This window comes from Paeniglutamicibacter psychrophenolicus (assembly GCF_030812255.1).
Lineage (GTDB): Bacteria > Actinomycetota > Actinomycetes > Actinomycetales > Micrococcaceae > Paeniglutamicibacter > Paeniglutamicibacter psychrophenolicus_A.
Map to the genome: position 1 here is coordinate 1 of NZ_JAUSSH010000013.1, position 57,671 is coordinate 57,671.

Genomic DNA, 57,671 nt, shown 5'->3' on the forward strand with positions numbered 1-57,671 from the left:
CCCACCAAATACATCCTGCCCCCCACCCCCCCACCCCCGGCAACTTGTGTGTACTGGGGGGGCGGATACTGCCAGTTGGGGGGGGGCCGGGCCCCCCGCCCCCCCCCCCCCCACCCCCATTTTGGCGTTGTGGCCTGGCCTTCGCCAGCTGCCTGCCCGACAAGGCACTACCAGGGAGCCCCACTGTACAGATCTGGAACGACAGGAGCGTATCGGTATCACGAAGGCCGCAATTTGACCTGGCAGGTGGCCGGCCGCCCCGGGCGACGAGCCGGCCTCGACTCTCACGCTTAGGATTCCCGAGGCCATGACGTGGGATTTCGATTCCCATCCCATTGAACCTTTGCAATGTCCGAGCTCACGCAGCATGCCGAAACCACCACGTGATGGCCCTTGACCCTCAACTTTCCATCAGCAAGGCCCCTCACCTGAGCGGGCGTGCGGGGTCTGCATCATTGACCGGCATGGGTGCGCGTCCAGTTGCCGTGGAACCCGGCTGGCACTCGACCCGGCAGGTGCACCCGGGCGACGTCCTCGAGGGTCTGGGCGTCGAGCAGCACCAGGTCGCTCCGGTCGCTGGCCCGATCCAGGACATAACCCATCAGCACGCCCTCGTCCTCCGCGGCGGCGTCGGAGGCCGGAACGAAGCAGAATTCACCTGCTTCCTGGCCCGCACCGAGTCGGCGGACCACGCAGGTACCGGTGGTGAGGTCGTGCTTGATCACTCCGTCGCCTCCGCGGGTGTGTTCGAAGCCGACCGCGTAACCGTAGCGGTGACGGGACCCGGTCAGTCGCTGGTCGATCCGCGGGAACTCCTGCGGCTGCTGGTCCATCTGCTCCTCGCGCACCCTGTCGGCCAGCAAGTCGACAGTGAACCGGGTCAGTATCGAGGGTCCCTCGTTCGGACCGTTGAGGTCGGTGGCGAACATCCGCCCGTAGCGGATGACGTCGACGATCACGCTCTGCGGGGCTTCCGGGGGTCCGACCTCATAGGCGTTGAGGGTGTGGAAGACAAAGCATGGATCGATCTCGAACCAGCGCACGTCATCGCTGCCGCCCTCACGCGGCAACAGCCCGATTCGGGCCTGGTATTCCGGATCCCAGGAGTAGGGCAGCACGCTCGGCGCCTGGTCGCCACGAGTGGCCGATCACCGTGCAATCCCGTCGATCACCGTGTCGGGCAGCGGGTTCTTCCCGATCATCCGACTCATCATGAATCGCGCCGGCGGTCGGATCAGTCGCGGCATGGTGCGGGAGGCTATCTTCGTGTCGAAGACGACCGGCAGGTCGTAGAGCACCACATAGTGCTCGGTCAGCGCGAAGTCATGCATCATTGGGCTGCCACCGACCCGGATATCGACCGATCGTCTGATCCGGCCCTCGGTGCCGAGCACCGAGTAGTTGACCAGGTTGCCACGGAGCCAGTTGTAGGACACCGCATGCAGTTCCCCGGTCGAGGGATCCTCGTGCGGGTGTGCCGTGTAGCCTCCACGCTGCATCGGGCCTCCAAGGGTTCCGCCGAAATCGCACGGCCCCACGGTGTCCAGCTCCGCGGTGAGCTCATAGGGCGGGGCCCCGGCCTCTACCAGGGCCAGCGTGCGTCCGGCATGCTCAAGCACATTGGTGTTCGCCGCAAAGTCACCGGGCTTGCCGCTGCCGGGGGTCCGGGGTTCCCCGAGGGCGTCGGTGACGTGGGCGGAGCGGACGTAGCGGTTGCGGTACCACTTCGCCTGGCCGTCGGCGATGCGGACGCCGTGGACCATCCCGTCGCCGAGGAACCAGTGGTAGCTGTCGTCGGGATCGAGGACCGGGTTTGGTCCGATCCGCAGGTATCGGCCGTCCAGATAGGCCGGGATTTCTCCGGTCACCGGCAGGTCGGTCGCGCTGCGCTCCTCGCGCATGGGGGCCATGCTGCCCTCGAGGTAGCGGTTCGTCACGGCAACATCCTCCAATAAGAGTGTTATTAGTACCGGAATAACACTGTTATGCAATAATGTCAAGCATGAACGCTCTGCCTGATCCTTCTCCGCCCGTTTCCGGGTTGGTCCCCGAAGTCCGCCGGAAGCTATTGGAAGCTGCCGCCAGGCTGCTCAGCGAGGAAGGTCCCTCCGCCCTCTCCGCCCGGCGGTTGGCCAGAGAGGCATCCACCTCCACGATGGCGGTCTATACCCAATTCGGCGGGATGCCGGCCTTGGTCCGAGAGGTGGTGGCCGAGGGCTTCGCACGGCTTCGGGAGCGTCTGGCCACCGTCGAGCACACCGACGATGCACTTGCCGACCTCGTCCAGTTGTGTCGGGCGTATCGGGAGAACGCACTGGAGCACCCGAACCTCTACACCGTGATGTTCGGCGGGACCTCGTTGGGCGGCTATCGGCTGTCCCGCGCGGACATGGACGTCGGCACAGACACCTTCACTGCCCTCGCCGACGCGCTCGACCGGGTGATGGGGGCCGGACTCATCCGGCGCGAGAATTCCCGGCACGTCGCCGGCCAGTGTTGGAGCGCCCTGCACGGATACATCATGCTCGAGATCGCCGGTATCTACAGGGCCGAGGACGGGACCACCGAATTGGTGTTGGATCCCTTGCTGTCCCGGCTGCTGGCTGTACCGATCACGATGGGCCCATGAGTCCCGCCCCGGCAACAGGGTCCGCGTTGAGCACTGCGCACTGACCGCTGGATTTCAAGCTCAATGGACCGAGTTCGACGGGGTGGCGCCCCGCGAAAATTTCGTGGGACGATCCTGCACGCTCCCGCCCGCAAACCGATCCTCAAGTGCACGCTCCCCGCGCGCGACGTTTGACGTCACCCCGTTGCCCAGCCCCTCCACCGGGGCTCCGTGGGGAACCCGCCGGGGGTTGCCGTCCTCTGCGGTCGCGGCATGGTTCAAACACCCGCCGATCCATGATGCGTCGAAGGTGTCACCGGGACCGAAAAGCACCATGGATATCGCAGGAGAAAACCACGTTCGATCATGAATGGATCGAGGGCTACCGCGAACTACGGCAGCTCGGCAAGGAAATGCGTGAGGCCGCCACGCGTGCCTTCCTCCGCGAAAAGTTGAGTGAGGGCCCAGTCCGGGCTCTTGAAGGTGCCTGCCGGAAGTATCGCCGAACAAGTCATCCTTGGCCCGATTTCCCGGCCACGCAAGTTCGCTCCTCAAACGAGTACCGATCGATCTAGCGCCGGGCGGCGACCGGCAACTCGATCACGACCCGGGTCCCGGGTCCCGAGCGGTCCTCCCAGTGGATGTTCCCGCTCAGTTCGCTGGTGACCAGGGTGCGCACGATCTGCAGCCCCAGGCCCTCGGTGCGCGGGCCCGCGGGCAGCCCCACCCCGTCGTCGGAGATGGCCACGCGCAGGATGTCCTCCCCCACGGCGTTGCGCTTGCGTTCGGCGGCCAGCTGGACGGTGCCGTCGCGCTCGGCCAGCCCGTGCTCCACGGCGTTGGTGACCAGCTCGTTGATGACCAGCGAGAGCGGTGTTGCCAGCTCCGCCGGCAGGTGCCCAAAGGCCCCGGACTTCTCGGTCATCACCTTTTGCCCCGGCGAGGCGATTTCCACGATCATCCGGAACTGCCGGTCGATGAGCTCGTCGAAGTCCACGTTCTCGCTCAGCCCCTGCGAGAGCGTCTCGTGCACCGCCGCGATCGTGGCGACCCGGCGCATGGCCTGGTCCAGGCCCGCCCGGCCCTCCTCGGACTTCATCCGGCGCGACTGCATGCGCAACAGCGCCGCAACGGTCTGCAGGTTGTTCTTCACCCGGTGGTGGATCTCGCGGATGGTCGCGTCCTTGGACACCAGTTCCTTTTCGCGGCGCCGCAGCTCGCTCACGTCGCGGCACAGCACCAGGGCGCCGTAGCGTCCCTTGGCGTTGCGTAGCGGGATCGCGCGCAGCGACAGCGTCACGCCCATCGACTCGATCTCGGTGCGCCAGGGCATCTTGCCGGAGACCACCAGCGGCAGCGCCTCGTCGGTCAGCCGGCGGTCCTTGACCAGGGACATCGTCGCCTCGGAGAGCGAGACGCCCTCCAGGGTCGCAGCGGCCCCCAGCCGGCGGTAGGCCGAGACCGCGTTGGGGCTGGCGTACTGGACCACCGCATCGGCATCCAGCCGGATGAACCCGTCGCCCACGCGCGGGGCGCCGCGCCGGGAACCGGTGGGCGTGGCGAAGTCCGGCCACAGACCGCGGGTGCACATGCGCAGCAGGTCCTCGGCGCATTGCCGGTAGGTCAGCTCCAGCCGCGAGGGCAGGCGCGAGCCGGAAAGGTCGAAGTGCACCGAGAGCACCGCCAGGGTGCGCCCGTTGCGGACCAGCGGCACGGCCTCGATGAGCATCGAGTGCTCACCGGGCCGCACCGTGCCCGCGTCCGAGCGCACGATGTCCTGGGTCTGCCAGGCCTGCTCGACCAGCGGCTTGAGGTCCTTGCGGATCCGCTCCCCGACGAAGTCCGTGTGGAACACGGTGTGCGAGGTGGAGGGACGCACATGGGCCAGGGCCTTGTACGTCCCCTCCGGGACCGGGAACCACAACACCAGGTCGGCGAACGCCAGGTCGGCGATCAGTTGCCAGTCCCCCACCAACAGGTGGATCCAATCCTCATCCCCCGGACCAAAGTCGGCGCCCTGGCGTAGCTGGTCCGTGAAGATGGCCATGGATATTACCTCCGAACGATGGAACGCAACAGCCGCAGCGCGACCGACAGGGACGCCATGTCATCGCGTTCCAGCCGGTTCACTTCCGCGAACATGTTCTGTGCACGATCAAGGTTAGCCGCGTTCGCCTCCAACCACACAGCCACGCGCACGGCCGGGTCTCCTTGACCCGGATCCGTGACGGCAACGACGTCGCGGGTGAAGTCGATGATGGTCGAGTACAGGTCGTCGCGCAGCGCGGCGCGGGCCAGTGCCTTCCACCTGTCGTCGCGCGGCAGCGAGGTGATCCGCTCCAGCAGCGAGTCGACGCCGAAGCGGTCGTAGAGTACGTAGTAGACCTTGGCCAGCTCGGTCGCATCGGCCCCGGTGCGGGCCGCGGCCGTGGCGATGTCCAGCAGCGCGAAGGACTCGAACTGGACGGCCCAGCGGGTCGCCAGGGCCGCGTCCAGGCCCCAGCCCTTGCCCTCCGTCGCCCAGGTCGCGGCGCGTTCGGCGTCGACCCCGCGCAGCAGCGATCCGACCTCCGGGCGCAGCGCCCGCACGGTCGGGGCCAGTGCGGCCACGGCGTCGTCCACGTCCTGTTCGCGGTCCACGTGGTGGACGTACCAGCGCGTGGCGCGGTCCAGCAGCCGGCGCATGTCCAGGTGCAGGCGGCACCAGTGCGTCGAGTCGAAAGAGGCCGGCAGCGCGTTGATCGCGTCGATCTCGGCGTCCAGCGAGTAGATCTCCCGCAGCGCCACGAACGCCTTGGCGACCTGCGCCTCGTCGGCCCCGGTCTCCTCCATCACGCGGAACGCGTAGGTGGTGCCGCCGATGTTGACCATGTCGTTGGCCACCACGGTGGCGATGATCTCGCGGCGCAGCGGGTGGGAGTCGAGGTCCGCCCCGAACTGCTCGGCCAGCTGCACCGGGAAGTAGTTGCGCAGCGTTGCGGCGAAGTGCGGGTCGTCGGGCAGGTCGGAGGCGGCCAGCGCGCCGGCCAGCTGGATCTTCGCGTAGGCCACGAGCACCGCCAGTTCCGGGGCGGTCAGCGTTGCCCCGGCCGCCAGGCGGGCCTCGAGGACCTCGGTGGAGGGCAGGAACTCCAGCGTCCGGTCAAGGTCCGCATGCTCCTCGAGCCAGTCCATGAGGCGTTCGAACGCCGGGGACCAGCTGCTGAGCTCCTGCTTGTCGTTGAGCAGCAGCACGTTCTGGTCGAAGTTCGTCTTCAGCACCAGGCGTGCGACCTCGTCGGTCATCGAGTGCAGGAATTCGGCCCGCTTGGAGGCCTCCAGCTTCCCGGCCACGACCATGCGGTCCACGAAGATCTTGATGTTGACCTCGTGGTCCGAGCAGTCCACGCCGGCGGAGTTGTCGATGGCGTCGGTGTTCAGGATGACCCCGTGCAGCGCCGCCTCGATGCGGCCGCGCTGGGTCATGCCCAGGTTGCCGCCCTCGCCGATGACGCGGGCGCGGATCTGCTCGCCGTTGACGCGGATCGCGTCGTTGGCGCGGTCCCCGACCTCGGCGTGCGACTCGTCGGAGGCCTTGACGTAGGTGCCGATGCCGCCGTTGTACAGCAGGTCGACCGGTGCGCCCAGGATGGCCTTGAGCAGTTCGTTCGGGGCCATGGAGCTGACCGTGGCGCCCAGGCCCAGGGCCTCGCGCACCTCGGGGGAAATCGGGATGGACTTCAGCGCGCGGGAATGCACCCCGCCGCCGGCGGAAATCAGGTCCCTGTTGTAGTCGGCCCAGGAGGAACGCGGCAGCTCGAACAGGCGCGCGCGCTCGTCGAACGCGGCCCCCGGCTCCGGGTTCGGGTCCAGGAAGATGTCGCGGTGGTCGAAGGCGGCCAGCAGCTTGACGGTGCGGGTGCGCAGCATGCCGTTGCCGAACACGTCCCCGGACATGTCGCCCACGCCCACGGCGGTGAACTCCTGGGTCTGGGTGTCAACGCCGAACTCGAAGAAGTGGCGCTTGACCGACTCCCAGGCACCGCGGGCGGTGATGCCCATGGCCTTGTGGTCGTAGCCCACCGACCCGCCCGAGGCGAAGGCGTCGCCCAGCCAGTGGCCGCGCTCCTCGGAGATGGCGTTGGCGGTGTCGGAGAACGAGGCGGTGCCCTTGTCGGCGGCGACCACCAGGTAGGTGTCGTCCCCGTCCAGGCGCACCACGTTGGCCGGCGGCACGACCTTCTCGCCCTCCTCGTCGACCACCAGGTTGTCGGTGATCTCCAGCAGCGAGCGGATGAAGATGCGGTAGGAGGCCTTGCCCTCCTCCATCCAGCCGGCGCGGTCCACGGCCGGGTTGGGAAGCTGCTTGGCGTAGAAGCCGCCCTTGGCGCCGGTGGGCACGATCACGGCGTTCTTGACCATCTGCGCCTTGACCAGGCCCAGGACCTCCGTGCGGAAGTCCTCGCGGCGGTCGGACCAGCGCAGCCCGCCGCGGGCGACCTCGCCGAAGCGCAGGTGCACGCCCTCGATGCGCGGGGAGCAGACCCAGATCTCGTACTTGGGGCGGGGGAAGGGCGCATCGGTGATCTTGCCGGGCAGCAGCTTGAAGGCCAGTGCCGCCGGATCGATGTAGTAGTTGGTGCGCAGCGTGGCCTCGATGAGGTTCACGAAGCGGCGCAGCAGCTTGTCGGCATCGAGCGTCGGGACCCTGTCCAGGGCCTCGTTGAGCACCTCGTGGGCGGCCGCGATGGCGGCGGCGGATGCCTCGGGCGTCAGGGCCGGGTCGAAGGTGCCCTCGAAGAGCGCGATGATCCCGTGGGTGACCTCCGGGTTGGCGACCAGGGTGTCGGAGATGAACGTGTAGGAGGTGGAGACACCCAGCTGGTGCAGGTAGCGGGAGTAGGCGCGCAACAGCCCGACCTGCTTCCAGGAGATCGACTCCAGCAGCACCAGGCGGTTCATGTGGTCGGATTCGGCCGCGCCGGTGACCACCGCGGAGTAGGCGTCGGCCAGCAGGGCCTCGGCGTCGATCGGGTTGATCCCCTCGGGGAACTTCAGGCCCAGGTCGTAGAGGTAGCGCGGCTCGGCGCGCGAGGGGGTCACGGCGAAGGGCCGTTCCTCGATGACTTCCAGGCCGAGGTTCTGCAGCACCGGCAGGATCCTGGACAGCGAGAGCGGCGCGGTGAGGTAGAGCTTCATCCGGGCGTTGACCTCGGAGTCCTCGTCCTCTTCGGGGACGTAGAACTTCACCACGGGGCCGATGTGGGTTTCGTCCTCGTACTTGCCGAAGCGCTCGATGTCGGCCAGCGCGTCCTCGACCTCGAACTCGACGCGGTAGGCGGCGGGGAAGGCCTCGGACCAGCCGGCGGCCAGCGCGGCGCCCTTGTCGTTGCCGTAGAGCTCGTTGGCGGCCACGGTGATGCCCTCGGACCAGGAGCGCACGGCGGCGACCAGGCGGGTTTCCAGTCCGGCGCGGTCCACCACGGGGGTCAGCCCGTGGCGCTGCAGCCGGATCCGGTAGAACAGGCGCACCAGCGAGGACTCGGACATGCGGACCTCGAAGTCCATCGACTCGGCGTTGAACGCCTCGGTCAATTCCTTCTCGATGCGCAGGCGCACCCCGGTGGTGTAGCGGTCGCGCGGCAGGTAGACCAGCGCGGACATGAAGCGCCCGTAGACGTCGGGGCGCAGGAAGAGCGAGGTGCGGCGGCGTTCCTGCAGGCGCAGGATCCCCAGCACGGTGTTGGTGAGGTCCTCGACGGAGATCTGGAAGAGCTCGTCGCGCGGGTAGGTCTCCAGGATCGTGACGATGTCCTTGCCGGAGTGCGAATCGGGGGCGAAGCCGGCGAGCTTGAGCACGGCCTCGACCTTCTCGCGCACGACCGGGACGCTGCGCACCGAGGAGGTGTAGACGCTGGAGGCGAACAGGCCGATGAAGCGGCGTTCGCCGTTGACGTTGCCGGCCGCGTCGAAGCGCTTGACGCCCACGTAGTCCAGGTAGACCCCGCGGTGCACGGTTGAGCGGGAGTTGGCTTTGGTGATGACCAGGGCGCGCTTGTCGCGGGCCATGGCCCGGCCGCGCTTGGTCAGGTGCTGGGTGTCGCGCGCCGGGATGGCGTTGCGCATCAGGCCCAGGCCCGATTCGGTCTGGATCCGCAGCACGTCTTCGTTGTTCTCGGTGATCAGGTCGTACTCGCGGTAGCCCAGGAAGGTGAAGTTCCCGTCGTCGAGCCAGTGCAGCAGGTCGATGGCGGCGTCCAGGTCGGGGATCTGCTCGGCGCCGGTGACCGTGGCCAGGGAGTCGGCGATCTCGTGGGCCTTGTTGCGCATCGGCGCCCAGTCCTCCACGGCGGCGCGCACGTCCTTGAGGATGCGTTCGAGGCCGGCGACCAGTTTGGTCAGTGCCTCGTCGCTCGGGTCCCCGCCGAGTTCCACGGAGATCCAGGATTCGATGGCGGTGTCGCGGTTCCCGGCGACCAGCGCGGAGATCTGCGGCAGGGCGGCGGTGTCGCCGCTGGCCAGGTGCTCGTTGGCCGGGACCGTGTCCAGGGCGGTGATGTGTCCGTCCTCGGCGTCGCGGCCGACCACGAAGGTGGGGTGGACCACGACGTTGATGGCGTGGTTCTGCCGCACGATCTCGGCGGTGACCGAGTCGACCAGGAACGGCATGTCATCGGTGACCACGTACACCATGGTCATGGCGGCGTGACGGGTGATGGCCACGCGGGGCGTCTTGGGCTCCCGTATCCAGCCGACGGCCAAGTGGGCTCCCACCCTGGCTTCAAGTTGCTGCGGCGTGTAGGCCGCCGCGTCCTCTGGTGCCAACTGCCCGTAGTAGGTTGCCACCAATTCGGGCGTGAGTGTCTCAGCGATGAAAGTTTCGGACATGCTGGACTCCGACGAGTTCAAAAGAACGCCTCCGTGGATTGAGTGTGCGTCGCGCTCCGTTGCGCGACGCTGATGTTACAACACTATCCCGCCAGGTTACGGACGTCACTTCGACGGGGCCAAACGGCGCAGAAACGGCGCCCTGCCCTTGATCCGTTGCCCGGCGAGGGCGGCGATGGCCACCCGCAGGGCCGCATGCGGGGCGATCTCCGCCAGCGCGCTTCCGGCCAGCAGCGCGGCGTCCACCGCCGCGGGGTCGTGGGGCAGGTAGCCGGCGATCGGCAGCCCGGGACCGAACCGCGCCCAGGTCTCGGCCAGCCCCTGGCGCGGGGAGGCGCCGGCGTTGGCCGCGGAGACCTTGTTGAAGAGCACCGTGACCGGCAGTGCCCCGAGCACCTCGTGCATTTCCTCCAGGCCCCTGATCAGACGCGGGACCCCGATGCTGTCGGCCGCCCCGACGGCATGGATCTCGTCGGCGATGCGCAGCATCGCGGCGGTCACCCCGTTGCGTTGCGGGGCGGCGGTGTCGAAGGAAAGCTCCTCGTCGAGTTCCAGCGGCGCCGCAACATCGATCACGATCGTGTCGCAGACCTCCTGCAGCGCCAGGACCGCGCGGCGCAGCGCGGTGGGGCGCAGTTCCGGCCAGCGGCTGGCCCGCGGCAGCCCGGTGGCCACGCGCATCCGGGCCCCGGCAATCAGCACCGGCGCACAGATCCGCTCGAGCTTCGCCGCGTCGAACCGCCCGGAGTCCACGGTGCGGCAGATCTGCGCGATGCCCGCGGCCTCGTCGAGCAGGCCAAGCTGCACGGCCTGGGAGGCCCCATAGGTGTCGGCATCCAGCAGCACCACTTCCTGATCCCCCAGCGCGCATTCCACGGCGTAGTTCAGCGCCAGCAGGGAGCGGCCCGGGGAACCCACGGGGCCCCAGAAAACCACCACGCGCGCCCGCTTCCGGGCCGGCGTCCCCGGCTCTTCTCCCGCCGCGGCCGGATCGGCGCCGCGCTCCCGGTGCCCCAGCTCGGCCCGGGCCCGGGCGACCAGGGTGCCCAGCTCCGGGGCGGTGCAGCCGGTTCCCGCCACGTAGGCGCCCGCCGCCCCGAGCCGCTTGCCCTGGGCCGCGTCGTCGCAGAGCACCAGCACCGGGACCCCGCGCTCGATCATCGCATCGATGTCGTGGGTTTCGACCTCCACCGGCGGCCCGGCCAGGATCGCCGCGTCGGCCATCCCGGTCTCGCAAAGCGCGATGGCCTCGGACATCTCGGTGCAACTGCGGGCCACCGTGAGCACCCCGCGGTGGCTCTCGAGCCTGTCAACCACCGTGCCGTCGTCCCCGTGCACCACCACCGAGATGTTCATGAGGCACTGGCCCCGGGGTTGAAGACCACGGTGATCCGCGCGTCGTTGGCCATGGCCTCGAGCAGGTCCGCCAGCCCGCTGTCAACCACCAGGATCTCGACCAGCGTTCCGGCCGTTCCGCCGAAGCCGGTGGCCCGTTCGGTGCGGCCGGTGACCTCGGCCGAGGGCAGCAGCAGGGTCGGCGGGGCGTAGGCATTGGCGGTCCGGTCCTTCAGCGAGACCCAGACATCGACATGGGCCCCGGAGGTGATCGCCGCCGGCAGGGCATCGGGCAGGTCGATGGACACCGGGCGGCGGTTGGTTCCGTCGTCCAGCCCCAGGGAGCTGCGCGGGAGCAGCTGTCCGGCGCGGACCAGCGAATTGGCCCGCGTGCCCTCAAGCAGGGAGGGATCCGCAGGCACGTAGCGCTCCTCGAGCGCATCGAGCTTCACGTTCACCACATTGAGCTTCTCCGCGGTGATTTCCTCGCCCAGGGAGATGTCGGCCTTGGCCGAGTACATGGGCGTGGTGCGGTCCAGGGAACTGGTCAGGGCCACGACCCCGACGCAGGAGGCCAACACGATCAGGATGCCCAGCAGCAGCCGCGGGTCCTTCCAGCTGGGCCTTCCCAGCCTGCTGGCCGCTGCCGCCGCCGCTTCGTGGGCCTTGTCCATGTCGAATATCCCCCTCCGCCATGACCCCGCCGATGCGCGGCCAGGGAGTCTTCCGCCTGGCTGCGCAGAAACGCGGGATGCTTCATCGGCGGAGGCGCGAGCCCCGCCGTTGTCCTTGGGGGCCACCATACGCCGTGCCGGCCGTGCGTGAGAAGGGGGCGGGCCCGGCTGTGGACGACGCCGACGGGGGCCTCATTCCTCGCGGCGCACCCTGGCCACGGCGGAAAACGGGATCACGCACCGTCCGTGGACGGCAGGTGCACGGCGGAATTCGTCGCGCTCGTGCAGCGCCACCTCGACAAAATCCTGGCCCACCTGGTCCAGGGTTCCGCTGGCCAGCTGCTGCCCGTCGGTTCCGCCGATGCCCACCCTGGCACGGTCCCGCACCAGCACGCGCAGGGCCTGGGAGAAGCCGACCCGCCGCTCCCCCGGCTCCGGGTTCCGGCCCGGCTCCCGCCCGGACCACCAGGCCAGCGCACGGAAGGGAACGAGTTCCTCGGTGCCGCCGTGGCGCAGCATCAGCCAGTCCTTGCCGAGGGAGGCAAGCTGTCCGCCCAGGCGTTCGGCGCCGAGCAGCTGCACATCGACCCGTGTGTCCAGGTGCCGTGCCAGGCGCTGGACCAGCGTCTGGCGGGCGCGTTCGATCCGGACGAATTCCTGGATTTCGCTGGCCTGGTCGCGGGCGGCCTCGGCCTCGAATTGTGCTTCCAGGTCGGCGAAAAGCGATTCCCATCTCATGGGCCCACCCTAGATGCCCAAAAGTTTCGCGCCTACCCCTAGATTCCTCGTGCACGAAGTGTCATCATGCTGTTACAAACAGATGCAAACAACATCAAATGACATCAAAGAAGGTCAAGATGCGTTCACAAACAGCCCGCGACACCCTGGCACTCGTGGCCGCGGCCGTCCTGTCGCTGGGCATGCTCGGGGCCAGCATCGTGCTGTGGCGCTCCCTGCAGGAGCGCGCCGGCACCGGCACCCGGCTCGATGCGTGGTCCCTGGAACGGCTCACCGGCCTGGCCATCGGATTGCTGGGTGCGGCGTCCGTCGCTTGGCTGTTGTTGTGTCTGGCCCTGGCCCTGGCCGCCCGTCTCCTCGCCGCCTGCGGGCACCGGCGTCGCGGTGCAGCCTTGGCGGCACTCGTCCCCGGATTCGTCGCCCGGGTGGTGCTGGCCGGGTTCGGCGGTTCCATCGTGCTGGCCGGATGCGCCACCGCCACCGCCACCGCCGCGGCCCCGGCGGCCGTTGCCGCGCCGCTGACACCGGCCCAGCACCTCCAGGCCTCGATCGGCGGGCAGCACGAGCGCCAGGCCGGCCCGCGACAGCCGGAGGCCACCGGGCCGAAGGGCACCGAAACCGAACTGCTCAGTCCCGGATTCATCCCGCACCGGGTCCCGCTGCCGCTGGCCCGGCTGGCCGGCGGAACCACCCGCACGCTTGAGGAGGTCGTGGTCCGGCCCGGAGACAGCCTCTGGGCCATTGCCGCTCGCCACCTGCCCTCAAGCGCCGGCCCCGAAGACATCGCCGCGGCCTGGCCGCTGTGGTTCGCCGCGAACCGCCGATTGATCGGCCCCGACCCCGACAGGCTCGAGGTCGGCATGGTGCTCCAGGCTCCGCGGGCCACGTCCCTGAAGTCCTGAACCCGATTGCACACACCGCCCTCCACCGTCGAAGCCATCCGCCCACCAGGAGTCCACCATGTCCATCACCGCCCTCGATCCGGCCCCTTCCGACACCGCACCGACGCTCGTCCAGGCAAACCTCTTCACCGCACCGGACCCCGCAGCGGTGGATCCGACCCCCATACGGCGGTTTCCGGAGGCCTTCGGCCCCGGTCCGGACCGGCGCGGGAAGCGCTGCCCGGGCCAGAAACCGGGCACCGAGACACCGGCGCGCAGCCTCCCGGAGCAGGTTCGGCTCGACGAGGATTTCCGCGCGGACAACGAACACGATTTCGCTGACGGGCTGCGTCCCAAGCCGCCCACGGCCGCCGCCCGGGCGGTTGCCGAGAAGCTCTTCCCGCCCATGGACGGGCTGCTGGCCCCGGCCGAATCCGTGGCAGCGGTCGTGCACGCGGCCGCACCGGCGGTGCTGGAGGTACTGGCCGGAGCACGCCCCGCACGCCAGCTGCTGCGCGCCCTGAGCCCGGAGTGCATGCTGAAGCTCGACCACCACATGCGACTCGGCGCGATCCAGCGACCCGACCCCACCTCCCGCTGCTATTCCAACCCGCGGGTGCTGCGGATGCGCATCACCCAGGTCCTGCCCCTGGTCTTCGAGGCGGCGGTGATCATCCGGGACATGCAAAACGTCCGTGCCGCCGCTCTAAGGATCGAACGGTGGCACGGACGTTGGCAGGTTACTGCACTGGAGATCGGCTAGCGGCGCTTGCCCTTTTTCTTTTTGTTGTTGCCGCCGGCAGCCTTCGGGGCCGCCGCACCGGGGGTGCGCTCGATGTGGGTCGATGCCTCGCCGCTTTCCTCGGGTGCCGTGTAGCGCAGCGTGGCCGGGCGGGCCGGGGCCTCGAGGCCCGGGGTGTTCAGCACCGGCTCAGTGGTCACCGATCGGCCGTCGACGACGCCCGGCAGGGACATTTCCGGGGCCGGACGGGTCTCCACCTCGATGTTGAAGAGCATGCCGATGCTTTCCTCGCGGATGGATTCCATCATGGTCTGGAACATCAGGAAGCCCTCGCGCTGGTACTCGACCAACGGGTCTCGCTGGGCCATGGCGCGCAGGCCGATGCCCTCCTTGAGGTAGTCCATTTCGTAGAGGTGTTCCTGCCACTTGCGGCCGATCACCGAGAGCACCACGCGGCGTTCGAGCTCGCGCATGTTTTCCTCGCCGACCGCTTCCTCGCGTGCGGCGTACTGCAGCCGCGCGTCGGAGAGGATTTCGCGCTCCAGGAGTTCAGGGGTGATCGCGTCGCGGTGGCCGGCTTCCTCCGCAACCTCGTCGAGGGTGATGGAGATCGGGTAGAGCTGCTTGAGGTTTCCCCAGAGCCGCTTCAGGTCCCAGTCCTCGGCGTGTCCCTCGCCGGTGGCCTCGGTGACCATGGCCTTGACCACGTCCTCGAGGAAGTGCCCGACCTTTTCTTCCAGGTCCCCGCCCTCGAGGATGCGCCGGCGGTCGCCGTAGATGGCCTCGCGCTGGCGGTTCATCACGTCGTCGTATTTCAACACGTTCTTGCGTTGCTCGGCGTTGGTGCCCTCGACCTGAGCCTGCGCGGTTTCGATGGCCTTGGAAACGATCTTCGATTCCAGGGCCACGTCGTCGGGCATCGAGGGGTTGTTCATGATCCGCTGGGCGGCGCCGGCGTTGAAGCGGCGCATCAGCTCATCGGTCATCGAGAGGTAGAAGCGGGACTCGCCCGGGTCCCCCTGGCGTCCGGAACGGCCGCGCAGCTGGTTGTCGATGCGGCGTGACTCGTGGCGTTCGGTGCCCAGCACGTAGAGTCCCCCGGCGTCGGAGACTTCCTTCGCCTCGAGCGCGACCTGCTTCTTGGCGGTCTCGAAGACGGAATCCCAAACTCGCTCGTATTCCTCGGAGTTCGTTTCCGGGTCAAGCCCGCGGCGTTCCATCTCGGCGACGGCCAGGAATTCGGCGTTGCCGCCGAGCATGATGTCGGTGCCGCGGCCGGCCATGTTGGTGGCGACCGTGACGGAACCCTTCTTGCCGGCCTGGGCGACGATGGCTGCCTCGCGTGCGTGCTGCTTGGCATTGAGCACCTCGTGGCGGATGCCCTGCTTGGCCAGCAGGCGGGCCAGGTATTCACTCTTTTCCACGCTGGTGGTGCCCACGAGCACCGGCTGGCCGGTGGCGTGGCGTTCGGCGATGTCCTGGACCACGGCGTCGAACTTGGCGATCTCGTTCTTGTAGATCAAGTCCGCCTGGTCCTTGCGCAGCAGCGGCTTGTTGGTGGGGATCTCCACCACGCCGAGCTTGTAGGTGCCCATGAATTCTCCGGCCTCGGTCTGCGCCGTACCGGTCATGCCCGCAAGCTTCTTGTAGAGGCGGAAGTAGTTCTGCAGGGTCACGGTGGCCATGGTCTGGTTCTCGGCCTTGATCTCCACCCCTTCCTTCGCCTCGATGGCCTGGTGCATGCCCTCGGAGTAGCGGCGCCCGGCCAGCGAACGGCCGGTGTGCTCATCGACGATCATGACCTCGCCGTTGATCACGACGTAGTCCTTGTCGTTCTTGAACAGTTCCTTGGCCTTGATGGCGTTGTTCAGGAACCCGATCAGCGGGGTGTTGGACGCCTCGTAGAGGTTGTGGATACCCAGGTAGTCCTCGACCTTTTCGATGCCGGGCTCCAGCACGCCGATGGTGCGCTTCTTCTCGTCGACCTCGTAGTCGGTGTCGAGGCTCAGGCGGGTGACCAGCTTGGCGAATTCGGTGTACCAGCGGTTGACGTCGCCGGAGGCCTGCCCGGAAATGATCAGCGGGGTGCGGGCCTCGTCGATGAGGATCGAGTCGACCTCGTCGACGATCGCGAAGTTGTGGACGCGCTGGACGAGCTCGTCGGAGCTCCAAGCCATGTTGTCGCGCAGGTAGTCGAACCCGAACTCGTTGTTCGTGCCGTAGGTGATGTCCGCCTCGTATTGCCTGCGGCGTTCGGCAGGGTCCTGGTTGGACAGGATGCAGCCGTTGGTCAGGCCCAGGAAACGGTAGACGCGGCCCATCAGGTCGGACTGGTACTCGGCAAGGAAGTCGTTGACGGTGACCACGTGGACGCCCTTGCCCGTCAGGGCGTTGAGATAGGCCGGCGCGGTGGCGACCAGGGTCTTGCCTTCGCCGGTCTTCATCTCGGCGATGTTGCCCAGGTGCAGGGCGGCGCCGCCCATGAGCTGGACATCGAAGTGGCGCATGCCCAGGGTGCGGTCAGCGGCTTCGCGGACGGCGGCGAAGGCCTCGGGCAGCAGGAGGTCCAGGGACTCGCCATCGGCAATGCGCGCCTTGAACTTGTCTGTTTCACCACGCAGTTCCGCATCGGACAGGGCACGGAATTCGCCATCAAGCACGTTGATGGCGTCGGCGTATCCGCGCAACTTCTTCAGCGTCTTCTTGTCGCCGGTACGCAGGATACGTTCAAGCAGTGATGCCACGAGGCAGCTCCCAAATCTCTCGCACAGGATTTCTGGCGTGTTCAGTCTACGTGAGAGATTGGTTTCACTTGTGGCTTTTGGCTGGATTCGGGCGAGCTTAGTGAAAACTCCAAGGCTGCTGCCAGATTCCCGTGTGCCGAAACCACGACTTCGTCGAGACCCAGCCAACGCGCCATGAGCCGCAATTCGGCCGCCAGCTCCGCCGCGGTGTTCCCCGGCGCGCCGGGCTCGGCGAAGGCGCCACGGACCAACAGCCTGCCCGTGGCCCGCTCTGCCTTCAAATCCACGCGGGCCACCAGCGCATCGCCCAGCAGAAACGGCAGCACGTAGTACCCGTAGACGCGCTTGGCCGCGGGCGTGTAGATCTCCAGGCGGTAGGTGAAGCCGAACAGCTTCTCGATCCGGCGGCGGTTGAAGACCATCGAGTCGAAGGGACCCAATAGCGACCTGGCGTGCGAGCGACGGGGAATGACGGTTCCGGGCAACAGGTAGAACGTGTCCTTCAGGCCCGCCACGCCCACCGTTTCGAGGGCTCCGCCGGCGGCGAGGTCTTGCAGCACCGCGGCGCTTTCACGCAACGGGAGCCGGAAATAGTCGGCCAGGCAATGCACGCTGCCAATACCGTGTGCCCCGGCGGCAGCCAGCAGCAGCCGCTCCATGCCCTGGCGCCGGTCGTTCCCGGCCGGGGGTACGGGTGCTTCGGGGAACACCTGGTGCAGGGCGGTGTAGCGGCGCTCAAATGCGCCGTTGCGGCCCTCGGTGCTGATCATTCCCTCGGCAAACAATGCCTCCAGGGCGCGCTTGACCGCGGACCAGTTCCAGCCCCACGAGTCGTTGTCCCTGGTCTGTTCGTGGCCCAGTTCGGCGGCGGCTTCCCGCGAGGTGCGGGACCTGCCGTCGGCAAGCAGCCGAAGGATCCGGTGGGCCAGGACGCGCCCGTCGTCGTCGATGGCCTTCATGCTGCCGGGCCAGGAGCGCTGCTGCCACGGGACCAGGTCCCTGAAGTGGTCGCTGCGCACCAGCGAGGCCTCGTGCGCCCAGTACTCAACCACCCTGCGCGGTTTTTGCACCGCGAGTGCGTCCAGCAGCTCCGGGGCGTAAGGGCCCAGCCGCGAGAAGATCGGCAGGTATTGGGCCCTGGTGACGATGTTGACGGAGTCGATCTGGATCAGTTCCAGCCGGGCAAAGGCCCGGCCCACCGCACCCAGATTCACTGGTGCGGCGGGCCGGGGACGATGCAGCCCCTGGGCTGCGATGGCGATGCGACGGGCCTGCGCTGCGGAAAGAATCCTGCTCATGGTCCCATCGTATGCGCCGTTGGGTCAGGCGTTGACTGGTTGCGGATCCGGGTCGCGGTAGCGACGGGTCTCCAGGGTGGATTCGTCGGTGGCCTCCGGATCCAGCGTGATGGTTCCGTAGGAGTACTGCTGGTTGCCCTTGGACTTCCGGGCGTAGACCACCGAGTGCGCCCCGGTTGCCGCGTCCACGAAGAGGTAGAAGGGGTGTCCGATCATTTCCATGCGGTCAACGGCATCGTCGATGCTCATCGACTCCGCCGGGAAGACCTTGCGGCGGATCTCGATCGGCGGTGCGCCGTTCTCGGAGGCCTCGGCGGCCTGCCGGGTTTCCTCTTCCTGCTGTGCCAGACGCGTTGCTTCATGCAGCGGAAGCGAGCTGTTGGCCGGCTCCAGTCCGCTGGTTGCCTGGTGGACTGCCTGGGGCGTCCGGGTGCCGTGGTGAACCTTGCGGCGGTCCCGGGCCTTGCGCAGACGCTCCAGGAGCTTGGCGAATGCGGTGTCGAAGGCAGCGAACTTGTCCGCGGCCTTGGCCTCGGCACGGATCGCCGGCCCCCGTCCCAGAACCGTCAATTCGACGGTCAGGGCAGTCTCCGCATTGCGTGCGTGCTGCTCCTTGGTGACCTTGATGTCCAAGCGCTGGATCTTGGTTGCAAGCTGATCGACCTTGTCGATCTTCTCGTCCACGTACTCGCGGAAGCGATCCGTAACACTGACATTGCGCCCGTTGATCGTCATCTCCATGGTGTCCTCCATCATTGCTCAGGTGACACATCAGCGACCGAAGAAGTCACTCCTTCCGGCCGCTGAAGATGGGTTCCTTTCCCCTTGCGGGGTGCCCATACCTCACCCTATGACAGATGCAACGATAATCAAGGATGTTGGGATTATTACTTCATCGCGTTGCGCGAACTTGGCTTTTTTCATCCGGTGCGGGTGTTGCCGCGAGCACCGCCGCGCCGCACACCCTCAGCCCGGAACCGGCCAGGGCGCGGTGTGCCTCGGCCAAAGTCGCCCCGGTGGTGAGCACGTCGTCGACGAACAGCACCTGGGTGCCGGCGGCCGCAAGCCGTGCCAGCTGCGGCGTCACCGGTGCGTGCATCGTGCCGCGCACCGCGCCCCGGGCGCGCCTGCCCTTGCCCTTTTGCGCGGAGGTGAACTGCCTGGCCACCCGGTACCGGAGCAGGTGGGCCACCTGCACGCCGGCGGGCAGCACCCGGGCCCGTCGCAACCTGGACAGCAGCAATCCCACCGGGAAGTACCCGCGCCGGGTCCTGGCCCGCAGCCGCGTGGGCACCGGGACCAGCACCACCGGGCGGCCCCGGTCCGCCAGGGTGTCCAGCGAGGCCAGTACCGCGCGGGCCAACGGCGGCACCAGGTACCTGCCCAGGGCCGGCATCTGGTGGTTCTTGAAGGCCAGGACGACGGCCGCCACTTCGTGCTCGTAGGCTCCGGCGGCAACCACCGGCATCGGTTCGAGGCACCCGTCCAACGGCAGGGCCTCGGCCCGGTGTTCGACCCTCCGCGGGTGCAGGCAGGAGGCACGCAACGCCCTGGCGCAGGAACCGCACACCACGGCGTCCGGACGCCGGCAACACACGCAATCCACCGGGAACAGCAGTGCCGCGGTGCCGTGCAGGCCCGCTCGCGCGGCCCGGGCCGCGCGGTGCCCCCAGAGCGCATCAAGGAGCCGGGCCCGGGAACGTGCCGGGTCGCTGCGGGGAGCGGGCGACCCGCGGTACACGGCATCCGGGTCCGGCCGGATCCTGGGTTTCATGCCCTCCAGCATGCCCCCCGGGCCAGGCCCACTCGATGCCCGGTTGACCGGCTGTGGAGAACCGCGACCGGCGACCGGCCACTCAGCCCGGGTAGGTCAGGTCCCGGACCATGATTTCCATTTCATGCCAGGAGCTGCCCACGCGCGTGTAGATCTTGTCCTTGGTCTCGGCGTACACCGGGCGGCGTTCCCCGGGACCGGCCGACAAATCGAGCATGCCCAGCAGCGGCAGGTACGTCACGCGGGTGCCGGTCAGGCCGATTTCCTCCGCCGCCACCTTTTCGGTGGTGCTGGTTGCCGAGACGATGACCGAGACATCGGAGTTCCAGACCGCTTGGGTCACCGGAACCTCCGGATACAGCCTCTTGGGCGGGGCGAAGCCGCGCGGCGCGCCGTCGGCATCGCGCAGGATCCCGCTGATGGTCACGCTGGTTTCCCCGTCCTTGGAGGAGACGATCAGGGCGCGGGCCCCGTCCCGCGACACGCGCAGCGAGGAGACCTTGGCGTGCTCCAGCCAGCCGGCGGTGATCGGTCGGACCTTGCCGTTGAGCACGGTGTTTTCCGGCACCGCCAGGACGCTGGTGGTCGAGGAATTGTCGACGGTCCAGGTCCAGCCATGGGCATCCATGGAGGGTCGGACCAGGTCCGTACCGGTGGCGACCACCGAGCTGCGGCCCTCCTCGTCGATGGCGACGAGCTTGGTCAGCGAGCCGTTCAGGAACGCATAGCGGTTCCCCTGCGGGCTCATCGCCGGCAGGCGCGGGTCGTAGCCGGAGATGTCCCCGATGCCGCCGACCAGCCGCAGCGACTTGCCCTTGAGGTAATACAGCGCCTTGTCCAGGACGCCGATCTGGGTGTCGGGGACCGGGGCGTTGACCTCGGCGACCTGGAAGTCGGGGTCCTTGGGCCCGATCTTGACCTCGGATTGCTCGTCGGTCATCACCACCGAGCGCACGGTGCCCAGCCCGCCGAGGCTCAGGTCCAGTTGCTGCTGCATCTGCTGGCGGGAAAGCTCCGTCGAGTCCAGGAAGGTGGCGGACTTCAAATCGACGGTGGCCCGCTGCGATTTGATCGGCACCGAGGACCGCACCAGCGAACTGCCCGGCGGGAACGCCGAAACCACCGCGTTTTCCAGGTACGGCGCCGGGCCGGCCAGCAACGCCTCGACCATTACCGCTGCCACGCCCGTGCGGGTGGGGAACCAGCGCACGTCGGGCACCGCGTAGGCGTAGCTGACATCGTAGAAGTACAGGGTCTGCGGGGCGAAGACGTGGCTGAAGCTGGCCTTGTCCAGCATGATGCCGTCGGGCAGCTGGGAAATGCGCCATTGTCCATCGACCTTCGCCAGCGCCACGTCGACCGCCCGGGTGGTGTGCGCGGGCAATTCCGTCATGATGCCCGCGGCGTCGACCTCGGAGACGACCTCCATCTGGATGGTGAAGGTGTTGGGGTTGGTGCCGGGGATCACCGAGGGGCGGGCCTCGTAGACCAGGGTCCGCACCGAGCCCTTCCAGACCCCGCCCTGCTTGGGGTCCAGGAATTGGCGGGCGGTCTTGTAGTCGTCCTGGGCGGCGATGCCGGCCTCGATGAACCCCTCGACGATCTCCCGGGGGGTGGCGTCGGGGGTCGGGCCGGGCAGGTTGAACTGCACGTTTCCGTCGGCATCGGTGCCGGAGCCGTCGAGCGCTATGGACTGGACCGGCGAGTTGCGCGGGATCTGCGAACACCCGGAGAGCACCAGCACGAAGCCCAGGAGCACGGCCAGCAGCATCCGGGGCGTTGGGCGGTTCCTAGTCATGCGGGTGGTGCCTTCCTGGGGTGTGGCCGCCGGTGCCCGGCGCCGCGGCATCCGGGTGCTCCTCGGGGATCAGCGGCGGGGCGGGCTTGAAGCCGATCGCGGGGATCTCCCCGGTCAGCGGGAAGGAGACGACCATGCCGCGGTCGAACACCGCGTCGGCCAGCACGATGGGCTCCAGCGGCAGCGGGGAGGCGATGATGGTGTCGCCCAGGATCCGCGGCAGGGTCAGCCGGAAGCACGAACCCACGCCGCGCTCCCCCCAGGCCTCCAGCCTGCCGGAGTGCAGCCGGGTGTCTTCCATGGCGATGGACAACCCCAGGCCGGAGCCGCCGGTGGTCCGTGCCCGGGCCGGGTCCGCGCGCCAGAACCTGTCGAAGACGCGGGTGCTGGCCTCGGGGCCCATGCCGATGCCTCGGTCGCGCACCGTGATCGCCACCGCGTTCCGGTTGCCGGCCACGGTGATGTCGATGGGGTTGCCCTCGCCGTGCTCCACCGCGTTGAGCACCAGGTTGCGCACCACCCGCTCAATGCGCCGCGCATCCATCTCTGCCACCGCGCCGCCCGCGGGGGTGCCCAAGCGCAGCACCGAGCCCATGGCCTCGGCGTGCGGGGTGGCGGTGTCGATCACGCGCCGGGCCACGGAGACCAGGTCGGTGGGCTCGGCGTCGAGCACCGCGACCCCGGCGTCGAAGCGGGAGACCTCCAACAGGTCGTTGAGCAGGATCTGGAAGCGTTCGACCTGGTTGTAGAGCAGCTCCGCGGACCGCTTGTTGATCGGGTCGAAGTCCTCGCGGGCGTCGTGAAGCACCTCGGCGGCCATCCGCACGGTGGTCAGCGGGGTGCGCAGCTCGTGGGACACGTCCGAGACGAAGCGCTGCTGCATCTGCGAAAGCATGGCCAGCTGGTTGATCTGGTCCTGCAGCGAGGCGGCCATGTGGTTGAAGGAGTTGCCCAGCCGCGCGATCTCGTCCTCGCCGGAAACGACCATGCGTTCCTCCAGCTGCCCGGCGGCAAGCTTCTCGGAGACCTGCGCGGCGGCGGCCACGGGGCGGACCACCAGGCGGGTGACGTACCAGGTGATGCCGCCGACAACCAGCAGCAGCAGCCCGCCGACCAGGCCCATTGCCCGGTTGATGAAGTCCAGGGTCTTTTGCACGCTGGACAGGTCGTAGACCAGGTACAGGCCGTATTCGCGGCCCGGCGGCAGCGTCACCTTGGTGCCGAAGATCAAGCCCGGGCCGGCGCTGGCCCCGGCGTTGACCTCGATGGACTGCCAGTAGGTGGCGTTGGACTCCTGGACCTGGGCGGACAGGGCCTCCGGCACGATGCGGGAGGTCAGGTTGCCGCTGGCGGTGGGTCCCACGTAGAGGTTGTCGTCCCCGGAGAGCGGGACCAGCACGAAGTCGCGGGGCACCAGGGCGGTGTCGCCCTCGAGGATCTTCAGCGTGCTGGTCACCAGCGAGCGGGTGCTGGTGCGGTCGGTGGTGGCCGCGGAGTCGAAGATGGCGCGCACCTGGTTCAGCCCGCGCAGGGACTCGGACTCCACCTGGTTGAAGCGCTCCTGGAACAGGCCCGTGGCGATCTGGTTGGACAGGAACGCGCCGGCGCCCAGCAGTGCCAGGGCGGTGAGCAGCACCGCGGAGGTCACGGTGCGGAAGAGCAGCGAACGGGTCCAGCGCGAGCGCACGGTGTTGCGCGCGCGCAACACCGCGTCCAGGGCGCGGCGGTGCCGGGGCTGCTGGTGCTCCGGCTCCGGGACCCGGGTATCGTCCGGGGCCGGCTCGACGGTGTTCATGCTGCCCGTCATCTCCAGGCTCAGGCCTGGCCCGCCTTGTATCCCACGCCGCGCACGGTCAGCACGACCTCGGGGCTTTCCGGATCCATCTCGACCTTGGAGCGCAGGCGCTGGACGTGGACGTTGACCAGCCGCGTGTCGGCGGCGTGTCGGTAGCCCCAGACCTGCTCGAGCAGCTGCTCGCGGGTGAAGACCTGCCACGGCTTGCGGGCCAGGGCGACCAGGAGGTCGAATTCCAGCGGGGTCAGGCCGATCGGCTCGCCCTCGCGGGTCACCCGGTGGCCGGCGACGTCGATGCTCAGGTCCCCGATCTTCAGGGTTTCGGGGGCGTGCTGTTCGCCGGGACGCAGCCGGGCGCGCACGCGCGCCACCAGTTCCGCGGGCTTGAAGGGCTTGGGGACGTAGTCGTCCGCGCCGGATTCCAGGCCGCGGACCACGTCGGCGGTGTCGGACTTGGCGGTGAGCATGACGATCGGGACATCGTCCTCGGCGCGGATAAGCTTGCAGACCTCGATGCCGTCCAGTCCCGGAAGCATCAGGTCAAGCAGCACCAGATCGGGCTTGACCTCGCGGAAAACACCCAATGCCTTGGCACCGTCGTAGCAGAACACGGCCTCGAAGCCGTCGTTCTGCAACACGATGCCGATCATTTCGGCCAGCGCCTCGTCGTCGTCGACAACCAGGATGCGTGCCTTCATAATCTGCCCTTCCGTAGCCTTGCGCTGGGCGCCGCGATAAGCATGCGCCCGGATACCTCAAGAGTACATGAGCACACCGGGCAAATCGCCGCGGAAACGGCAATCCACCACATCGTTTGTCTCGCATTCCGGCGCGGCTAGACTGGCCGCATGAGGGAGGAGCGCAACGGCCTGCACCGTTCGCCACCCCGGAGCCCCGCCAAGGATTGAGGTCGTTTTCCGATGCCAGCTGATTCCCAGGTCCCCGAACCGGGGCAGCCCGATCCGCACCCGACCTGGGGCCCGCCCCCGTCCGGGTGGGACGGGCAGCCGGCAGCGGCATCCGGCACCGGCGCGGACCCCGCTCACCGTTCTTGGCCACCGGCGAAGCCCGGGGTCCTCGAGTTGCGGCCGCTGGGGTTCGGGGACCTGCTCGATGCGACATTTGCCGTCATCCGGCTCGCGCCGATCCCCACGTTGCTCAACGCGGTGCTGGTCCAGCTGCTGCCGGCACTGCTCGCCCTGTGGCTGCTGCTTCCCTGGTTCACCGGCTTCGAGGTGTCTTTTGACCCGGTCCTCTCCCCCGCCGAGATGGTGCAGGGGCTCGAGCGGTCCTGGCCGTCACTGGCCGCGGGGTTCGGCAGCTACCTGGCGTTGCAGCTGCTGGCCGGGGTGCTGGTCATCGGGCCGAGCACCGTCGCCGCGATGCGCGCCACCCTTGGGCTGCGCACCGGGTGGGGAGCATCGCTGGCATTGAGCTCGCGGGCCATGCTCCGGCTGGTGGCCTGGAACCTGCTGGCCGGCGCCGCGGTGCTGCTGGTGCTGGCGCTCTCGGTGGCCGGCGCAGCGGCCCTGGCACGCCCGCTGGGGGCGGCCGTCGCGGGAATCCTGCTGGCCCTCTGGCTCCTGGCGTTGTTGCCGCTGTATGTGTGGCTGGCCATCAAGCTCTGCTTCGGGCCGGTCGAGCTGGTGGCCAGGTCCATGGGCATCGGCTCGGCGATCGCCTCCTCGTGGAGGCTGGTGCGCGGGTCCTGGTGGCGGATCCTGGGGATCCTGCTGGTGGTCGGCATCGTCCTGGGGCTGCTCTCGGGGCTCGTGGTCCAGATCCTGGACGTGGCCACGGGGCAGTTCGTCTCCGGCTCCAACACGGCCCTCGGCGTCGGGGTCGGAGTTGCCGCCCAGGCGGTCGTGGGCGCGTTGTCCATGGTGCTGGGCCAGGTCATGGTCACGCTGCTGCATGTCGACGCGCGGATCAGGCACGAGCGCCTGGACCTGGTGCTGGAGGCGGAATCCCGCACCGGTCCCACGCACCCGATTCCCGGGCACGGGGAACGCCCCGCCCCGCCGCCCCGGTAGGCCGGGGCCCTTGGCCCTAGCCGTCGACGCGCACCTGGTTCAGCGCCTCGGCGTAGGACGCCAGGCGCCCGAGCACTGCGGTCGCCTGCGGCGGGGAAAGCTCGGCCAGGCCGGCCGAAGGCATCAGCACCAGGGCGCCGAGCGCCGCATCGGGCAACCCGAGCTGGCGCCACGGGCGGCGGATGGCGCTGACGGCCTCCACGACGCCGGGAAGCTTCGCGCCGGCATCAACGGTCCCGAGCCACAGGCGGGTGCCCGATTCCACCGCCCCGGCAATCAGTTCCCACCCGGGCACGGTCAGCGAAGCGGCGTTGGCGCCCAGCGCATCGGCACCCGCCTCCAGCGCGGTGGCCGCAAGGCTCGTCCAGGTTCCGGGTTCGGCCTCTGCGCCGATGACGACCTCCGCGGCGCCGGCGCCCTGCAGGGCCTCGACCAGCTCGCTCCACCAGCCGCGCAACTCGGCGGCGGGCACCGAGCGCAACGTGCGGTAGCCGCTGGAGGTCGGCAGCGTCCCGTTGAGCACCGCCCCGGCGTCGGGTTCGTCGATGTACACGGTGATCTTCTGCCCGCCGGTCATCCGGGAGACCGCTTCGAGGTGCCGGGCGGCCCCCAGCGCCAGTGACTGGGCCAGGTCGCGGCGCGCCCCGTGGTCGGAGACGGCGCGTTCGCCGTGGTGCAGGTGCAGGTTTGCGGCCAGCGTGGCGGGACCCGGGAACTGGATCTTCAGCTCGGTGCCGCCGGATTCCTCGGCCCCGATGGCATCGGCCAGCACGTTCAGGTCGGTGCGCAGCGCCGAGGCGGCCCGCCGGGCATCGATGCCCGGGGCAGCGGCCAGCCGCCAGCCGTAGGGCTGCAGGTCCACGAGCATTTCCTCGAGCAGCTGCGCGCCGCGGCCGATCGCATCGGAGCCGACGCCGCGGTCCGGAAGCTGGTGCAGGTGCGGCAGGTTGGGCGCGCCGATTTCGCCGCGGATCACCAGCACCGATTCCATCGGGTCGGTGCCGGGCATCGGCCCGTGTGCGCTGGACTGGACCTGGCGTGCCGCTGCCCGCGCGCCGGATTCGGGTTCCTGCTCGGGATGGGTGCCGGGGCGGATGTCGGGTTGCACGCTAGTTGCCGTTCTCCGCGTGCGTCGCCGAGATCGTCTGGTGGTGCCTGATGACCTCGGAAATGATGAAGTTCATGAACTTCTCGGCGAATTCCGGGTCCAGGTGCGCCTCCCGGGCGAGGCTGCGCAGGCGCTCTATCTGCGCCTTCTCCCGGCCCGGGTCGCTCGGCGGCAGCGCATGCACGGCCTTGAGGTGGCCGACCCGCTGGGTCGCCTTGAAGCGTTCGGCCAGCAGGTAGACCAGCGTCGCGTCGAAGTTGTCGATGCTGCTGCGGATGGACAACAACTCCTCCATGACCTCTTTTTTGACGGTGTCGGCCAGGGAACTGGCGGCGGGGTCGTAGGCGCCGGTTTCGGCGTTGTCTGGCACCTGTGCGTTGTTCTGTTGGCTCATGAACCCAAGTCTAGGGTTGCGCGCTTGAATGCGCCCAACCGTGACACGCGCGCCGCGGACGGCCACGATTGCACGGCGTGGGACGTGGGCGGGGACGGCAAAGGGGGCGGCCCACCGTGGTGGACCGCCCCCGTGCCGCGCACCCGCCGGAGCGGGTACCCGCGGGGCGAAACCGCTTGGCCTAGACGGCCTTGAGGAACGCCTCGCGGCGAATGGCCTGTTCCACCGGGTCCGGCACCGGCAGCGAGGCGATCAGCCGCCGGGTGTATGGATGCTGCGGGTCGCCCATGACCTGGTTGCCGATGCCCTCCTCGACGAGCTTGCCGCGGTAGAGCACCCCCACCCAGGTGGAGAGCATGTCCACGACGGCCAGGTCGTGGGAGATGAACAGGGCCGCGAAGCCCAGCTCGGCCTGCAGCTCCTTGAACAGCTCCAGCACCTTGGCCTGCACCGAGACATCCAGCGCGCTGGTCGGCTCGTCGGCAATCAGCAACTTCGGGTCCAGCGCCAGGGCGCGGGCCAGCGAGGCGCGCTGTCGCTGGCCGCCGGAGAGCTCGTGCGGGAAACGCGCGGCAAAGGCCGCCGGCAGCTGCACCGCCTCGAGCAGCTCGTTGACGCGCTTGCGCGCGGCACGGGCATCAAGCGAGCGGTGCACGATCAGCGGCTCGGCCACGCACTCGCCGATGGACAGCTGCGGGTTGAAGCTGGCCGCGGGGTCCTGGAACACGAACCCGATGTCCTGGCGGACCTTCTTGAAGCTGCGCTCCTTGAACCCGAGCATCTCGTGTCCCAGCACCTTCAGCGATCCGCCGCTGACCTTGTTCAGCCCGGCGATGGCCCGGCCGATGGTGGTCTTCCCGGACCCGGACTCCCCCACCAGCCCGTATACTTCCCCGGCGCAGATCTGCAGCGACACGTCGTCCACCGCGGTGAACGACGGGGACCCCAGGCGCCCGGGATAGGTGATGTTCAGGTTGGTGGCCTGCACCAGCACCTCCTTCTCCTGCCCGGACCGCGAGACCATGCCCGCGGAGGCGGAGTTGCGGCCCAGGTGCGGCACCGCGGCCAGCAGCGCCTTGGTGTAGTCCTCGCGCGGGGCGGCGAAGAGCTCGGAGCTCGGCGCACTCTCCACGATCTTGCCCTGGTACATCACCACGACGCGGTCCGCCAGGTCCGCGACCACGCCCATGTTGTGGGTGATCAGCACGATCCCGGTGTTGAAGTCGTCGCGCACCTCGCGCAGCAGCTCCAGGATCTCGGCCTGCACCGTGACATCCAGCGCCGTGGTCGGTTCGTCGGCGACGATCAGCGCCGGGTTCAGCGCGAGCGCGGCGGCGATGATGACGCGCTGCTTCTGCCCGCCGGAGAACTGGTGCGGGTAGTAGTTCACCCGCTTTTCCGGCTCCGGGATCCCGACCTTGCGCAGCACCTCGATGGCGCGGGCCTTGGCCTCCTTCCTGGAGACCTTGCCGTGGGCGCGGATGCCCTCGGCGATCTGCCAGCCCACGGTGTACACGGGGTTCAGCGCGGTGGAGGGCTCCTGGAAGACCATCGCCACGTCGTCCCCGCGCACCGCACGCAGCTCGTGTGCCCCCAGGGTGAGCATGTTGTTGCCCTTGAGCACCACCGCGCCGCGGGCCACGGCGGTTTCGGCCAGCAGCCCCAGGATGGTGCGTGCGGTGACGGACTTGCCGGAGCCGGACTCGCCGACCACAGCCACGACCTCGCCGGCGGCGACCTCAAAGCTGACGTTCCGCACCGCGGGGACCTCGCCGGCGTCGGTGGTGAAGGTGACCTCGAGGTCCTTGATTTCCAGGACCGTGCCATCGGCCCGGCCGATCACGTCCTTGCGGTGCGCGTTCATGCTGTGGCCTTTCCGCCGCGACGCTTTGCCTTGCGGCGCAACCGCAAGCGCGGGTCCGCCAGGTCGTTCATGGATTCGCCGACCAATGTCAGCCCGAGCACCGTGAGCACGATGGCCGCGCCCGGGAAGACGCCGGTCCACCAGATGCCGCTGGTTGCATCGCTCAGCGCGCGGTTGAGGTCGTAGCCCCATTCGGCGGCCTTGGTCGGCTCGATGCCGAAGCCCAGGAAGCCCAGGCCCGCCAGCGTCAGCAGCGCCTCGGAGGCGTTGAGCGTGAAGATCAGCGGCAGCGTGCGGGTGGCGTTCCTGAACACGTGCTTGAACATGATCCGCCAGGTCGAGGCGCCGACCACCTTCGCCGATTCGACAAAGGGCTCGGCCTTCAGCCGCACCGTTTCGGCGCGGATCACCCGGAAGTACTGCGGGATGAAGACCACGGTGATCGAGATCGCCGCGGCCAGGATGCCGCCCCAGAGGTCGGACTGCCCTCCGGTGATCACGATCGACATGACGATGGCCAGCAGCAGCGACGGGAAGGCGTAGATGGCGTCGGCCAGCACCACCAGGATGCGGTCCAGCCAGCCGCCGAGGTAGCCGGCGACCAGGCCCAGGAAGACGCCCAGGAAGATCGAGGCGATCACCGCGATGATGATGACCAGCAGGGCGGTCTGCGCTCCCCACAGGGTGCGCGAGAAGACGTCGAAGCCACCCACGGTGGTGCCCCAGATGAATTTTCCGCCCGGGGCGGCCTGGGTGGGGAATTCACCGTCGGCGTCGGAGATCTGGGCGAACCCGTATGGCGCAAGCACCGGCGCGAGTGCCGCGGCCAGCACGAACACCACGGAGAGCACCAGTCCCGCCACGAGCATGCCGCGCTGCAGCCCGGCGCTCATCCGGTAATGGGAAATGATCGGCAGCCGTGTCCACAGCGGCTTCTTGGCCCCGAGGGCCGTCACGGTTGTTGCACCCATGGCTAGAACCTCACTCGCGGGTCGATGAGCGCGGCAATGATGTCCACGATGAAGTTGGTGACCGCGACGATGACCGCCAGCAGCACCACGATGCCCTGCACGGCCACGAAGTCACGGGCCGTGAGGTACTCGGCCAACATGAAGCCCAGGCCCTTCCATTCGAAGGTGGTCTCGGTGAGCACCGCGCCTCCGAGCAGCAGCGCGATCTGCAGGCCCATCACCGTGATGATGGGGATCAAAGCAGGGCGGTAGGCATGCTTGGTGAGCAGCCGGTATTCGGAGACGCCGCGGGAGCGGCCGGCTTCCACGTAGTCGCGTCCCAGGGTGCCGATGACGTTGGTGCGCACCAGCCGCATGAACACCCCGGCAGTGAGCAGGCCCAGGGCAACGGCGGGCAGGATTGCGTGCTGGATGACGTCGGAGGCCGCAGCCATGTTCCCCGAGCGCAGCGCGTCAAGAAGGAAGATGCCGCTGGGGTTCTGCAGGGACGTCAGGGCGAGCTCGGCGTTGATGCCGGCGCGCCCGGCAATCGGCAGCCAGCCGAGCCAGACCCCGAAGATGAGCTTGAGCAGCAGGCCCGCGAAGAACACCGGGGTCGCATAGCAGAGGATCGCGAAGACGCGCAGGATCGCGTCGGGCCAGCGGTCGCGCAGCTTGGCCGAGACCAGGCCGAAGGGAATGCCGATGAGCAGTGCGATGACCAGCGAATTGAAGGCCAGTTCCGCGGTGGCCGAACCGTAGGTGGTCAGCACCTCGGACACTGCCCGGTTGTCGGAAAGGGTGCGTCCGAAGTTGCCGGTGAAGACCTGCCCGAGGTATTCGAGGTACTGCACCATGACCGGGCGGTCGTAGCCGGCCGCGGCGATGCGCTCGGCCAGCTGGTCCGGGGTGAGGCGGCCGCCGAGGGCCGCGGTGATCGGGTCTCCGGTGACGCGCATCAGGAAGAAGACGAGCGTGACCAGGATGAAGATGGTGGGGAAGATCAGCAGGAAGCGGGTGACGAGGTAGCGTGCAAAGCTGCCCCCTGCCTTGGTGGGCGCCGTGATCGGCGACAGTGGTGCCGAGGGTTCATCGGCTAGTTCGGTGGTGATGACCATGGGATGGTGGAGTCCTAGCTGGAGAAATCAGTTTTTCCGTGGCGGCCGCAGGCCTGCGGGAGCACGATCCGCCGGATGGCGAAGGGTGCTCCCGCAGGCCGGGACGCGCTGGGTGGTGCGGTGTCCCGCGGGGGTGATGCCTACTTCGACACGACGCCCAGGCGGAACTTGAACGAGGCATCCAGCGTGGATTCCACGCCCTTGACGTCCGCACCGGCCACGGCCACCTGGGCACCCTGCAGCAGCGGCAGCGTGGAGAGGTCGCCGGCGACCTTGGTCTGGATTTCCTCGATCAACGCGGTGCGCTTGGCGCGGTCGGTTTCCACGCGCTGTTCGTTGATCAGCTTGCCGACCTCCGCATTGTCATATCCGTTGCCCAGGAAGTTGTCCTTGGCGAAGAAGGGCGAGAGGAAGTTGTCGGCATCCGAGTAGTCCGGGAACCAGCCCAGCTGGTACGCGGGGTAATCGGTGACGCGGGACTTCTGGTAGGTGACCCATTCGGTGGATTGCAGGTCGACCTTGAACAGGCCGCCCTCTTCCAGCTGGTTCTTCACCATCGCGTACTCGTCGCCGGAGCTCGGACCGTAGTGGTCGGGGTTGTACTGCAGCTTCAGGTTGATCGGGGTGGAGACACCGGCCGCCTCGAGCACTGCCTTGGCCTTGTCCAGCGACGGGCCGCCATCCTGGCCGTACATGTCCTTCAGGGGTTCGATGGCTCCGGTGAAGCCCTGCGGCACGTAGGAGTACGCCGGAATGTAGGTGTCCTTGTAGACCTGGGTGGCGATGGCCTGGCGGTCCAGCAGGTTGGCCGCGGCCTGGCGAACGGCCTGCGACTTTTTCGCATCCGCGTCGGAAGTCTTGGCACCGAAGGGCATGATGTCGAAGTTGAAGACGATGTAGCGCAGCTCGCCGCCGGCACCCTTGTGCACGGTTACCTTCGAGTCCTTGGACAGGTCCTCGACGTCGGTGGACGAAAGCGAGCGCCAGGCGACATCGATGTTGCCCTGCTGCACGTCCAGCTTCAGGTTGTTGGAGTCTGCGTAGTACTTGATGTTGGCTGCGGAGTTGGCCGGCTTGCCCAGCAGGCCCTGGTATCCGTCAAAGGCCTTGAAGGAGACCAGTGAGTTCTTGGCATAGGACTCGATGGTGTACTGGCCGGCGAAGGCCTTGCCCTTGATGATCGCGTCATCGTCAAGCACCTTGTCGGCGGGGAACAGCTCGTCGTCAACGATCGGGCCGACGGGGCTGGTGAGCACCTGCGGGAAGGTCTGGTCGTTGCCGCTCTTGAGCTTGAAGACCACGGTGGTGGCATCCGGGGCCTCGACGCTGGCCAGGTTGCCCAGCAGCGAGGAGGGGCCGTTCGGGTCTGCGATCTTCACCTGGCGGTCGAAGCTGGCCTTGACGTCCTTGGAGTCGAGGTCGGAGCCATTGGCCCACTTGAGACCCGGCTTGAGCTTGACGGTGTAGTCCGTGGGCGTGGTGAACTCGGCCGATACCGCCATGTCGTTCTCCGGCTCGGCGGATCCGGGCTTGGAATTCAGCAGGAAGGGGTAGATCTGGTTCATGACCATGAACGAGCCATTGTCATACGAGCCTGCCGGGTCAAGGGACGTGACCTTGTCGGTGGTACCCAGGGTGATCGGGGCACTTGTGGTGCCCTCGTCGCCCCCTTCACTGCCCCCGGGGGTGGCGGCCGGACCGGTGCAACCGGTCAGGACCAGGGCGGAGATGCCGATAACGGCAGCGGCGAGCCGCATCCCGTTCTTCTTGCGGGCCATGAGCAATCCTTAATCTGTCTGCGAGCACATGAGGTGTGAGTGAACCCACACGCCATACAGCCTAGGTGATCGCCGTCACCGAATGCCACTATCGAGTGATTCGGCACTCATTGGAATGCAAATGTGATCCTTGGCCTGCGTGATTGCCACTGCTCGGCCAGGCGGCGCCCGCCCCGCGTCGGCGCCGCAGGCACAAGTGGCCTAGGGTTAAGCACGATGATGACACGTAGAGACGCAGCGATTGCGTTGGATATCCCCATGGAAATGGCCAAGCGCCACGGCATCCCGGCGCGGATGAGCGAAGCCGAATTTGCCGAACTGAACGCCAATCCCCCGGCCTGGCTGATCCAGTCTCGCGCCAACCGGACCGGCAAGCGCCCCGTATGGGTCCAACTGACCTGCGCCGTGTGCGGTTTCACCGAGGCCGAGCGGCCCAAGAAGTGGTGGCCGGAATTCGACTTCGTGCATTGTGTGGAGCACGGCCCGGCGCAGCTGCCGCGGCTTGAGGAAGGCAAGACCCGCCTCGAGTACCCCGACATTTCCACGCGCATGTACGGCATCGTCGACGAAGCCAAGGCGTAGCGCACCGGTCCGCACGACCCACGATCCCGCCTGTCGACCGCATTCCGCGGCCGGCAGGCGGGATTTTTGCGTGTGAGCGGCCCGAATGCCGCCGGGCAGTGGCCGCGAAAGATGTCGTATGTGGTGTGCCCCAACAGCAATGCGCCGGATGCCTGGACGTCGATGACCGGCTGCCCGCAGGTTTGATGGTCTCCGTGCGGCGCCTCCCAGGTCGCCATCTGCTCGTCGTTCGCCTCACGCCCGGCGGCACCCGTCGGCGCCCAACCATGGCCGGTATCCGGGCGGCCTGCCCGCATCGCTTCGTGGGAAGGCCGGTTTCGACGGATTTTCTTGATCGGCTTCGATGGAGCTCCGGCTTCCCGGCCACACCGCCGGAAACCCGGTCCGCCGACTCCGGGCACCGCATGGGGGGTGCCCCCTTCGCTCCGGTGCCGACGGGTACGCCGCCAACGAACGCGGGTGCCTCGCGGGCATCGGTCCCGGCTCACGAATGGACCGTGGCTGTGGCCTCCCATGCCTGAAGGTCCGGTCACGCGATGACCGCGCAGCCGATGAACACCAAGGATCCCGCCAGGAACGGCATTGCCAGATCGAACACGGTCGCGAGCAGGCCGCCCAGGCCCGCGCCGGTGGCGAGACCGACGAGGGGCAAGGCCATGGCCGCGGCGAACATCAACCCGCCAAACGGCGGGCCAATGAACTCGTCGGCGACCAGCTGGGTGGCGGAAATCCGGCTGTTGGCCCGATCCAGGTCCCTGCTGCCCACCAGCGACGGGAGGATGGACAGGGCCGGGTGGTCCGCAGTCGTTTCCAGGAGCCCGATCAGGGCAAAAACCATGTACAGGGCGGCACCGATTCCGTTCCGGTGGCCACCAGAGCGGCCAGCGCCGCCAGCAGGACGCTTCCGCCCAGGTTGGAGATCCAGGGGATGGTTTTTCGGTCCATCCGGTCGACGATGGCGCCAACGGGCAGGACCACCAGGAACTTGGCCGTCGAATACACCATGGACAGCGCCGCGACCAGCAACGGGTTCGTCGTCAGCGCCGTCGCCAACAGCGGAATCGCAACGTGGCTGATGCCGTCGCCGAGGTTCGAGGCGGCATTGCCGGCCCACAACCTTCCGTGTTCCCTCCCCGGCGACATGCCGACAAATCCTGCAGGCGCCTCCGCCGCCCGCTGGACCGGGCCACGCGAGGGCCGCCCGGTGTCGCGTCCGCACGGGCAGCGGGGATCGGCCAAGTTGGTCGGCGGTTGTTGGATACTGGAGCGATGACACTGGATGATCAGCTCGAGGGGATCTTCGAGGCCCGCGACCGGAACAACATGCAGCCCACCATCGATGCGCTGTTGCCGATCCTGGAGCGGCACCCGGCCAACCCGCGGGTCTTGTACGAGGTGGGCGGCGCCTACGACACGGCGGGAGAGGAAAACACCGCGGCGTCGTTCTACGAGCGGGCCCTTGACGCGGGGCTGTCGGGCGACCTGTTGCGCCGATGCTACCTGCAGTACGGATCCACCTTGCGGAACCTCGGCGAATTCGCCCGGTCGGCAGAGCTCTTCGAGCGCGCCCGCGCTCGGTTCCCGGATTCGCCGTCGCTGGTCGTCTTCGAGGCGATCTCCCTCCATGCGTGCGGTCGGCGCGACGAGGCCGTCGCCGCATTGCTCGACGTGGTCGCCGCCGGCATCCAGTCCCCGGACCTGGAGCGGTACAAGCCCGCCATCCTCGGCAACGCCTCCTACATCCGCTCCCTGGCCGACGGGCCGAACCCCGCCCACCGTCCTGGCGGCCGATAGCAGCCACCGGCGGGCGATGGCCAGGCGGGGACGGGACGCGCCAGCCGCGGCCCCGCGGGGAGAACGGCTAGGCTGGCGGCATGACGACTGAACTTGCGCTTGCTCGTTCCCGCGCGGTGCGGGCCGCCCTGGCGGGGTTCGGGCTGGTGGCCTGCTACGCGGTTGTCGGTGCGTTGCAGATCCTGGTCTGGAACCCCTTGGCAGCGGTTCCGGGTGCCACGTTGGCCGAGATCCGCGCCCAGATGGCCGGGGCCCGCGAACATGCGGGGACGCCCCTGGTGGTGGCGTGGTCCCTCACCGGAATCCTGCTTGGCGCAGGGGTGTTGGTCGCGGCGCTGCGGCGGAAGATCTCGGCCGCCGGCGCCGTGACGCTGTCGCTGCTGCTCATCGTGCTCGGCGCCCCCTCGATAATGGTCGCTTCGTTCCCCTCGGGCATGGGCCTGGCCGACACCTTCGGCATTTCCGGCGGCGACCATGCCCCGTGGGGCGCTCTCCTCTACCTGGCCAGCGCCGCGGCACTGCTGCTTCTCCTGGTGCTCTTCCTGGTGCGCCGCCGTCCGCGGCCGATTCCGGTCCCGTCCGGCTAGCACCCGCGAACCAACTGACCGGTCGAGGTCATCCCGGGTTCTTCAGTTCCTCGACGGTTCGCGAGAGCAGGCAGAACTCGTTGCCCTCGGGGTCGGCCAGGACCACCCAGCTGACGTCCGGCCCCTGCCCGACGTCGGTGCGACGCGCGCCCAGGGCGAGCAGGCGCTCCAGCTCCTGCGCGGTGGAGACCCCGTCGGCACGCAGGTCGAAGTGCAGCCTGTTCTTGGTGCTCTTGGGCTCGGGCACCGCGAACACATCGATGGACGGCCAGGCACCGTCCCGCGGCCCGATGCCGATGCCCTCGTCATCTTCCTCGATCACGTGCCAGCCCAGCACGGCGCACCAGAAGTCCGCCACCACCCGTGGATTTGTCGCATCGAGGGCAATGGCGCCTAGTCGACTGGTCATGGCCACACGATAGTCGATCGTGCCCGGCCACGGAACAGCCCCGGCGCGGGCGGGGCTGTCGGGGCATCGCGCGGGCACGGCTGACCGCGCGCCGCCACGGCGAAGGCCCCGCCCGGTCGCTACGGGCAGGGCCTTCGGAGGCGTGTCGGATCAGGAAACGAGCGTCGGGTCCCAGGCGGTGGAGCGGGCCGAGTCGATGGTGGCCTGGCCCAGCACGCGGGTGCCCTGGTAGATCACCATCGTCTGGCCCGGGGCGACCCCGCGCATCGGCTCGATGAGCGTGGCGACCAGGACATTGGAGCCGTCCTCCTGCGCCTCGACGCGGGCGCGGGCATCGACCGGGTCCCCGTGCGCGCGCACCTGGACCATGCAGTCGAACTCGATGCCGGCGGACGCATCGGCGATCGGCAGCCCGGCCCAGGAGATCCGGATGCCGCGCAGCTCGTCGACCGCCAGCAGCGCCTCGGGGCCGACGATGACCTTGTTTTCCTTCGGGCGGATCTCCAGCACGAAGCGGGGCTTGCCGTCGGCGGCCGGGGTGCCCAGCTTCAGGCCCTTGCGCTGTCCGACGGTGAAGGCGTGGGCGCCCTCGTGCTCGCCGAGTGCCTTGCCCTCCTGGTCGACGATCGCGCCGGGTTCCATGTCGATGCGCTCGGCCAGCCAGCCGCGGGTGTCCCCGTCGGGGATGAAGCAGATGTCGTGGCTGTCGGGCTTGTTGGCCACCGAGAGCCCGCGGGCCTCGGCCTCGGCGCGCACCTCGGCCTTGGACGGGGTGTCGGCCAGCGGGAAGATGCAGTGCTCCAGCTGCTCACGGGTGAGCACGCCCAGCACGTAGGACTGGTCCTTGGCCCAGTCGGCGGCGCGGTGCAGCTCCGGGTTGCCCTCGACATCGCGGATGACCTTGGCATAGTGCCCGGTGCAGACCGCATCGAAGCCCAGCGCGATGGCCTTTTCCAGCAGCGCGGCAAACTTGATGCGCTCGTTGCAGCGCATGCAGGGGTTGGGGGTGCGCCCGGCCTCGTACTCGGCGATGAAGTCGTCGACCACGTCCTCCTTGAAGCGCTCGGAGAAGTCCCACACGTAGTACGGGATGCCCAGCACGTCGCAGGCGCGCCAGGCGTCGTTGGAGTCCTCGACGGTGCAGCAGCCGCGGGAGCCGGTGCGCAGGGTGCCGGGCATGCGGGAAAGGGCCAGGTGCACGCCGACGACCTCGTGGCCCGCCTCGACCGCGCGTGCCGCCGCAACGGCCGAGTCGACCCCGCCGCTCATTGCTGCCAAAACCTTCATCGTGTGAACCCTGTCCCTGCTGTTTGGATGCTGCTGACTTGTGCGGCCATGCCGGCCTTCTTGGCGCGCGCGTAGGCCTCGGGCAATGCCGCCACAAGTTTCCCAACGTCGGCGGCGCTCGATGTATGCCCGAGGGTGAAGCGCTGGGCCCCGCGGGCGGTTTCCTCGTCGCGGCCCATGGCCAGCAACACGTGGGACGGGCGCGGCACCCCGGCGGTGCAGGCCGATCCCGTGGAGGAGTGCACCCCGAGCATGTCCAGCACGAAGAGCAGCGAGTCGCCCTCGCAGCCCGGGAAGGTGAAGTGCGCGTTGCCCGGCAGCCGGGTCCCGGCGTGGGCCGGGTCCGCGGTGCCGTTGAAGACCGCTTCGGGGATGTGCTCGTGCACCCCGGCGACCAGTGCGTCGCGCAGGGCGGCCAGGCGTTCGGTTTCGGCCGGCAGGTTGGCCGCGGCCTCGGTGGCCGCCGCGGCGAACCCCGCGGCCGCGGCCGCGTTCAGGGTGCCGGAGCGCAGCGCCCGTTCGTGCCCGCCGCCGTGCTGGATGGGGGTGAGCACCGTATCCCGGCGCACGAGCAGGGCGCCGATGCCGACGGGTCCGCCGATCTTGTGCCCGGACACGGCCATGGTGGCCAGCCCGGAATCGGCGAAGGAGATGGGCAACGCGGTGAAGGCCTGGACCGCGTCGGAGTGCACCGGGATGCCGGCCTGCCCGGCGAGCGCGACAACCTTGTCGATCGGCTGGACGCTGCCGACCTCGTTGTTGGCCCACATGCAGGTGAGCAGCGCGATGGATGCGGGGTCGCGGGAGATTTCGGCGGCGAGCACCTCCAGGTCGATGACCCCGTCGGAGGTGACCGGCAGCCAGGTGATGGTTGCCCCTTCGTGGGCCTCGAGCCATTCGGCGGTGTCGAGCACCGCGTGGTGCTCGATGACCGGGACCAGGATGCGGGTGCGGCGTGCATCGGCGCCGTTGCGGGCCCAGTACAGGCCCTTGAGCGCGAGGTTGTCCGATTCGGTGCCGCCGGAGGTGAAGATGACTTCCGAGGCGTGGGCCCCGGCCGCGGCGGCGAGGCGTTCGCGGGATTCCTCCAAGACGCGGTGGGCGCGGCGGCCGGCGCCGTGCAGCGAGGACGGGTTGCCGGTCTGGGCCAGTTCGCGGGTCATGGCGGCCAGCGCCGCGTCCGACATGGGTGTCGTTGCTGCGTGGTCTAGGTAAATGGGGCTCGAGGACACCGAACAATTCTAGCCCTGTTGCGGGATTCCGGGGCGGAGTGATTGCTCACAGCCTGGCCGGGCCCCGGCCCGGGGACTGCACGGACCCCGCGGCAACAGCCGGCGGGGCGCCGTGTCCCCCTAGTTTTGTTCCCCGCCGAAGTATTCCCCGGCCAGTTCCCCCGGGTCGAAGGGAACGGTGTCGGCCTCGGGCAGTTCGTTGCGGGTGTCCCCGGCGGCATCGAGCCGGGAGTCGGCCTGGACCTCCCAGGCTTCCAGTGCCGCGCAGCCCAGCAGTGCGTCGATGAGCGCCCGGGTGCCCCCGACGATGGTGGAGTCCTCATAGAGTTCGGTGCTCATCAGCCACTTGCGGTCCTGGGGCCAGGCGAGGTTGGGCGACTGGCGCTGCTCCCCCAGCGAGGTCCGTGCCCACAGCGGGCTGGCCAGGTCCTGCCCGTCCCCGGTGAAGAGGTAGAAGGAGCGGTAGCCGGAGCCGATCTGCAGCGTCGGGGCGTTGCGCACCGCATCGGAGAATGCCGGGGCCTTGGCCTTCGCGGCGAGCTCGGCGGCGCGCTGGGCGTTTTGCCGCGCATCGAGTGCCGGGTCGTCCGCGATGACGACCTCGACCTGGTCCCCGCCGTGGATGAACGCGAGCCCGTTCCACAGGGCCAGGTGGATCTGCTCCGGCGTGGTGGTGTGTGCAACCAGCAGCGGGGCCATGGCGCGCAGCTCGGCGGCGCCCAGTCCGTCCCAGCCCGGGGCCTCGCCTTCCCAGGAGTCCTCGGCCAGCGGCACCCCGTCCTCGCCAATGCCGGAGAGTGCGGCGAATTGCGCCAGGGCGTGCATGGTGGTGCCGCGCCGTGCCGCGATCTGGTCCCAGCGCACCGGCTGCCCGTCCGGGCCCATCGCCGGGTGGAAGATCCTCACGTAGGCCTGAAAGCCGCGCGGGACCTGCCCGGCGACCAGGTTTGCGGCATCCGCATCCCCTCCTTGTTCCTGCAGCGCCGCCACGATCCATGCACCGGCATCCGGGGCCGTGAAGTTCAAAGTCATTCATTCAGGGTACCCATGTGCGGGGCGCGCCGCCCGCCGAACACCCGGCCGGGTGGCACCCGGGGCCGGTCCAATCCACGCAAGTCCTTCTAAAACTGGTAAGAATGGTATAACAGATCCCCGCAAGGAGCCCGCATGAGCATGTACCTTCCAGCCCTCCGCCACCCGGTCCACCGCTTTGCGCACCGCAGCATCGATTTCAGCTCGCGGATCGCGCTGATGGCCATCATCAACCGCACCCCCGACAGCTTCTACGATTCCGGGGCGACCTTTGTCCTGGCCTCCGCGGTGGACGCCGCCCTGGATGCGGTGGACGCGGGCGCCGACTGGATCGACATCGGCGGGGTGCCCTTCTCCCCCGGGCCCGCCCTGTCCTGGCAGGAAGAGGCCCAGCGGATCGTCCCGGTCATCGAGGCGGTTCGCGCCCACAGCGACGTGATCATTTCCGCAGACACGTTCAACCCCGAGGTTGCCGCCGCTGCCTTGGCCGCCGGCGCCGATGTCATCAACGACACCACCGGGCTGAGCAACCCGGAGCTCGGGCGGGTGGTCGCAGAGGCCGGGGCGCACCTGGTCATCACCCACTCGCTGGCCGCCCCGCGGACCGTCTACCCGCGCCCGCGCTACAAGGACGTAGTGGGAGAGGTCGCCGCGTACCTGCGCGAGAAGGTCGGCTTCGCCAGGTCCCTGGGGATCGGGGAGGACAAGATCATCGTGGACCCCGGGCACGACCTGAACAAGAACACCCGCCACACCCTGGAAATCACCGCCGGGTTCGAGGCCATCGCCGCACTGGGCTACCCGAGCCTCGCGGCGGTCTCCAACAAGGACTTCATCGGCGAGACCCTCGATGCCCCGAAGGCCGAACGCACCGCCGGGTCGCTGGCCGCGGCCACGATGTGCATCATGAACGGGGCGCGGATCATCCGCATGCACAATGTCCCCGAATCGGTTTCCACCATCCGGATGCTGGAGGCGGCAATGGGATGGCGCGAACCGGCATACCTGGCGCACAACATGGGAGATGTCAACGCCCCGGCCCACCCCGGGGCCCTGGGAGCCGCCGGCAACGCCGCGCGCACAGCGGCCCGGAAGGACGCCTGATGCGCAGGCTGCTTCCCGACCCCGCAGCGGACCCGGACGACGGGCAGCTGCTCGACTGGTACGCGCCCGGCGGCGGCACCGCACCCTTTGTCCGCTTCAACTTCGTCAGCTCGACCGACGGGGCAGCGAGCATCGGGGGGCTCTCCGGGGCGCTGGGCACCGCTGCGGACAAGCGCGTGTTCATGCTGCTGCGCCGGTTGGCCGATGCCATCGTCGTCGGGGCCGGGACTGTCCGCGCCGAGGGCTACGAGGGCGAGCTGCTCGATGCCGATTCGCGCGCCTGGCGCCTGGCGCACGGGATGCCCGAGCGACCGCTGCTCGTGGTGGTCTCCGGCCGCCTGGACCTGGATGCGCACAGCGAGCTGTTCACCCGGAACCCCGGGAAGATCCTGGTGCTGGCCTCCGGCTCGGCCGATCGGGGGCGCGCCGCGGCCCTGGGCGCGGTGGCCGAGGTCGTCTCGGCCCAGGCTCCGGGACCCGTCATCGACCCGCGCTGGATCATCGAGACCTTGCACGCCCGCGGCCTGCGCGTGCTCCACTCCGAGGGCGGGCCCACGCTGCTGGCCGATTTCCAGCGCGCGGACGCGCTCGACAGCCTGTGCGTGACCTACTCCCCCGTGCTGGCCGGCGGCGAAGGGCCCCGGATCGCCCGGGGCCGGCAGGGCGATGAACCCCGGCACCTGGGGCTGCACCTGCTGCTGGAGCAGGACGGCACCCTGCTGGCCGAATACCGCCGACGCTAAGGGCCGCACCCCGGGCCACGGCCCCGGGGACGGGGCGGGTGCATCCACCCAGCAAACCGGCACCCGGAACCGGTAGGATCGCTGCAGCGATACCGGGCTTTGGACCCGGCGCACTCCAGGGGCAAGGGACCCGCACGTCCCCTCCTCGACGCTCCCCGAACCGAAAGGCGGCCACGTGGCCCAGCGGCAAACCCATTATGAAGTCTTGGGCATTGCCCCCACCGCCAGCCCCCGGGACATCAAGTCCGCCTACCGCAAGGCGGCCCGGCTCACGCACCCCGACCACGGCGGCGACGCCCAGGACTTTGCCCGCGCCACGCTCGCCTACGAAACCCTCATCGACCCGGCCGCCCGCACCCGCTACGACCGCAGCTACGGCACCGAGTCCAGCTACCTGCGCGGGGGCGCCCCGGCACCCGGAGCCCACGGCACCGAACCGGCGCACCCCACAGGCGGCGGCGGGTCCATGCGCTTTGGCGCCTCGGGTTCCCGCCCCTCGGCCACCGACGCGACCATCTACCTGCCGGGGCTCGAGGAGCCCGGGGCCATCGACCGGGCCACCTCCATCCGCCAGGTCCACGGTGCACCGCGCAAGCGCGGCATCTTCGGCGCCCAGGCCCGCCTGGCCCGCGAGAACCGCTCGGTGCAGCTGCTCTCACGCCAGGTGCTCACCGCACTGCCCTCGGCCCGGCTCGTCAACGGGCTGCACGCCCCCGGCGGCGGGTACATCGACCACGCCCTGCTCGGCGGCTACCGCCTGGCCCTGGTGCATTCGATGCTGCTGCCCCGGGGCGTATACCGCTGGGACGGCTCGACCCTGTTGCGCGACGGCAAGCACATCGACCCGCCGCGCCTGGGACCGGTGGTGCACCAGATGCAGGGCCTCTTCCCCGAGCTGAACGTGACCGGGTGGACGGTGATCCTGTCCCCCGACGGGAACCTGCACGAACCGGTCATCGACTACGCGCGCGGCGCCGAACCCGGGCCGATGAACGTGCTCAACGTGGTCAACGCGGTGAACCTGGTGCGGGAAATGAAGATGTTCCTGGGCACCGGGCCGACCCCGCATGTGGTGGATCGCACCATTTTGGCCCGGCTCATCGGCGGAATGTACTAACCACGTGCGCTCCGGCGGCTCCCCCGGGCGGTCCCCGGAACCGCCGGTGAACCGCCGCGGGTGCGCCCGGCACCATGCGCGGGCCCGGCGCACCGTAAACTGGGGTGCGTGTTCCGAATCCTTTTTTACACTCCCGAAATTCCCGGCAATACCGGCAACGCCATCCGCCTGGCCGCGGTGACCGGCGCCGAACTGCACCTCGTCGAGCCGCTGGGCTTCGACTTCGAGGACTCCAAGCTGCGCCGCGCCGGCCTGGACTACCACGACCTGGCCGTGGTCACCGTGCACCCGGACATCGAATCCGCCTGGGCGGCCCTGGCCCCGGCCCGCGTCTTCGCCTTCACCTCCGAGGGCGGCACGCTCTACACGGAGGTGTCCTACCAGCCGGGCGACGTGCTGCTCTTCGGCCCCGAGTCCGTCGGGCTGCCGGCGGAGTTGAAGAACGATGCGCACATCACCGCCACCGTCAGGTTGCCGATGCTTCAGGCCCGCCGCTCGCTGAACCTCGCAAATTCCGCATCGATCGCGCTCTACGAGGCCTGGCGCCAGCACGGCTTCGCCCCCGGCGGCACACACTAAATCCCTAGCCTTCTGCCCTATGCTTACACGTGGCAATAACCGGCCACCCCCGCTCTTTGAAAAGGATGGCAACATCATGACCGGCACCGATCCTGCATACCCTGCGCACCGCGGCGACGAGAACGACGACGACCTCGGCATGGATCTTGTCGATGCGGTGTCCACGGACGCCGAGTCCCCCGCACGGCGCCCGCTGAAGAGGTGGATGTTCGTGGTCGCGGCCCTGGCGGTGGTCGTCATCGGCCTGGTCGCCGGGCTGGTGAACCTGATTCCGACCAACTACGTTTCCAAGGTCGAGCGCGCCTCCGACCAGGTCGTCGCCCAGGCCGATCTCGAGGGCGGCGGGCATGCGGTGCTCAAGACCTCCGCGAAGGCCGACGCCGGGATGGTCGAGTTGACCGGCTTGCCGGCCATCGACCCCACCGAGGACTACGTGGTGTGGCTCATCGAGGCCTCCACCGACCGGCCCACGCTGCTGGCCACCATCACCCCGTCGGACAAGCCCGTCAAGGAGGGCTTCAACGGCGTCGACAAGCTCGCCTCCGTCATGGTCTCGGTGGAACCGGGCGACGGAAGCAGCACCGCCCCGAGCACCGAGCCGTTGGCCGTGCTGGACCTGCCCGAAGCCAAGTAACGCACCCTTTGCGGTCCCGGCGCGGCACCCGCGCCGCCCACGACGAGTGGGCCGCCTCCCCTGCGACAGGGAGGCGGCCCACTCGTGTTTAAGGCGCTTCCGGCCCGCGGCTGGATGCGCCGGGGCCGGAAACGCCCGGGCTAGAAGCCGGCGATGGTGTCCGCGGCGTTGACCGCGACCACGTGGAACGCCTCGGCCAGCGCACCGGGCGCGAACCCCGCCGCGGCGCCCTGCGCCTGGCACTGGGCGCGCACGTAGCGTTCCATGGCCGGCACGTCGGGGTGCTGGCTCAGGTGCTGGCGCAGTGCCGCAAGCTTGAGCTCGAACACCTGCGTGATCTCCACCCGGTGGTTTTCGCGTTCGGCCGGGGCCCCGTAGAGCCAGAGCCACGGCAGCTTGTACGCCTGCAGCCCCTGCTCCAGGAGCTCCGGGTAGGAGAACGGGTTCTCCACCGCCGGGTAGATGGCACGGGTCACCGCCTCCCCGCAGGCCAGGTGGTCGGGGTGCGAGCGCTGGATCCGCTCCCAGTTGCGTTCCGGGTGCATGGCCAGCACGACGTCGGGGCGCAGCGCGCGGATCAGCGCGACCACCTGCTTCATGACGCGGTGGTTGGGCTCCAGGAACCCGTCGGCCTCCCCCAGGAAGTGCACGGTGTCAACGCCCACCAGGGCCGCCGCGGCGCGCTGCTCGGCATGCCGGGTGGCGGTGATCGCCTCGGCGGTGCGCGCGTCGAAGCCCCCGGCATCGCCGTCGGTCATGATGCAGTACTCGACCTGCACGCCCGCGGCGGTCCAGGCCGCCACGGTGCCCGAGGCCCCGAAGTCCAGGTCGTCGGGGTGCGCGCCGAAGCACAGCACCCGGCGCACCTGCTGCACGGCCGGATCGAAGATGCCCACGTGCCTAGCCCTTGCGCCGGCGGATCTCGGCGGCGGCCTGCGGCAGCACCTGCGCCAGGTCGCCCACGATGCCCAGGTCCGCGATCTCGAACACCGGTGCGTCGGGGTCCTTGTTGACCGCGATGATGGTCTTGGCGGTCTGCATGCCGGCCTTCTGCTGGATCGCCCCGGAGATCCCGGCGGAGATGTACAGCTGCGGGGAAACCGTCGTGCCGGTCTGCCCGACCTGCGCGGAGTGGTCGATCCACCCGGCGTCGGTGGCGGCGCGCGAGGCACCCACCGCCGCGCCCAGCGCGTCGGCAAGGTCCTCGACGGGGCCGAAGTCCCCGTCCACGCCGCGTCCGCCGGCGACCACGAAGCGAGCCTCGGAGAGCTCCGGGCGGCCGGTGGCGGCGTGCTCGGCGGTGGCGGTGATGCGGGCCGCCGGGCCGGTCTCCCCGAGTTCGAGCTCGTGCACCGGGGCTGCCGCGCCGGCGGCGGCGGCCGCCTCGGGCAGCTCGACGCTGTTGGCCTTGAGCGTGATCAGCGCCGGGCCGCGGGTCACCTGCGCCTTGACGGTGTAGCTGCCGGCAAGCACCGGCTTGGTCACGGTCAACTCCGCGTCGACGTCGATGGCGTCGGTGATGACCCCGGCGTCCAGGCGCACCGCGGCGCGTGCGGCGATTTCACGTCCCTCGACGGTGTTGGGCAGCAGCACCGCGGTGGCGCCCGATGCGCGCACGGCCGCCTCCAGCAGCGAGACCGCCGGGGCGATGAGCCCGGTGGCGTCCAGGCCGCCGGCCGCGGCGTAGAAGCCGGTGGCGCCCGCGGAGGCGAGCCCGGACAGTGCGGCGGCGTCGGCCGGGCCGCCCAGCACCGCGCTGGCCTCGCCCAGGCGGGCGGCCAGGGCCAGCAGCTCGCGCTGCCCCTTGGTCGGCGTGCCGTCGGGGGCGTGGATGTATACCAGGATGTTCGACATGTTGTTCCCCTTGAAAGTGGTGCTAGATCAGTTTCGCGTCGGCCAGGAAGTCCACCAGCGCGATGCCGGCCTCGCCGGAATCGGTGATGACCTGCCCCGCGGCGCGCGGCGGGCGCGGCGCGGCCTCGAGCACGCGGGTCGCGGACCCTGCGGCGCCCACGGCCCCTTCGGCCAGGCCCAGTTCGGCGAGCGTGAGCGTGGTGACCTTCTTCTTCTTGGCCGCCAGGATCCCGCGGAAGTTCGGGTAGCGCGGCTCGTTGGCCTGGTCGGTGACCGAGACCAGCACCGGCAGCGCGGCTTCCACGGACTGGGTCCCGTCCTCGCCGGAGCGCAGCCCCGTGACCGTGGTGGTTCCGGGCGCGATCTCCAGCTTCGACAGGTTGGTCAGCTGCGCCACGCCCAGGCGTTCGGCCAGCTGTGCGGGGACCAGCGAGGTCTCCGCGTCGGTGGAGGCCATGCCGGTGAGCACCACGTCGAAGCCGCCCAGCTGCTTGATGGCGGTGGCCAGCACCAGGGAGGTTGCCCCGGCGTCGGAACCTGCCAGCGCGGGATCGGAAATGTGCACGCCCGCGGCCGCCCCCATCTGCAGGGACTTCTTCACGGCGTTCGCCGCTGCGTCGGGCCCCATGGTCATGGCCGTGACGGTGTTCCCGGCCTTGTCACCGCCGCGGGACTCGGACAGTGCCAGGGCCGCCTCGATGGCGTACTCGTCGAGTTCCGACAGGACCGAATCGGAGCGGTCCAGGCGTTGCCCCGGTGTGGTCAGGTGCCGCTCGAATTGGACATCTGGCACGTGTTTGACCAACACGAGAATGTTCAGGGGCGTGCCGGTGTTCTGGCTCATTGCTGCCTTTCTGGAAACTTGGACAGATCTGCGTGGGAGAGGGCGTCCGGTGCGCACCGGGCGCCGCCGATGGCGGGCGGGACCGGCCGATCTCCCAGGGTCCATCGTATCGGTGCCCGGAGGCGCCCGCTGGCCCGGCCCCGGGCGGACGGCGGCGCGGGGCGGGTGCACCGGCGCGGCAAACGCGTGCGCACACGGCAAACGCGGCGCACCGGGCGCCGGGAAGGGTCCCGGCCGCCGGCACGCCGCGTCCGTCAATGTTTCACCGCATTGCTCCGTGTTGCGCGGTGTGACCGCCGGCGGCACCGGCCATGTTGCGCCGTGTGTCGCCCGGGGTTCGCCGCTACTGGGCCGGGGTTTCGCCCACCGTCACGGTGGTCGACTCCGCCGCGCCGCCGCGGGTGTAGTGGACCACCGTGGTGCCGCCGGCCGGGATCTCGCGGATCGCGGCGGTCAGCGAGGTGCTGTCGGAGATGCTGCGCGCATCCACGCCGGTGATCACGTCGCCCGCCTTCAGGTCCGCCTTGGCCGCCGGGCTGTCGGCGACGACCTCCTTGACCTCGGCACCGACGCTGAATGAGGAGGAGTTCCCGCCGTTGGCGCTGGCGGCCTTGGCCTGCACGGTGACCCCGAGCAGCCCGTGGGTGGCCGAGCCGTTGTCGATGATGTCGTTGGCGATGCGCTTGGCGTAGTCGATCGGGATGGCGAATCCGACGCCGATCGATCCGCTGTCGCCCGAGGAGCCGGCGCTGGAGCCGGAGGAGGCAATCGCGACGTTCACCCCGATGATGTTCCCGTTCACGTCCACCAGCGCGCCGCCGGAGTTGCCGTGGTTGATGGCCGCGTCGGTCTGGATCACGTTGATGAAGATCGAGCCCTCCGAGCTGGATTGCTGTTGCTGCTGCTCCGGGGCGCCGGGGAACTGGAAGTTGAACTGGTTGCCGTTGTCGTTCGAGTCGCTGCCCTCGGACTGCTTGGGCACCGCGGAGGAGGCGACGGAGATGGTGCGGTTCAGCGTGGAAATGATGCCGTCGGTGACGGTTCCGCTCAGGCCCAGCGGGGCGCCGATCGCGATTGCGGTGTCGCCCACGTTCAGGCTCCCGGAGGTGCCCAGCTCGGCCGGGACCAGGTCTTGCGCCTCGATCTTGATCACCGCCAGATCCGAGAGCGGGTCGGTGCCCACCACGGTGGCGTCGTGGACCTTCCCGTCGGAGGTGCGCACCGCGATCTTCGGGCTGCTGGTGGTCCCGCCCAGGGTCACCACGTGGGTGTTGGTCAGGATGTGCCCGGCCTTGTCCAGGATGATGCCCGAGCCCGAGCCCGCCTCGGAGTTGCCGGCGACGTCGATGGTCACGACGCTGGGGCTGGCCTTGGCGGCCGCCGCGGTGACCGCTGTGACGTTCTTCGGGTTGTTGATGACCACATCGCCCTGCGGGGTGGTGCTCGACGAAGCGGCTGCCGTGGGATTGGAGTTCATCACGTAGTTGGCGCCCACTGCGCCGCCCGCGCCGATGATGGCGGCGGCGACCATGCCCACGATCAGGGCACCGGAGGTGAACTTCTTCGGCGAGTTGTTCCGGGCCGGGGGCAGCGGTGCACCGAAGGCGGAGGCGTGTTCTTCTGCGGTCGGGGTGCCGTAGGGCGAACCGCCCTGCGGCGTGGAGTTCCAGGCATGCGCCGGCTGCTGCGCCGGGGCCGGGGCCCCGTAGGGATGCTGCGGCTGTGCCCCGGTTGCCGAACCCTGCGCGGGGGCGCCCTGGGCCGATGCGCCCGGTGCCGGTGCGTCCTGGTCCGGGTTCCCCGAGTGGCGCGGCAGTGCCTGCGTCGGATCCGCGGCCCCCTCGATCCGGGAGACCGGCTGCGTGCCCTCGGTGCCCGCGGCCCCGTCGCCGGATCCGCTGGCGGGGGTGCTCGGCGGGGTCGCGGGCCGCGGCGGCACGGCACCGGATTCCGGCTGCCGTTCCGGATCTCGCCCGGTGCCCGGCTGCTCAAACTGGTTCTCGCTCATGACTGTTCTTCCCATCCCTGACGGTGGATTCCTCTGCGTTTCCTGGTTACAACTATGCCCGTACGGGCTGTGGCGGCGAAAAGGAGAACCTGAGTGTCGGCTGTGAGAAGGTGTGATCCGGAAACCGCCGGCCCAGTGCACCGGCGATTCTGTGGACTCGCGCGTTTCACCCACCTAGAATCAACATCGACAGCAGAATCCGGAAAGTTGCATGCAATCAGGCAACGATACGCGCATATTCTGCGGCCGACCATGCAAGGGTGAAGGAAAACCATGAAATCGCTCCCCCGGCGGATGGCACTTGTTGCCTCCGCAGGAATCTTGTCCCTGTTCATGCTTGCACCCCCGGCCCTGGCCGACTCCCCCGTGCAGATCCCCCCGGGGCAGTTCGTCGTGGACCAGGCCAACGTCCTGGGTTCGGATGCCTCCGAGGTCGAGGACGCGGTGAAGCAACTGAAGCGGGACACCGGCCAGTCGCTCTACGTCATCTACGTGGATACCTTCACCAACCCGGACAACCCTGACGAGTGGGTCACCGAGGTGGCCAAGTCCAAGAACATGGGCACCAGCGACGTGGTGCTGGCCGTCGCCGTCCAGGATCGCAACGCCAGGTTCACCACCAACGACCGCAGCGAGTTGCACGCCTCCGGCCAGGACATCTTCAACCAGATGGTTTCCCCCGAGCTGTCCGACGAGCAGTGGGCCGCAGCTGCCCTGGGCGCGGTCAACGGCATCGAGAACGTCTCCAACGGCATGACCCCCGACGGCGAGCAAGCCGCCACCGGCCCGAACGGTTCGGGTTCCAACGGCGGATCCGGCGGCGGCACCGCCGGCTGGCTGCTGGTCGGCGGCGTCGTGGTGGTCGGCGGGGCAACCGCCTGGGCGCTGACGCGCCGCAAGAAGCTCCCCGCGCAGCTCCCCCAGGTGGCCACCGGCCCCGACGGCAAGCCGCTGGACCCGCTGGCATCGCTCAGCATCCCGGAATTGCGCACCAAGGCAGGGAGCCTGCTCATTGCCGCCGACGACGCCATCCGCTCCTCCGAGCAGGAGGTCGGCTTTGCCCAGGCACAATTCGGCGAGACGGCCATCAAGCCCTTCGCCGAGGACATCGAGACGGCCAGGACCCACATGTCCGAGTCCTTCAAGCTGCAGCAGCAATTGGACGACGAGATCCCCGACACCGAGGAAGAACAGCGCTCCTGGCTAGGTGAGATCATCCGCCGCTGCGAGGCCGTGAATGAGACCCTCGAGCAGCACACCGAGGAGTTCGCCTCGCTGCGCGAGCTGGAAAAGAACGCGCCGGAGGCCGCCGCCTCGCTCAAGGCCCGGATCGAGCCGCTGCGCCAGCGCGTTGGCACGGTCCAGGGGCAGCTCGCCGAGCTTGCGGCCCGCTACACCGACGGCGCACTGAACCAGGTCCACACGAACATCGCCGAGGCCACCGAACGGCTGGACTTCGCCAACACCGCGGTGTCCACCGCCGAGGCGAAGATCGCCGCGGCCGAAACCGCCGAGGCCGCCGTTGCGGTCCGCGCCGGGGAGGACGCCGTGCACCAGGCCACCGTGTTGCTCGATGCCGTCGCCCATGCCGGAGACGACCTGGACAAGGCCCGCGCCGACCTCGAGTCCATGGTCTCCACCGCCGCCCAGGACCTGGCCCAGGGACGCGCCCTGGTCGCCAACGGTTCCAACCCGGAGCTGGCCGGACCGGTCGCCGCCCTGAAATCCGCGCTGTCCTCGGTCCAGGCGCAGGTCGGCACCGGACGGGTGGACCCGGTCGCCCTGCTGGCCGAGGTCGATGCGGGGCTTCGTCCACTGAACGAGCAGCTGAACCAGATCCGCGATGCGCAGGAACGCAGCCGCCGTGCGGCCGACCAGCTGCAGGCGGCCATCCGCTCCGCGCAGATGAAGATCAGCGGCACCGACGACTTCATCCGCGCCCGGCGCGGCGGCGTCGGCGCCACGGCCCGCACCCGGCTGGCAGAGGCCCAGCGAAACCTCGAGGAAGCGCTGCGCCTGGCCTCCTCCGACCCGGTCAATGCCCTGTCCTACGCCGAGCATGCCTCGGCACTGGCCGACCAGGCCGCCCGCGAGGCGGAGAACGACGTCAACGGCTTCGGCGGCGGCTTCGGCGGCGGCCGGGGCGGAAGCAACGGCCTGGGCGGCGCCATCCTCGGCGGCATCCTTATCGATTCCATCCTGCGCGGCGGCTCGCACTCCGGTGATTCCGGCGGCGGCATCTTCGGCGGCGGCGGGTTCGGCGGATTCGGCGGCGGCGGCGGAGGTGGCTTCGGCGGCGGGTTCGGCGATGGCGCGGGAGGCAACTTCTAGGCGGCAGCACCCCAGCACCGGCACCGACCGCTCCGGTCGGTGCCACGGGTCACGGCAACCGACCGGGCCCCCACAGATTGCAGTACTGCGGTTCCGGCACCGGAAGCGCGACAGAAGAAGATCAACCAGTCAGTCAACGAAAGGTCTCACCGTGGCAAAGCAGTCTATTTTTGGTCGAGTCGCCCAGCTGGCCAAGGCCAACATCAACGCCATGCTCGATTCGGCCGAGGATCCCCAGAAGATGCTCGACCAGATGGTCCGCGACTACACCGACAACATCGCCGAGGCCGAAACCGCAGTCGCCCAGACCATCGGCAACCTGCGCATGATCGAGGAAGACTACAACGAGGATGTCCAGGCATCCTCCGACTGGGGCAGCAAGGCCCTGGCCGCGTCGGGCAAGGCCGATGAGTTCCGATCCGCCGGCGAGACGGCCAACGCCGACAAGTTCGACTCGCTGGCCAAGGTCGCCATCCAGCGCCAGATGCAGGCCGAGTCCGAGGCGAAGTCCTCGGAGCCGACCATCACCTCGCAGCGCGAGATCGTCGAGAAGCTCAAGTCCGGACTGGACGCCATGAAGTCCAAGCGCCAGGAACTGGTTTCCAAGCGCGACGAGCTCGTGGCCCGCGCCAAGTCCGCCCAGGCGCAGAACCAGGTGCAGGAGGCCGTTAAGTCCATCGACATCATGGATCCCTCCAGCGAGGTGGGCCGCTTCGAGGAAAAGATCCGCCGCGAAGAGGCCCGCGTGCGCGGCGCCGCCGAACTTGCCTCCTCGTCGCTGGACGCGCAATTCAACTCGCTGGAGGACATGGGCGAGCAGACAGAGATCGAGGCACGCCTGGCCGCGCTCAAGGCGCCGAAGACCGCGCCCTCGATCACCACCGGCGCGGACGAGTAACCAACCCCGCGCACACGCACCGCGGCGGCCCCGTGGCCGCCGGCCAACAGGACGGACGGGTGCCTTTGCACACCGGGATGATTCCGGTTCGCAGGGCCCTCGCCCGTCCTGTTGCCGTTCCGCTGCAAACCCGGCCCGCCGCAACCCCGGCCCGGGCTCCCCCGACCGCGTCCCGTGCCCTCACCGGCCACGACCCCGCATTCATCTTTCGGTTATCCACAGATTTGCAAACCCTCTGGATACGAACCCGGCGGATCGGGCATGCTCAAAGGCATGAACACCGAGCAGTTCACCCAGTTCCTGGGCCAAAGCCGCGGATACACCGGCCAGGGCTCCACGCCCGGCCACCCCGTGTCCCGGGCCGATCGCTTGCGCCTGCTGCTCGCCGCCGAGGAATTCTTCGTTGCCACCGCCACTGAGCTGGCCACCGGGTCAACCTCTCCCACCGAGGCCGCCATGGTCGCACTGATCGTCGAACGTGCCCACCGGCGCACAACCTACACCCAGATCCTCGCCGCACAATCCGCCCAACGCACCCTGGCCCACGAGTTGCCGCTCGAAACCATGGAGCAGCTCTCCGCCACCGTGGCCGACCCCGCACCGTTCCTGGCAGGGAAGAGCTCCTTGCCCGCCGACCCGCTGACTGCGCCGATCGGGCGGCTGCCCCACAAGGACACCGCGGACTTCCTGCAGCACCTGTTGGGGACCGCATACTTTGAGGTCCGTGACCGGATCAAGGCCGCCACCGCACTGGCACCCCACGTGGATGTCAACGGGATCAGCCGACCGGCCCGCTACCCCAAGCTCTCCGAGGACGCCCAGTCGGGGACGGTTGACCCCAGGCACGCAATCCAGCTGGCGAAGAAGATGGACAAGGTTGCACCCGTCATCAAAAAGCAACCCAAGGCCGAGGAGCTCGCCACCACATTGGAGGACAAGGTCCTGGATTCGTTGCGCACCCAGGGTCCCCAGGCGACCGGCAAGCTCGTCACCGCCTGGCAGCGCCACCTGGAGGAATCTGCTCCCAGCGAGCCCAGCGACGAAGAGATCGAAGCCAAGACCGGTATCTTCCTGACCCGCCGCACCGAGCACTTCTCGTACTTCAACCTATGCATGCTCAACGTGGATGCGGAGATCTTCCTGTCGCACTTCGCCAACGCGGATAACGCGCGCACCGCTGCGGGCAACAGGGACGGTCTTGCCCGCGATGCCGCGGCCCGGGCCCAAGGACCCGTTGGCCAGGACGGCAGCGCCATGAATCTGAACGACGCGCTACCGATTCCCGCTTGGGCGGTTGCCCCGGATGCCGCGACAAACGAGCTCCCCCGGGCCGCCGACACGGACCCTGGGTTCGCCGCCACCAAGGACGACAAGGCCAACGAAGCCAACAAGACCAACATTGGCGAAGAGCCGGCGACGCCTGCCCCAGGGATTCCCGAAGAGGCCCCGACAGGGCACTGGCAGGAGGATGCTTCCCGCCTTGACGGATTGACACCGGCACGTCGCCACCTCCAATCAATCCTCAACGCGCTGCACAGCGTCGCTGGTTCCGCCAAGGGCGGCAAGGGCCGGGCCAGGGCGACTTTGGTGGTCCACTGCCAACTCGAAACTCTTCTGGGGCTGGCCGAACGAGCCGGCATCAGCGCCCACGGGCTGGACATCAGCCCCGGAGAACTCAGACGGATGTTGTGCGACGCAGGCGTATTGCCAGCCACGTTCAACGGCGAGAGCCAGCTCCTGGATCTGGGCCGCGAACAGCGGTTCGTCCCGGACTACATGCGGGAGGGCATCCTCGCCAGGGATGGCGGATGCCTGGTTCCGGGTTGTGCCGTGCCGCCGGAGCACTGCGAAATGTGCCATATCGACTCGTGGGAGGACGGAGGGGTGACGAGTGTGGAAAACATCGGCCCCGGTTGCAGTTCGCACCACCATGATTTCCACTCCGGGAAGATACAACTGGTCCGGGACGGCGATGGCTTGCCTGCGGTCTTGTTGCCCAAGTACCTCGATCCGGAACAGATCCCGCGGCGCAACGACTACTGGCAGCACCGGCGGCAAACCAGCCCCAAGCTCTTCTAGCCGCGATCCTGCATGCCACCGGCTCGATTGGGTGCCACGATTCGGAAAATCGTTCAGGCGCAAGAAAGGCCCTGCGGATCCGTGGATCTGCAGGGCCTTCGTTGTGGAGATGGGGAGAATTGAACTCCCGTCCGATGTGGTGTTGCCAGGTCTTCTCCGGGCGCAGTTTGCGTTGGATTTTCTCTGCCCCAGTCGTCTTGCAAACAAGCGGCTGGTCCGGGCACAGTTACCTAAATTATGCGGGTCGTTCCGGTAACACTAACTTCCCGCAGTGGCTATCTAAATGACGTAAGGAACAGGGGCGATAGCATCCCCTGGCTTACGGACTGTCTGGCTGCTTAGGCAGCGAGAGCGAAGTCAGTGCGCTTTGAGTCGGCACTTATTGTTTTGCAAAGATCGTTAACGAGATAACTTTGCATCCTCGGCCCGCTTCACATGTCGCGACTCACACCGTCGAAACCGATCATCCCCGTATTTTGTTGTCAATGAGCAGCTTGCGCTACCCCAACCACACGGATCAACCGTGCATACCTAGTCTAACGCACATTCGCGTCACGTCTATTCCTTTGGCGCGACGAGGCTTAGTCGCGCACCCCGCGGTTTCGTTCCCGCATGGTGCGCAGCGCTTCGCGGTTGTCCTGCTTCTCTCGCAAGGATTGGCGTTTATCGTATTCCTTTTTGCCCCTGGCCACACCGATTTCGATCTTCGCGCGCCCGTTCTTGAAGTAGAGGCTCAGCGGCACGATCGTCAGACCGGCCTCGTTGATCTTGCGCTCGATCTTCAGGAGTTCCATGCGGTGCAGCAGCAGCTTGCGTCGCCGCCGTGCGGCGTGGTTCGTCCACGAACCGTTGAGGTACTCCGGAATGTAGACGTTCTCGATGTACAACTCGTTGCGGTAGAACTGCCCAAACCCGTCGACCAGCGATGCCTTGCCCTCACGCAGCGACTTGACCTCGGTCCCGCTGAGTACCATGCCGGCCTCGTAGGTATCGAGAATCTCGAAGTCGTGTCGGGCCTTGCGGTTGCTTGCAATGATCCGCTCTTGCGGGTCTTTCTTAGACACGTTGGCTTCTCCTCTCCGCGAGTGGTTTCTTCACTTGGCGAGCTTATAGCTTACCGCTAGAGAAGTCCCAATGGGTTTACGGCTGTACCGTTGACGATGGTCTCAAAGTGCATGTGGCAGCCGGTGGAGTTGCCCGTGGTGCCGACGTAGCCGATGAGCTGGCCCTGCTTGACGTTCTGGCCCACGCTGACAACCACGCGCTGCATGTGGTGGTAGTTTGTGGCCAGCGCCCTGCCCTTGACCACGCCATGGCTGATGGTGACCTTGTTTCCGGAGGTTCCACCCCAGCCAGCCATCCACACTTCTCCGTCGGCAGCGGCATGCACCGGAGAACCACACTGCCCGCCGAAGCCCCAGTCGACGCCGGCGTGCACGTAGCCGCCACGCCCCCCGTAGTCGATCGTTCCGGACGGAGTGGGTCGCCAGCCAAAGCCCGAGGTCTGTCGTCCACCGGATACGGGCTTGACCAGGCCCCACGAGCTACGTTCCTGGGGAACGGCTTGCGGCTTCGGAGCCACGTATTGGGGCTTGACGTAGGTGTCCTTCTTTTTCTGCCGCGCGGCTTCTTCCTTGGCCTTCTTGGCTCGCGCCGCTTCCTCGCGCTCCCACTTGGCCTTTGCCTCGGCGATGCGCTTGCGTTCGGCCTCCGCGGCCTTGCGCTTGCGTTCGGCTTCCTCACGGATCAGCCGTTCCTGCCGCTCCTTGATGTCAGCATTGACCTGTGCCTTTTCGACTTCTTCGGCGCGCAGTCTTTGCTGGATTCGCGGACGCTGGGCCAAGAGCTCGGCACTCAAGGCGTCGGTCTGGGTGATGATGCCGTCGAGCGACTGCTTCTTGGATTCCGCATCGTCTCGGGCTACTTGTTCACGCGCCAGCGCAGCGTCGGCGGCGGACTTGAGGTCGGTGATTTCGGCTTCAACCGCTGCCAACCGCAACTTGGCGTTTGCGTCGGTGGCGGACTGCTCGGAGAGGGCATCAAGCGCCGCGTTCTGCGAACGCATGGCTTGGTCGGCCAGGTCCATCCCTGCTGCCAAGTTGCCGTCGGACGTCGCGTTCAACAGCAAGGACAGGTCGGACGAGACCCCTCCACGCTTGTAGGCCTCAGTGGCGATCTGGCCAATGATTTGCTTGGAGTCCTCCAGCTTCGCCTTGCCCTCGGCAATCTTCACGTTCAGCTGGTCGCGGGTTTCGCGGGCAGCCTGTACCCGACGGGCGAGGTCCGCCGCTTCGTCGGAAGCTCGGCGCACCCTGCCCTGGGCATCGGCCAAGGCTTGCTCGGCAGCGGGAAGCTGCGCCTGCAATCCACGGAGTTTTGCGTCGGTGGCCTTGATATCACCGTCAAGGACTTCAAGATCCTCGGAGAGATTGTCGATGTTCTGCTCTACCTGGGCCTTGCGGTCATCTAGCTCGTCGGCGTGGGCGCCTACGCCTCCTGAAACCAGGAGTGCGATGGAAAGCGCACCCACGGCCCCTGAACGCGCAATCCGGCACCATACTGCTTTGGCTAACATAAATGTCCTTTGAGTCCTATGGGAATCGAGTCTGACATGAGGAAGCGACGCACTAAACCTTCAAGTAGCGTCGCAAGGTTACCAACGACGATACACCAGCCAAAACCACACCCAGCAGGATCAGCCATGGCGCGACCATGAATACCTCGCCGGTGGAAATGAACGCCGTGTCCTTGTAGTCCAGGGCCAGCTTGTCGTCGATAAGGAATCTCACGGCAGCCCACAAGACCCCGGAGGCCAACAGCGCACCAATCAGCGCGGAGATGACACCTTCCAGGACAAAGGGTAGTTGGAGTGAGGACTTCGAGGCACCAACCAGGCGCATGATGCCGGTTTCTCGGCGACGCAAGTAGGCCGATAGGCGAATCGTCGTGCCCACGAGGAGCACGGCACACAGGATCATCACCCCGGCAATGCCGATGGCGACGAAGGAAGCGATATTGATGATGGAGAAGATCTTTTCCAGCAACTCCCGTTGATCTACCACGACGTCCACGCCATCCATCGACGAGAAGAGCTCCTTGATGATCTGGTATTTCTCCGGATCGACCAGCGAAACGCGGAACGACTCGGGTAGTTGGTCCGCCGTGACCGTTTCGCTCATCGAGGAGTTCTCGAACTGTTCGCGGAAGTGGGTGAGCGCCTGCTCCTTCGATTCGTACTCGAAGTTATCCACATATGGCTTGACGGCCGCCGAGCCCAGCATGGACTTGATTTCGCCGCGCTCGCCTTCCGTGACCGCGCCCTCGGCGCAGTTGGTACCTTCGTTGTGTTCACCGCAGAGGTAGATGGCCACCTGGACCTTGTCGTACCAGTAGCCCTTCATCTGCGTGATCTGCATCTGCATTAGGGCGGCGGTGCCCACGAACGTCAACGAAATGAGTGTGACCAGGACGACGGATACGACCATGGAAAGGTTGCGGCGGAGGCCTGAGCCTACTTCGCCAAGAATGAATCCGAGTTTCATGGCATGTCGTCCTCAGTGTCGAACGGTGCAAAGGCCTGGTTACCTGTCGACGGTCTGTGCCATGTGCTGTGATCGGCCTGTCGCAATTCGCGTGTGCCGTCCTGGTTGATCACCGGGATCATCGAGGTGTATTCGCCGGCGATTTCATCGCGCATGATCTTGCCGAGCGAAAGCTCGACGACCCGGCGACGCATTGAGTTGACGATGCCGTCATCGTGCGTGGCCATGATCACCGTGGTGCCGTTTTGGTTGATCCGGTCCAGCACGTTCATGATCCCGACGCTCGTTGCTGGATCCAGGTTTCCCGTGGGCTCGTCGGCGAGCAGGATCTGTGGCTTGTTGGCAATGGCGCGGGCAATGGCCACGCGCTGCTGTTCACCGCCGGAAAGTTCATCGGGCTGGCGCTTTTCCTTGCCTTCGAGGCCCACAAGTTTCAAGACCTCTGGCACGTGGTCGCGAATGGCGCTTCGGCTTTCCCCGACCACCTGCATCGCAAAGGCGACGTTCTCAAACACG

The 57,671-nt window shown here is 68.2% G+C and carries 47 protein-coding genes, 1 other RNA gene and 1 pseudogene (1 of these 49 running past the window's edge); 15 read left to right on the top strand and 34 right to left on the bottom strand.

Going from position 1 to position 57,671, the window contains the following annotated elements:
• Nucleotides 1-452 precede the first annotated feature (452 nt).
• Nucleotides 453-1,910 (bottom strand): annotated as a pseudogene (locus J2T21_RS15670) (carotenoid oxygenase family protein).
• A gap of 92 nt (nt 1,911-2,002) precedes the next feature.
• Here J2T21_RS15670 and J2T21_RS15675 point away from each other — a divergent pair.
• Nucleotides 2,003-2,629: a TetR/AcrR family transcriptional regulator gene (locus tag J2T21_RS15675; protein WP_307582541.1), complete on the top strand. Its 627-nt coding sequence runs from the start codon at nt 2,003-2,005 to the stop codon at nt 2,627-2,629.
• Between the two features lie 550 nt (nt 2,630-3,179).
• Here J2T21_RS15675 and J2T21_RS15680 read toward each other — a convergent pair.
• The 5 genes from J2T21_RS15680 to J2T21_RS15700 all read right to left on the bottom strand — a co-directional run bounded on the left by J2T21_RS15680 (nt 3,180) and on the right by J2T21_RS15700 (nt 12,222).
• Complete coding sequence (locus J2T21_RS15680) at nt 3,180-4,655, bottom strand: sensor histidine kinase (RefSeq protein WP_307582543.1); 1,476 nt, start codon at nt 4,653-4,655, stop codon at nt 3,180-3,182.
• Nucleotides 4,656-4,660: 5 nt separating this feature from the next.
• Nucleotides 4,661-9,475: an NAD-glutamate dehydrogenase gene (locus J2T21_RS15685; protein ID WP_307582545.1), complete on the bottom strand. Its 4,815-nt coding sequence runs from the start codon at nt 9,473-9,475 to the stop codon at nt 4,661-4,663.
• Nucleotides 9,476-9,580: 105 nt separating this feature from the next.
• Nucleotides 9,581-10,831: an AAA family ATPase gene (locus J2T21_RS15690; RefSeq protein ID WP_307582547.1), complete on the bottom strand. Its 1,251-nt coding sequence runs from the start codon at nt 10,829-10,831 to the stop codon at nt 9,581-9,583.
• A complete protein-coding gene (locus tag J2T21_RS15695) occupies nt 10,828-11,484 on the bottom strand; it encodes an SAF domain-containing protein (protein ID WP_307582549.1) in 657 nt (218 codons plus the stop codon). The genes J2T21_RS15690 and J2T21_RS15695 overlap by 4 nt, the downstream gene beginning before the upstream one ends.
• Before the next feature lie 192 nt (nt 11,485-11,676).
• Entirely contained in the window at nt 11,677-12,222 is a 546-nt protein-coding gene (locus J2T21_RS15700) for a hypothetical protein (RefSeq protein WP_307582551.1), read from the bottom strand.
• 119 nt (nt 12,223-12,341) lie between these two features.
• Between J2T21_RS15700 and J2T21_RS15705 the strand changes: the two genes are divergently transcribed.
• Together J2T21_RS15705 and J2T21_RS15710 are read left to right on the top strand one after the other, a co-directional pair.
• Entirely contained in the window at nt 12,342-13,124 is a 783-nt protein-coding gene (locus J2T21_RS15705; protein ID WP_307582553.1) for a LysM peptidoglycan-binding domain-containing protein, read from the top strand.
• A gap of 58 nt (nt 13,125-13,182) precedes the next feature.
• Complete coding sequence (locus tag J2T21_RS15710; RefSeq protein ID WP_307582555.1) at nt 13,183-13,866, top strand: Rv3235 family protein; 684 nt, start codon at nt 13,183-13,185, stop codon at nt 13,864-13,866.
• Here the strand turns inward: J2T21_RS15710 and secA are convergent.
• The 7 genes from secA to mtrA form a co-directional block, all read right to left on the bottom strand.
• Complete coding sequence (gene secA, locus J2T21_RS15715; RefSeq protein WP_307582557.1) at nt 13,863-16,589, bottom strand: preprotein translocase subunit SecA; 2,727 nt, start codon at nt 16,587-16,589, stop codon at nt 13,863-13,865. The two genes, J2T21_RS15710 and secA, sit on opposite strands and share 4 nt — an antisense overlap.
• A 41-nt stretch (nt 16,590-16,630) precedes the next feature.
• A complete protein-coding gene (locus J2T21_RS15720; RefSeq protein ID WP_307582559.1) occupies nt 16,631-17,887 on the bottom strand; it encodes a winged helix-turn-helix domain-containing protein in 1,257 nt (418 codons plus the stop codon).
• A gap of 24 nt (nt 17,888-17,911) precedes the next feature.
• A complete protein-coding gene (gene hpf / locus J2T21_RS15725) occupies nt 17,912-18,628 on the bottom strand; it encodes a ribosome hibernation-promoting factor, HPF/YfiA family (protein WP_307582561.1) in 717 nt (238 codons plus the stop codon).
• Nucleotides 18,629-18,779: 151 nt separating this feature from the next.
• Entirely contained in the window at nt 18,780-19,661 is an 882-nt protein-coding gene (locus J2T21_RS15730; RefSeq protein WP_307582563.1) for a ComF family protein, read from the bottom strand.
• A gap of 82 nt (nt 19,662-19,743) precedes the next feature.
• On the bottom strand, nt 19,744-21,459 hold the full coding sequence (locus tag J2T21_RS15735; protein ID WP_307582565.1) for an LpqB family beta-propeller domain-containing protein: 1,716 nt from the start codon (nt 21,457-21,459) through the stop codon (nt 19,744-19,746).
• Nucleotides 21,452-23,254: an MtrAB system histidine kinase MtrB gene (gene mtrB, locus J2T21_RS15740; RefSeq protein ID WP_307582566.1), complete on the bottom strand. Its 1,803-nt coding sequence runs from the start codon at nt 23,252-23,254 to the stop codon at nt 21,452-21,454. Before mtrB ends, J2T21_RS15735 begins: the two co-directional genes overlap by 8 nt.
• Nucleotides 23,255-23,274: 20 nt before the next feature.
• A complete protein-coding gene (gene mtrA / locus J2T21_RS15745) occupies nt 23,275-23,952 on the bottom strand; it encodes an MtrAB system response regulator MtrA (RefSeq protein ID WP_071213530.1) in 678 nt (225 codons plus the stop codon).
• Between the two features lie 222 nt (nt 23,953-24,174).
• On the opposite strand from mtrA, the gene J2T21_RS15750 reads away from it, so the two are divergent.
• Nucleotides 24,175-25,287, top strand: a complete 1,113-nt coding sequence (locus tag J2T21_RS15750; protein WP_307582568.1) for a hypothetical protein — start codon at nt 24,175-24,177, stop codon at nt 25,285-25,287.
• 16 nt (nt 25,288-25,303) lie between these two features.
• Here the strand turns inward: J2T21_RS15750 and J2T21_RS15755 are convergent, their stop codons facing one another.
• The 6 genes from J2T21_RS15755 to J2T21_RS15780 form a co-directional block, all read right to left on the bottom strand.
• Nucleotides 25,304-26,395 carry a hypothetical protein gene (locus J2T21_RS15755; protein ID WP_307582570.1) on the bottom strand — a complete coding sequence of 364 codons (1,092 nt, stop codon included), beginning with the start codon at nt 26,393-26,395 and terminating at the stop codon, nt 25,304-25,306.
• 1 nt (nt 26,396) lies between these two features.
• A complete protein-coding gene (locus tag J2T21_RS15760; protein ID WP_307582571.1) occupies nt 26,397-26,789 on the bottom strand; it encodes a chorismate mutase in 393 nt (130 codons plus the stop codon).
• A 181-nt stretch (nt 26,790-26,970) separates the two neighbouring features.
• Nucleotides 26,971-28,653, bottom strand: a complete 1,683-nt coding sequence (locus J2T21_RS15765) for a dipeptide ABC transporter ATP-binding protein (protein WP_307582573.1) — start codon at nt 28,651-28,653, stop codon at nt 26,971-26,973.
• Nucleotides 28,650-29,624: an ABC transporter permease gene (locus tag J2T21_RS15770; RefSeq protein WP_307582575.1), complete on the bottom strand. Its 975-nt coding sequence runs from the start codon at nt 29,622-29,624 to the stop codon at nt 28,650-28,652. Before J2T21_RS15770 ends, J2T21_RS15765 begins: the two co-directional genes overlap by 4 nt.
• A gap of 2 nt (nt 29,625-29,626) precedes the next feature.
• Entirely contained in the window at nt 29,627-30,721 is a 1,095-nt protein-coding gene (locus J2T21_RS15775) for an ABC transporter permease (protein ID WP_307582576.1), read from the bottom strand.
• Nucleotides 30,722-30,861: 140 nt separating this feature from the next.
• Nucleotides 30,862-32,499: an ABC transporter substrate-binding protein gene (locus J2T21_RS15780; protein WP_307582578.1), complete on the bottom strand. Its 1,638-nt coding sequence runs from the start codon at nt 32,497-32,499 to the stop codon at nt 30,862-30,864.
• Nucleotides 32,500-32,715: 216 nt separating this feature from the next.
• Between J2T21_RS15780 and J2T21_RS15785 the strand changes: the two genes are divergently transcribed.
• Nucleotides 32,716-33,081, top strand: coding sequence for a hypothetical protein (locus J2T21_RS15785; protein ID WP_071213536.1), 366 nt, complete (start codon nt 32,716-32,718; stop codon nt 33,079-33,081).
• Between the two features lie 529 nt (nt 33,082-33,610).
• Here J2T21_RS15785 and J2T21_RS15790 read toward each other — a convergent pair.
• Both J2T21_RS15790 and J2T21_RS15795 read right to left on the bottom strand, forming a co-directional pair.
• The gene (locus J2T21_RS15790) at nt 33,611-33,919 is read right to left on the bottom strand and encodes a hypothetical protein (protein WP_307582581.1); all 309 of its coding nucleotides are present in this window, start codon (nt 33,917-33,919) and stop codon (nt 33,611-33,613) included.
• Complete coding sequence (locus J2T21_RS15795; RefSeq protein WP_307582584.1) at nt 33,904-34,224, bottom strand: MFS transporter; 321 nt, start codon at nt 34,222-34,224, stop codon at nt 33,904-33,906. The genes J2T21_RS15790 and J2T21_RS15795 overlap by 16 nt, the downstream gene beginning before the upstream one ends.
• A gap of 126 nt (nt 34,225-34,350) precedes the next feature.
• Here J2T21_RS15795 and J2T21_RS15800 point away from each other — a divergent pair, with 126 nt between their 5' ends.
• On the top strand, nt 34,351-34,875 hold the full coding sequence (locus J2T21_RS15800; RefSeq protein ID WP_307582585.1) for a tetratricopeptide repeat protein: 525 nt from the start codon (nt 34,351-34,353) through the stop codon (nt 34,873-34,875).
• A gap of 80 nt (nt 34,876-34,955) precedes the next feature.
• Nucleotides 34,956-35,462 (top strand): hypothetical protein, encoded by a 507-nt coding sequence (locus tag J2T21_RS15805; RefSeq protein WP_307582586.1) that lies wholly within the window; start codon nt 34,956-34,958, stop codon nt 35,460-35,462.
• A 28-nt stretch (nt 35,463-35,490) separates the two neighbouring features.
• On the opposite strand, the gene J2T21_RS15810 is transcribed toward J2T21_RS15805, so the two are convergent.
• The 4 genes from J2T21_RS15810 to J2T21_RS15825 all read right to left on the bottom strand — a co-directional run bounded on the left by J2T21_RS15810 (nt 35,491) and on the right by J2T21_RS15825 (nt 39,422).
• Nucleotides 35,491-35,871: a VOC family protein gene (locus J2T21_RS15810; protein ID WP_307582588.1), complete on the bottom strand. Its 381-nt coding sequence runs from the start codon at nt 35,869-35,871 to the stop codon at nt 35,491-35,493.
• A 150-nt stretch (nt 35,872-36,021) separates the two neighbouring features.
• Nucleotides 36,022-37,158, bottom strand: a complete 1,137-nt coding sequence (gene mnmA / locus J2T21_RS15815) for a tRNA 2-thiouridine(34) synthase MnmA (protein WP_307582590.1) — start codon at nt 37,156-37,158, stop codon at nt 36,022-36,024.
• Nucleotides 37,155-38,390 (bottom strand): cysteine desulfurase family protein, encoded by a 1,236-nt coding sequence (locus J2T21_RS15820; RefSeq protein ID WP_373458049.1) that lies wholly within the window; start codon nt 38,388-38,390, stop codon nt 37,155-37,157. The genes mnmA and J2T21_RS15820 overlap by 4 nt, the downstream gene beginning before the upstream one ends.
• Before the next feature lie 120 nt (nt 38,391-38,510).
• Entirely contained in the window at nt 38,511-39,422 is a 912-nt protein-coding gene (locus tag J2T21_RS15825) for a hypothetical protein (RefSeq protein WP_307582591.1), read from the bottom strand.
• A gap of 135 nt (nt 39,423-39,557) precedes the next feature.
• On the opposite strand from J2T21_RS15825, the gene folP reads away from it, so the two are divergent.
• The 5 genes from folP (at nt 39,558) to J2T21_RS15850 (ending at nt 43,599) form a co-directional block, all read left to right on the top strand.
• A complete protein-coding gene (gene folP, locus J2T21_RS15830; RefSeq protein ID WP_307582593.1) occupies nt 39,558-40,526 on the top strand; it encodes a dihydropteroate synthase in 969 nt (322 codons plus the stop codon).
• Nucleotides 40,526-41,269, top strand: a complete 744-nt coding sequence (locus J2T21_RS15835) for a dihydrofolate reductase family protein (protein ID WP_307582595.1) — start codon at nt 40,526-40,528, stop codon at nt 41,267-41,269. Before folP ends, J2T21_RS15835 begins: the two co-directional genes overlap by 1 nt.
• A gap of 175 nt (nt 41,270-41,444) precedes the next feature.
• Nucleotides 41,445-42,386, top strand: coding sequence for a J domain-containing protein (locus tag J2T21_RS15840; RefSeq protein WP_307582597.1), 942 nt, complete (start codon nt 41,445-41,447; stop codon nt 42,384-42,386).
• Nucleotides 42,387-42,494: 108 nt separating this feature from the next.
• A complete protein-coding gene (locus tag J2T21_RS15845) occupies nt 42,495-42,965 on the top strand; it encodes a tRNA (cytidine(34)-2'-O)-methyltransferase (RefSeq protein WP_307582599.1) in 471 nt (156 codons plus the stop codon).
• Nucleotides 42,966-43,041: 76 nt separating this feature from the next.
• On the top strand, nt 43,042-43,599 hold the full coding sequence (locus J2T21_RS15850) for an anti-sigma factor (RefSeq protein ID WP_307582601.1): 558 nt from the start codon (nt 43,042-43,044) through the stop codon (nt 43,597-43,599).
• A gap of 140 nt (nt 43,600-43,739) precedes the next feature.
• On the opposite strand, the gene J2T21_RS15855 is transcribed toward J2T21_RS15850, so the two are convergent.
• The 4 genes from J2T21_RS15855 to J2T21_RS15870 all read right to left on the bottom strand — a co-directional run bounded on the left by J2T21_RS15855 (nt 43,740) and on the right by J2T21_RS15870 (nt 48,305).
• Nucleotides 43,740-44,495 (bottom strand): PIG-L deacetylase family protein, encoded by a 756-nt coding sequence (locus J2T21_RS15855; RefSeq protein WP_307582602.1) that lies wholly within the window; start codon nt 44,493-44,495, stop codon nt 43,740-43,742.
• 4 nt (nt 44,496-44,499) lie between these two features.
• A complete protein-coding gene (locus J2T21_RS15860; protein WP_307582604.1) occupies nt 44,500-45,453 on the bottom strand; it encodes an electron transfer flavoprotein subunit alpha/FixB family protein in 954 nt (317 codons plus the stop codon).
• A gap of 22 nt (nt 45,454-45,475) precedes the next feature.
• Nucleotides 45,476-46,297, bottom strand: a complete 822-nt coding sequence (locus J2T21_RS15865) for an electron transfer flavoprotein subunit beta/FixA family protein (RefSeq protein WP_307582606.1) — start codon at nt 46,295-46,297, stop codon at nt 45,476-45,478.
• A gap of 343 nt (nt 46,298-46,640) precedes the next feature.
• Nucleotides 46,641-48,305, bottom strand: coding sequence for a S1C family serine protease (locus tag J2T21_RS15870; protein ID WP_307582608.1), 1,665 nt, complete (start codon nt 48,303-48,305; stop codon nt 46,641-46,643).
• 273 nt (nt 48,306-48,578) lie between these two features.
• On the opposite strand from J2T21_RS15870, the gene J2T21_RS15875 reads away from it, so the two are divergent.
• From J2T21_RS15875 to J2T21_RS15885, 3 genes are all read left to right on the top strand, one after another.
• Nucleotides 48,579-50,636 (top strand): TPM domain-containing protein, encoded by a 2,058-nt coding sequence (locus J2T21_RS15875; protein ID WP_307582610.1) that lies wholly within the window; start codon nt 48,579-48,581, stop codon nt 50,634-50,636.
• 151 nt (nt 50,637-50,787) lie between these two features.
• A complete protein-coding gene (locus J2T21_RS15880; protein WP_209909009.1) occupies nt 50,788-51,534 on the top strand; it encodes a PspA/IM30 family protein in 747 nt (248 codons plus the stop codon).
• A 273-nt stretch (nt 51,535-51,807) separates the two neighbouring features.
• Nucleotides 51,808-53,613 carry an HNH endonuclease signature motif containing protein gene (locus tag J2T21_RS15885; protein WP_307582612.1) on the top strand — a complete coding sequence of 602 codons (1,806 nt, stop codon included), beginning with the start codon at nt 51,808-51,810 and terminating at the stop codon, nt 53,611-53,613.
• 101 nt (nt 53,614-53,714) lie between these two features.
• On the opposite strand, the gene ssrA is transcribed toward J2T21_RS15885, so the two are convergent.
• From ssrA to ftsE, 5 genes are all read right to left on the bottom strand, one after another.
• Nucleotides 53,715-54,084, bottom strand: a transfer-messenger RNA (tmRNA) gene (ssrA, locus tag J2T21_RS15890).
• Nucleotides 54,085-54,194: 110 nt separating this feature from the next.
• Entirely contained in the window at nt 54,195-54,677 is a 483-nt protein-coding gene (gene smpB / locus J2T21_RS15895) for an SsrA-binding protein SmpB (protein ID WP_083411005.1), read from the bottom strand.
• 56 nt (nt 54,678-54,733) lie between these two features.
• Nucleotides 54,734-56,143, bottom strand: coding sequence for a peptidoglycan DD-metalloendopeptidase family protein (locus tag J2T21_RS15900; RefSeq protein ID WP_307582614.1), 1,410 nt, complete (start codon nt 56,141-56,143; stop codon nt 54,734-54,736).
• Between the two features lie 97 nt (nt 56,144-56,240).
• Nucleotides 56,241-57,155 (bottom strand): permease-like cell division protein FtsX, encoded by a 915-nt coding sequence (gene ftsX / locus J2T21_RS15905; RefSeq protein ID WP_307582615.1) that lies wholly within the window; start codon nt 57,153-57,155, stop codon nt 56,241-56,243.
• Nucleotides 57,152-57,671: the 3' portion of a cell division ATP-binding protein FtsE gene (gene ftsE / locus J2T21_RS15910; protein WP_307582617.1), read on the bottom strand. The gene runs 308 nt beyond the window's last position; only the last 520 of its 828 coding nucleotides appear in the window; its start codon lies off the right edge, out of view; its stop codon occupies nt 57,152-57,154. Before ftsE ends, ftsX begins: the two co-directional genes overlap by 4 nt.

Coding starts and splice junctions, on each gene's coding strand:
- J2T21_RS15865 (WP_307582606.1), bottom strand. CDS start 46,297: ATGAGCCAGAACACCGGCACGCCCCTGAACATTCTCGTGTTGGTCAAA.
- J2T21_RS15695 (WP_307582549.1), bottom strand. CDS start 11,484: ATGGACAAGGCCCACGAAGCGGCGGCGGCAGCGGCCAGCAGGCTGGGA.
- J2T21_RS15785 (WP_071213536.1), top strand. CDS start 32,716: ATGATGACACGTAGAGACGCAGCGATTGCGTTGGATATCCCCATGGAA.
- J2T21_RS15700 (WP_307582551.1), bottom strand. CDS start 12,222: ATGAGATGGGAATCGCTTTTCGCCGACCTGGAAGCACAATTCGAGGCC.
- J2T21_RS15875 (WP_307582610.1), top strand. CDS start 48,579: ATGAAATCGCTCCCCCGGCGGATGGCACTTGTTGCCTCCGCAGGAATC.
- folP (WP_307582593.1), top strand. CDS start 39,558: ATGAGCATGTACCTTCCAGCCCTCCGCCACCCGGTCCACCGCTTTGCG.
- J2T21_RS15780 (WP_307582578.1), bottom strand. CDS start 32,499: ATGGCCCGCAAGAAGAACGGGATGCGGCTCGCCGCTGCCGTTATCGGC.
- J2T21_RS15870 (WP_307582608.1), bottom strand. CDS start 48,305: ATGAGCGAGAACCAGTTTGAGCAGCCGGGCACCGGGCGAGATCCGGAA.
- J2T21_RS15860 (WP_307582604.1), bottom strand. CDS start 45,453: ATGTCGAACATCCTGGTATACATCCACGCCCCCGACGGCACGCCGACC.
- mtrB (WP_307582566.1), bottom strand. CDS start 23,254: ATGAACACCGTCGAGCCGGCCCCGGACGATACCCGGGTCCCGGAGCCG.
- mtrA (WP_071213530.1), bottom strand. CDS start 23,952: ATGAAGGCACGCATCCTGGTTGTCGACGACGACGAGGCGCTGGCCGAA.
- hpf (WP_307582561.1), bottom strand. CDS start 18,628: ATGGAGATGACGATCAACGGGCGCAATGTCAGTGTTACGGATCGCTTC.
- J2T21_RS15825 (WP_307582591.1), bottom strand. CDS start 39,422: ATGACTTTGAACTTCACGGCCCCGGATGCCGGTGCATGGATCGTGGCG.
- J2T21_RS15770 (WP_307582575.1), bottom strand. CDS start 29,624: ATGGGTGCAACAACCGTGACGGCCCTCGGGGCCAAGAAGCCGCTGTGG.
- J2T21_RS15730 (WP_307582563.1), bottom strand. CDS start 19,661: ATGAAACCCAGGATCCGGCCGGACCCGGATGCCGTGTACCGCGGGTCG.
- J2T21_RS15795 (WP_307582584.1), bottom strand. CDS start 34,224: ATGTCGCCGGGGAGGGAACACGGAAGGTTGTGGGCCGGCAATGCCGCC.
- J2T21_RS15735 (WP_307582565.1), bottom strand. CDS start 21,459: ATGACTAGGAACCGCCCAACGCCCCGGATGCTGCTGGCCGTGCTCCTG.
- J2T21_RS15680 (WP_307582543.1), bottom strand. CDS start 4,655: ATGGCCATCTTCACGGACCAGCTACGCCAGGGCGCCGACTTTGGTCCG.
- J2T21_RS15775 (WP_307582576.1), bottom strand. CDS start 30,721: ATGGTCATCACCACCGAACTAGCCGATGAACCCTCGGCACCACTGTCG.
- J2T21_RS15705 (WP_307582553.1), top strand. CDS start 12,342: ATGCGTTCACAAACAGCCCGCGACACCCTGGCACTCGTGGCCGCGGCC.
- J2T21_RS15835 (WP_307582595.1), top strand. CDS start 40,526: ATGCGCAGGCTGCTTCCCGACCCCGCAGCGGACCCGGACGACGGGCAG.
- ftsX (WP_307582615.1), bottom strand. CDS start 57,155: ATGAAACTCGGATTCATTCTTGGCGAAGTAGGCTCAGGCCTCCGCCGC.
- J2T21_RS15765 (WP_307582573.1), bottom strand. CDS start 28,653: ATGAACGCGCACCGCAAGGACGTGATCGGCCGGGCCGATGGCACGGTC.
- J2T21_RS15850 (WP_307582601.1), top strand. CDS start 43,042: ATGACCGGCACCGATCCTGCATACCCTGCGCACCGCGGCGACGAGAAC.
- J2T21_RS15885 (WP_307582612.1), top strand. CDS start 51,808: ATGAACACCGAGCAGTTCACCCAGTTCCTGGGCCAAAGCCGCGGATAC.
- J2T21_RS15790 (WP_307582581.1), bottom strand. CDS start 33,919: ATGGTTTTTGCCCTGATCGGGCTCCTGGAAACGACTGCGGACCACCCG.
- J2T21_RS15690 (WP_307582547.1), bottom strand. CDS start 10,831: ATGAACATCTCGGTGGTGGTGCACGGGGACGACGGCACGGTGGTTGAC.
- J2T21_RS15810 (WP_307582588.1), bottom strand. CDS start 35,871: ATGACCAGTCGACTAGGCGCCATTGCCCTCGATGCGACAAATCCACGG.
- J2T21_RS15685 (WP_307582545.1), bottom strand. CDS start 9,475: ATGTCCGAAACTTTCATCGCTGAGACACTCACGCCCGAATTGGTGGCA.
- J2T21_RS15675 (WP_307582541.1), top strand. CDS start 2,003: ATGAACGCTCTGCCTGATCCTTCTCCGCCCGTTTCCGGGTTGGTCCCC.
- J2T21_RS15710 (WP_307582555.1), top strand. CDS start 13,183: ATGTCCATCACCGCCCTCGATCCGGCCCCTTCCGACACCGCACCGACG.
- mnmA (WP_307582590.1), bottom strand. CDS start 37,158: ATGAAGGTTTTGGCAGCAATGAGCGGCGGGGTCGACTCGGCCGTTGCG.
- J2T21_RS15805 (WP_307582586.1), top strand. CDS start 34,956: ATGACGACTGAACTTGCGCTTGCTCGTTCCCGCGCGGTGCGGGCCGCC.
- J2T21_RS15800 (WP_307582585.1), top strand. CDS start 34,351: ATGACACTGGATGATCAGCTCGAGGGGATCTTCGAGGCCCGCGACCGG.
- J2T21_RS15720 (WP_307582559.1), bottom strand. CDS start 17,887: ATGAGCAGGATTCTTTCCGCAGCGCAGGCCCGTCGCATCGCCATCGCA.
- J2T21_RS15750 (WP_307582568.1), top strand. CDS start 24,175: ATGCCAGCTGATTCCCAGGTCCCCGAACCGGGGCAGCCCGATCCGCAC.
- J2T21_RS15760 (WP_307582571.1), bottom strand. CDS start 26,789: ATGAGCCAACAGAACAACGCACAGGTGCCAGACAACGCCGAAACCGGC.